The sequence below is a fragment of the uncultured Dechloromonas sp. genome (genome assembly GCF_945957265.1).
GTDB lineage: Bacteria > Pseudomonadota > Gammaproteobacteria > Burkholderiales > Rhodocyclaceae > Azonexus.
Genome location: NZ_CAMFKO010000023.1, coordinates 1 through 54,926, shown reverse-complemented (window position 1 = coordinate 54,926; position 54,926 = coordinate 1). Strand labels below are relative to the sequence as shown.

General features: G+C 61.5%; 58 protein-coding genes and 1 tRNA gene (1 of these 59 running past the window's edge). 37 read left to right on the top strand and 22 right to left on the bottom strand.

Going from position 1 to position 54,926, the window contains the following annotated elements; all coding sequences use genetic code 11:
* The 3 genes from Q0P59_RS12920 to Q0P59_RS12910 form a co-directional block, all read right to left on the bottom strand.
* Positions 1-1,227, bottom strand: the 5' portion of a protein-coding gene (locus Q0P59_RS12920) for an ATP-binding protein (RefSeq protein WP_295006870.1). It extends 762 nt beyond the left edge of the window; the window shows 1,227 of its 1,989 coding nt (coding positions 1-1,227); its start codon is at positions 1,225-1,227; its stop codon lies off the left edge, out of view.
* Positions 1,228-1,309: 82 nt separating this feature from the next.
* The gene (gene asd, locus Q0P59_RS12915; protein WP_295006869.1) at positions 1,310-2,155 is read right to left on the bottom strand and encodes an archaetidylserine decarboxylase; all 846 of its coding nucleotides are present in this window, start codon (positions 2,153-2,155) and stop codon (positions 1,310-1,312) included.
* 160 nt (positions 2,156-2,315) lie between these two features.
* The gene (locus tag Q0P59_RS12910; RefSeq protein WP_295006868.1) at positions 2,316-2,696 is read right to left on the bottom strand and encodes a VOC family protein; all 381 of its coding nucleotides are present in this window, start codon (positions 2,694-2,696) and stop codon (positions 2,316-2,318) included.
* 153 nt (positions 2,697-2,849) lie between these two features.
* Between Q0P59_RS12910 and Q0P59_RS12905 the strand changes: the two genes are divergently transcribed.
* Positions 2,850-3,566 (top strand): YafY family protein, encoded by a 717-nt coding sequence (locus Q0P59_RS12905; protein ID WP_295006867.1) that lies wholly within the window; start codon positions 2,850-2,852, stop codon positions 3,564-3,566.
* A 32-nt stretch (positions 3,567-3,598) separates the two neighbouring features.
* On the opposite strand, the gene rlmF is transcribed toward Q0P59_RS12905, so the two are convergent.
* A complete protein-coding gene (gene rlmF, locus Q0P59_RS12900) occupies positions 3,599-4,537 on the bottom strand; it encodes a 23S rRNA (adenine(1618)-N(6))-methyltransferase RlmF (protein ID WP_295006866.1) in 939 nt (312 codons plus the stop codon).
* A 46-nt stretch (positions 4,538-4,583) separates the two neighbouring features.
* Positions 4,584-5,744, bottom strand: coding sequence for an NnrS family protein (locus Q0P59_RS12895; protein WP_295006865.1), 1,161 nt, complete (start codon positions 5,742-5,744; stop codon positions 4,584-4,586).
* A gap of 167 nt (positions 5,745-5,911) precedes the next feature.
* On the opposite strand from Q0P59_RS12895, the gene Q0P59_RS12890 reads away from it, so the two are divergent.
* From Q0P59_RS12890 to Q0P59_RS12875, 4 genes are all read left to right on the top strand, one after another.
* Complete coding sequence (locus tag Q0P59_RS12890) at positions 5,912-7,168, top strand: nitronate monooxygenase (protein ID WP_295006884.1); 1,257 nt, start codon at positions 5,912-5,914, stop codon at positions 7,166-7,168.
* 78 nt (positions 7,169-7,246) lie between these two features.
* Positions 7,247-8,452 carry a hypothetical protein gene (locus Q0P59_RS12885; RefSeq protein WP_295006864.1) on the top strand — a complete coding sequence of 402 codons (1,206 nt, stop codon included), beginning with the start codon at positions 7,247-7,249 and terminating at the stop codon, positions 8,450-8,452.
* Between the two features lie 4 nt (positions 8,453-8,456).
* On the top strand, positions 8,457-8,891 hold the full coding sequence (locus Q0P59_RS12880) for a hypothetical protein (protein ID WP_295006863.1): 435 nt from the start codon (positions 8,457-8,459) through the stop codon (positions 8,889-8,891).
* 155 nt (positions 8,892-9,046) lie between these two features.
* Positions 9,047-9,487, top strand: a complete 441-nt coding sequence (locus Q0P59_RS12875; RefSeq protein ID WP_295006862.1) for a CBS domain-containing protein — start codon at positions 9,047-9,049, stop codon at positions 9,485-9,487.
* Here Q0P59_RS12875 and Q0P59_RS12870 read toward each other — a convergent pair.
* The 5 genes from Q0P59_RS12870 to Q0P59_RS12850 form a co-directional block, all read right to left on the bottom strand.
* On the bottom strand, positions 9,484-10,212 hold the full coding sequence (locus Q0P59_RS12870; RefSeq protein ID WP_295006861.1) for a tRNA pseudouridine(65) synthase TruC: 729 nt from the start codon (positions 10,210-10,212) through the stop codon (positions 9,484-9,486). The genes Q0P59_RS12875 and Q0P59_RS12870 overlap by 4 nt on opposite strands.
* A complete protein-coding gene (locus Q0P59_RS12865; protein ID WP_295006860.1) occupies positions 10,205-11,188 on the bottom strand; it encodes an aldolase/citrate lyase family protein in 984 nt (327 codons plus the stop codon). Before Q0P59_RS12865 ends, Q0P59_RS12870 begins: the two co-directional genes overlap by 8 nt.
* 51 nt (positions 11,189-11,239) lie before the next feature.
* Positions 11,240-13,132: an EAL domain-containing protein gene (locus Q0P59_RS12860; protein ID WP_295006859.1), complete on the bottom strand. Its 1,893-nt coding sequence runs from the start codon at positions 13,130-13,132 to the stop codon at positions 11,240-11,242.
* A gap of 125 nt (positions 13,133-13,257) precedes the next feature.
* Positions 13,258-14,244: a malate dehydrogenase gene (locus tag Q0P59_RS12855; protein WP_295006858.1), complete on the bottom strand. Its 987-nt coding sequence runs from the start codon at positions 14,242-14,244 to the stop codon at positions 13,258-13,260.
* Between the two features lie 128 nt (positions 14,245-14,372).
* Positions 14,373-14,729, bottom strand: coding sequence for a hypothetical protein (locus Q0P59_RS12850; protein WP_295006857.1), 357 nt, complete (start codon positions 14,727-14,729; stop codon positions 14,373-14,375).
* A 158-nt stretch (positions 14,730-14,887) separates the two neighbouring features.
* On the opposite strand from Q0P59_RS12850, the gene Q0P59_RS12845 reads away from it, so the two are divergent.
* From Q0P59_RS12845 to Q0P59_RS12800, 10 genes are all read left to right on the top strand, one after another.
* Entirely contained in the window at positions 14,888-15,229 is a 342-nt protein-coding gene (locus Q0P59_RS12845; protein WP_295006856.1) for a hypothetical protein, read from the top strand.
* 78 nt (positions 15,230-15,307) lie between these two features.
* On the top strand, positions 15,308-16,225 hold the full coding sequence (locus Q0P59_RS12840; protein ID WP_295006855.1) for a hypothetical protein: 918 nt from the start codon (positions 15,308-15,310) through the stop codon (positions 16,223-16,225).
* A 96-nt stretch (positions 16,226-16,321) separates the two neighbouring features.
* The gene (locus Q0P59_RS12835; protein ID WP_295006854.1) at positions 16,322-16,609 is read left to right on the top strand and encodes a hypothetical protein; all 288 of its coding nucleotides are present in this window, start codon (positions 16,322-16,324) and stop codon (positions 16,607-16,609) included.
* Complete coding sequence (locus tag Q0P59_RS12830) at positions 16,606-16,755, top strand: hypothetical protein (RefSeq protein ID WP_295006853.1); 150 nt, start codon at positions 16,606-16,608, stop codon at positions 16,753-16,755. Before Q0P59_RS12835 ends, Q0P59_RS12830 begins: the two co-directional genes overlap by 4 nt.
* A complete protein-coding gene (locus Q0P59_RS12825; protein ID WP_295006852.1) occupies positions 16,748-17,320 on the top strand; it encodes a hypothetical protein in 573 nt (190 codons plus the stop codon). Before Q0P59_RS12830 ends, Q0P59_RS12825 begins: the two co-directional genes overlap by 8 nt.
* Before the next feature lie 67 nt (positions 17,321-17,387).
* A complete protein-coding gene (locus Q0P59_RS12820) occupies positions 17,388-17,627 on the top strand; it encodes a hypothetical protein (RefSeq protein ID WP_295006851.1) in 240 nt (79 codons plus the stop codon).
* A gap of 156 nt (positions 17,628-17,783) precedes the next feature.
* A complete protein-coding gene (locus tag Q0P59_RS12815) occupies positions 17,784-19,157 on the top strand; it encodes a hypothetical protein (RefSeq protein WP_295006850.1) in 1,374 nt (457 codons plus the stop codon).
* Position 19,158: 1 nt separating this feature from the next.
* On the top strand, positions 19,159-19,455 hold the full coding sequence (locus Q0P59_RS12810) for a hypothetical protein (RefSeq protein WP_295006849.1): 297 nt from the start codon (positions 19,159-19,161) through the stop codon (positions 19,453-19,455).
* A gap of 3 nt (positions 19,456-19,458) precedes the next feature.
* Positions 19,459-20,553: a zonular occludens toxin domain-containing protein gene (locus Q0P59_RS12805; RefSeq protein ID WP_295006848.1), complete on the top strand. Its 1,095-nt coding sequence runs from the start codon at positions 19,459-19,461 to the stop codon at positions 20,551-20,553.
* Positions 20,496-21,767 (top strand): hypothetical protein, encoded by a 1,272-nt coding sequence (locus Q0P59_RS12800; protein ID WP_295006847.1) that lies wholly within the window; start codon positions 20,496-20,498, stop codon positions 21,765-21,767. Before Q0P59_RS12805 ends, Q0P59_RS12800 begins: the two co-directional genes overlap by 58 nt.
* 138 nt (positions 21,768-21,905) lie before the next feature.
* Here Q0P59_RS12800 and Q0P59_RS12795 read toward each other — a convergent pair whose 3' ends face one another.
* From Q0P59_RS12795 to Q0P59_RS12785, 3 genes are read right to left on the bottom strand one after another with little or no spacing between them, the layout of a single operon-like run.
* The gene (locus Q0P59_RS12795) at positions 21,906-22,196 is read right to left on the bottom strand and encodes a hypothetical protein (RefSeq protein ID WP_295006846.1); all 291 of its coding nucleotides are present in this window, start codon (positions 22,194-22,196) and stop codon (positions 21,906-21,908) included.
* Between the two features lie 57 nt (positions 22,197-22,253).
* The gene (locus tag Q0P59_RS12790) at positions 22,254-22,481 is read right to left on the bottom strand and encodes a hypothetical protein (RefSeq protein ID WP_295006845.1); all 228 of its coding nucleotides are present in this window, start codon (positions 22,479-22,481) and stop codon (positions 22,254-22,256) included.
* A 4-nt stretch (positions 22,482-22,485) separates the two neighbouring features.
* Positions 22,486-22,734: a hypothetical protein gene (locus tag Q0P59_RS12785; protein WP_295006844.1), complete on the bottom strand. Its 249-nt coding sequence runs from the start codon at positions 22,732-22,734 to the stop codon at positions 22,486-22,488.
* A gap of 529 nt (positions 22,735-23,263) precedes the next feature.
* Between Q0P59_RS12785 and Q0P59_RS12780 the strand changes: the two genes are divergently transcribed.
* The 14 genes from Q0P59_RS12780 (at position 23,264) to Q0P59_RS12715 (ending at position 37,933) form a co-directional block, all read left to right on the top strand.
* Positions 23,264-24,121, top strand: coding sequence for a site-specific integrase (locus Q0P59_RS12780; RefSeq protein WP_295006843.1), 858 nt, complete (start codon positions 23,264-23,266; stop codon positions 24,119-24,121).
* 74 nt (positions 24,122-24,195) lie between these two features.
* Positions 24,196-24,951 carry a GntR family transcriptional regulator gene (locus Q0P59_RS12775; protein ID WP_295006842.1) on the top strand — a complete coding sequence of 252 codons (756 nt, stop codon included), beginning with the start codon at positions 24,196-24,198 and terminating at the stop codon, positions 24,949-24,951.
* A gap of 135 nt (positions 24,952-25,086) precedes the next feature.
* Positions 25,087-25,473: a succinate dehydrogenase, cytochrome b556 subunit gene (sdhC, locus tag Q0P59_RS12770; RefSeq protein ID WP_295006841.1), complete on the top strand. Its 387-nt coding sequence runs from the start codon at positions 25,087-25,089 to the stop codon at positions 25,471-25,473.
* Entirely contained in the window at positions 25,470-25,817 is a 348-nt protein-coding gene (gene sdhD, locus Q0P59_RS12765) for a succinate dehydrogenase, hydrophobic membrane anchor protein (protein WP_150427861.1), read from the top strand. Before sdhC ends, sdhD begins: the two co-directional genes overlap by 4 nt.
* A gap of 2 nt (positions 25,818-25,819) precedes the next feature.
* Positions 25,820-27,604: a succinate dehydrogenase flavoprotein subunit gene (gene sdhA / locus Q0P59_RS12760; RefSeq protein ID WP_295006840.1), complete on the top strand. Its 1,785-nt coding sequence runs from the start codon at positions 25,820-25,822 to the stop codon at positions 27,602-27,604.
* A 12-nt stretch (positions 27,605-27,616) separates the two neighbouring features.
* Positions 27,617-28,327 (top strand): succinate dehydrogenase iron-sulfur subunit, encoded by a 711-nt coding sequence (locus Q0P59_RS12755; protein WP_066882612.1) that lies wholly within the window; start codon positions 27,617-27,619, stop codon positions 28,325-28,327.
* Positions 28,327-28,569 (top strand): succinate dehydrogenase assembly factor 2, encoded by a 243-nt coding sequence (locus tag Q0P59_RS12750; RefSeq protein WP_295006839.1) that lies wholly within the window; start codon positions 28,327-28,329, stop codon positions 28,567-28,569. Before Q0P59_RS12755 ends, Q0P59_RS12750 begins: the two co-directional genes overlap by 1 nt.
* 84 nt (positions 28,570-28,653) lie before the next feature.
* Positions 28,654-29,952 carry a citrate synthase gene (gene gltA, locus Q0P59_RS12745; RefSeq protein ID WP_295006838.1) on the top strand — a complete coding sequence of 433 codons (1,299 nt, stop codon included), beginning with the start codon at positions 28,654-28,656 and terminating at the stop codon, positions 29,950-29,952.
* Between the two features lie 105 nt (positions 29,953-30,057).
* A complete protein-coding gene (locus Q0P59_RS12740; RefSeq protein ID WP_295006837.1) occupies positions 30,058-32,898 on the top strand; it encodes a 2-oxoglutarate dehydrogenase E1 component in 2,841 nt (946 codons plus the stop codon).
* Positions 32,899-32,923: 25 nt separating this feature from the next.
* Positions 32,924-34,156, top strand: coding sequence for a 2-oxoglutarate dehydrogenase complex dihydrolipoyllysine-residue succinyltransferase (gene odhB, locus Q0P59_RS12735; RefSeq protein ID WP_295006836.1), 1,233 nt, complete (start codon positions 32,924-32,926; stop codon positions 34,154-34,156).
* Between the two features lie 76 nt (positions 34,157-34,232).
* Positions 34,233-35,657: a dihydrolipoyl dehydrogenase gene (gene lpdA / locus Q0P59_RS12730; RefSeq protein WP_295006835.1), complete on the top strand. Its 1,425-nt coding sequence runs from the start codon at positions 34,233-34,235 to the stop codon at positions 35,655-35,657.
* A gap of 92 nt (positions 35,658-35,749) precedes the next feature.
* Positions 35,750-36,868 carry a cell division protein ZapE gene (gene zapE, locus Q0P59_RS12725; protein ID WP_295006834.1) on the top strand — a complete coding sequence of 373 codons (1,119 nt, stop codon included), beginning with the start codon at positions 35,750-35,752 and terminating at the stop codon, positions 36,866-36,868.
* A 13-nt stretch (positions 36,869-36,881) separates the two neighbouring features.
* Positions 36,882-37,688, top strand: coding sequence for a hypothetical protein (locus Q0P59_RS12720; RefSeq protein WP_295006833.1), 807 nt, complete (start codon positions 36,882-36,884; stop codon positions 37,686-37,688).
* Positions 37,685-37,933, top strand: a complete 249-nt coding sequence (locus Q0P59_RS12715) for a hypothetical protein (protein WP_295006832.1) — start codon at positions 37,685-37,687, stop codon at positions 37,931-37,933. Before Q0P59_RS12720 ends, Q0P59_RS12715 begins: the two co-directional genes overlap by 4 nt.
* 124 nt (positions 37,934-38,057) lie before the next feature.
* Here the strand turns inward: Q0P59_RS12715 and Q0P59_RS12710 are convergent, their stop codons facing one another.
* The 7 genes from Q0P59_RS12710 to Q0P59_RS12685 form a co-directional block, all read right to left on the bottom strand.
* Positions 38,058-38,336 (bottom strand): hypothetical protein, encoded by a 279-nt coding sequence (locus Q0P59_RS12710; RefSeq protein ID WP_295006831.1) that lies wholly within the window; start codon positions 38,334-38,336, stop codon positions 38,058-38,060.
* Positions 38,337-38,803: 467 nt separating this feature from the next.
* The gene (locus Q0P59_RS12705) at positions 38,804-39,109 is read right to left on the bottom strand and encodes a hypothetical protein (protein WP_295006830.1); all 306 of its coding nucleotides are present in this window, start codon (positions 39,107-39,109) and stop codon (positions 38,804-38,806) included.
* Between the two features lie 85 nt (positions 39,110-39,194).
* Positions 39,195-39,842, bottom strand: a complete 648-nt coding sequence (locus tag Q0P59_RS12700; RefSeq protein ID WP_295006829.1) for a hypothetical protein — start codon at positions 39,840-39,842, stop codon at positions 39,195-39,197.
* Between the two features lie 97 nt (positions 39,843-39,939).
* Positions 39,940-40,509, bottom strand: a complete 570-nt coding sequence (locus Q0P59_RS12695; RefSeq protein WP_295003891.1) for a hypothetical protein — start codon at positions 40,507-40,509, stop codon at positions 39,940-39,942.
* A gap of 362 nt (positions 40,510-40,871) precedes the next feature.
* Positions 40,872-41,408 carry a DUF3592 domain-containing protein gene (locus Q0P59_RS12690; protein WP_295006828.1) on the bottom strand — a complete coding sequence of 179 codons (537 nt, stop codon included), beginning with the start codon at positions 41,406-41,408 and terminating at the stop codon, positions 40,872-40,874.
* 79 nt (positions 41,409-41,487) lie between these two features.
* Complete coding sequence (locus Q0P59_RS19680; RefSeq protein ID WP_366090745.1) at positions 41,488-41,802, bottom strand: HNH endonuclease; 315 nt, start codon at positions 41,800-41,802, stop codon at positions 41,488-41,490.
* 127 nt (positions 41,803-41,929) lie between these two features.
* Positions 41,930-42,223 (bottom strand): hypothetical protein, encoded by a 294-nt coding sequence (locus Q0P59_RS12685; protein WP_295006827.1) that lies wholly within the window; start codon positions 42,221-42,223, stop codon positions 41,930-41,932.
* 155 nt (positions 42,224-42,378) lie between these two features.
* Here Q0P59_RS12685 and Q0P59_RS12680 point away from each other — a divergent pair, with 155 nt between their 5' ends.
* The 4 genes from Q0P59_RS12680 to serS all read left to right on the top strand — a co-directional run bounded on the left by Q0P59_RS12680 (position 42,379) and on the right by serS (position 46,673).
* A complete protein-coding gene (locus Q0P59_RS12680; RefSeq protein WP_295006826.1) occupies positions 42,379-43,347 on the top strand; it encodes an integron integrase in 969 nt (322 codons plus the stop codon).
* A gap of 85 nt (positions 43,348-43,432) precedes the next feature.
* Positions 43,433-44,761, top strand: coding sequence for a replication-associated recombination protein A (locus tag Q0P59_RS12675; protein ID WP_295006882.1), 1,329 nt, complete (start codon positions 43,433-43,435; stop codon positions 44,759-44,761).
* Positions 44,761-45,336: a DUF4126 domain-containing protein gene (locus tag Q0P59_RS12670; RefSeq protein WP_295006825.1), complete on the top strand. Its 576-nt coding sequence runs from the start codon at positions 44,761-44,763 to the stop codon at positions 45,334-45,336. The genes Q0P59_RS12675 and Q0P59_RS12670 overlap by 1 nt, the downstream gene beginning before the upstream one ends.
* Positions 45,337-45,386: 50 nt before the next feature.
* On the top strand, positions 45,387-46,673 hold the full coding sequence (serS, locus tag Q0P59_RS12665) for a serine--tRNA ligase (RefSeq protein ID WP_295006824.1): 1,287 nt from the start codon (positions 45,387-45,389) through the stop codon (positions 46,671-46,673).
* A gap of 81 nt (positions 46,674-46,754) precedes the next feature.
* On the opposite strand, the gene mltF is transcribed toward serS, so the two are convergent.
* Complete coding sequence (mltF, locus tag Q0P59_RS12660) at positions 46,755-48,272, bottom strand: membrane-bound lytic murein transglycosylase MltF (RefSeq protein ID WP_295006823.1); 1,518 nt, start codon at positions 48,270-48,272, stop codon at positions 46,755-46,757.
* Positions 48,273-48,298: 26 nt separating this feature from the next.
* Between mltF and Q0P59_RS12655 the strand changes: the two genes are divergently transcribed.
* The 4 genes from Q0P59_RS12655 (at position 48,299) to Q0P59_RS12640 (ending at position 53,211) form a co-directional block, all read left to right on the top strand.
* Positions 48,299-48,386: transfer RNA gene (locus tag Q0P59_RS12655), tRNA-Ser, on the top strand.
* A gap of 243 nt (positions 48,387-48,629) precedes the next feature.
* Complete coding sequence (locus tag Q0P59_RS12650; protein WP_295006822.1) at positions 48,630-49,607, top strand: ABC transporter permease; 978 nt, start codon at positions 48,630-48,632, stop codon at positions 49,605-49,607.
* Positions 49,607-51,001 carry an ABC transporter permease gene (locus Q0P59_RS12645; RefSeq protein ID WP_295006881.1) on the top strand — a complete coding sequence of 465 codons (1,395 nt, stop codon included), beginning with the start codon at positions 49,607-49,609 and terminating at the stop codon, positions 50,999-51,001. The genes Q0P59_RS12650 and Q0P59_RS12645 overlap by 1 nt, the downstream gene beginning before the upstream one ends.
* Positions 51,002-51,228: 227 nt before the next feature.
* Positions 51,229-53,211: an ABC transporter ATP-binding protein gene (locus tag Q0P59_RS12640; protein WP_295006880.1), complete on the top strand. Its 1,983-nt coding sequence runs from the start codon at positions 51,229-51,231 to the stop codon at positions 53,209-53,211.
* Between the two features lies 1 nt (position 53,212).
* Here Q0P59_RS12640 and Q0P59_RS12635 read toward each other — a convergent pair whose 3' ends face one another.
* On the bottom strand, positions 53,213-54,745 hold the full coding sequence (locus Q0P59_RS12635; RefSeq protein ID WP_295006821.1) for a transglycosylase SLT domain-containing protein: 1,533 nt from the start codon (positions 54,743-54,745) through the stop codon (positions 53,213-53,215).
* Positions 54,746-54,926: the final 181 nt, after the last annotated feature.

Genomic DNA, 54,926 nt, shown 5'->3' with positions numbered 1-54,926 from the left:
GGTATCGGTCAGGGTCTGGATGGTTTGTCCCAGTTCGCGGTTGGCGTTGGCCAGCGCGACGGTCCGTTCCTCGATCAGGCGCTCCAGGTTGGCGTTCAGGTCGCGTATCTCGGCATCCACGCGTTCCTGTTCGTGGCGCTGCCGTTCCTGTACCGCGAGCATTTCGTTGAAGGCTCGTTCCAGCGTGCCGATCTCGCCCGTCGCCTGCAGCTTGATCGGCGTTTTTTCCACCTGGTTGGTCAGGCGGGCGACGTGTTCGGTGAGGCGCGACAAAGGGGCCAGCGAGCGTTGCGCCATGAGCCAGGCCAGCGCGAGAAGGCCGCATCCGGCAACGGCGGCGAGGAAGAAGACCCGGTCGCGGGTTTCGCGAAACGGCTGCTCGGCTTCGGCGACCGGGAAATTGGCCGCCAGCAGCCAGCCCGTGCTTTTCATGGCGCGTATGCCGACGATCATCTTCGTGCCGGTGCTGTTGAAGGTGACCCCGCTTCCTTCGAAATTTTGCTCGAGCGCCTTGTCGAGAATCCTGTTCTGCCCCGGCTTGGCGGCGATTTTCATGATGCGCGCCGGGTCGGGGTGCATCAGCATGGTCCGCGACCGCGTCAGCATGAAGAAATAGCCGCCTTGCCCGATGCGGACTTCATTCAGCGAAGCCAGGAAGTTGTTGCCGTCGAGGCGCAGGGCGCCGGTGACGAATCCGCGATGTTCGCCGTCGCGGCCAAAAATTGGAATGATCAGGGCGACCGCCGGGCAGCCGTTGCAGGACGGTGAGGGGTAGGGCTCGGAGAAGGTCGGCCGGCGGCTTTCCCGGGCGCGTTGGTCGGCGTCCGGCGCTCCGGTGAGTTTGCCGAGGCGTTTCTGGGCGGCAGCAGGGTCCTTCGTATTGACGCCGATGAGGATGCGATCCTTGTTGGCGATATAGAGGCCCAGGTCGAAAACGCTCAGCCCGGCCGACTGGGTGCCGATATAGGCATGGGCGGCGGCGGGCTTGTCGAAAGCCGCTTCCGGGGCATGGGCGGCAATGGTTTGCAGCATCTGCGTTGCCGCTTCGAAGCGGCGGTCGAGCAGGGTCGCGTGGGTTTCCGTCAGGAGCGCGACATCCTGGCCGATGAGTCGCTGGAATCGCTCCTGCAGGGTATCCAGCACCACGTGCAGGATGGCCGCCAGGGCCAGGAAAAACAGCAGGACTACGCCAATCGAGAAGCGCGTTTTGAGCGACCAGGAATGCATAAATCTCCCCTATTACGAAAGTAGTATAGGGAGAGACTTATTTTTGGCAACTGGAATTTATTTGGTGATTTTCGTCTTTTTGTTAGATGTTGCTGCCCATCGTTTCCCCCATCCTGATCGACCGCGTCGGCGACCAGTCGGGATTGAAGGACAGGCGGTCTTTCGGAAAGAGCATGACGACCGTCGAGCCGAGCAGGAAGCGCCCCATTTCCTCGCCTTTCCGGAGCACGACGTTCTGCTCGTCGTAGCGCCATTCGCGGATCACGCCCGGGCGCGGCGGATTGACCACTCCGTGCCAGACCGTCGCCATGCTGCCGACGATGGTGGCGCCGACCAGGGTCAGCACGAAAGGGCCGCCGGCCGTTTCGAAGACGCAGACCACGCGCTCGTTGCGGGCAAAGAGCCCGGGCACGCCGCGGGCGGTGGTCGGGTTGACCGAAAACAGCGCGCCGGGCACGTAGATCATCCGCGTCAGCTTGCCGTCGCAGGGCATGTGGATGCGGTGATAGTCGCGCGGGCTGAGGTAGAGCGTGGCGAAACTGCCGTTCTCGAAGCGGGCGGCCAGCTCGCGGTCGCCGCCGACCAGCGCGGTGGTCGAGTAGGAATGCCCCTTGGCCTGGAAGATCTGGTCGCGCGCGATGGCGCCGAACTGGCTGATCGCGCCGTCTACCGGGGACAGGAAATCGGCGTCGGCCAGGGGCCGCGCGCCGTCCCGCAACGGCCGGGTGAAAAATTCGTTGAAGCTCTTGTAGCCGGCGATGTCCGGATTGGCCGCCTCGGCCATGTTCACGTCGTAGCGGCCGACGAACCAGCGGATGACCGAGGTCGTCAGCGAGCCGGCTTCGGCCGAGGCCAGTTTGCCGGCCAGAACGGTAAGGGCCTGCTTGGGGATCAGGTATTGGGGAAGGACGGCAAGACGGTCGGACACGGGAGGCACCGGCAACATGAAGGGCGCTCATTATACCGGGTGCCGTCTTTCTCCATTCCGCCGGCCTTTGCGCTGGCCGGTGCGCGCCATCCGGCCGCGCCCAGGCCTTTGGGGCCTGGCGCCTTGCCGGGCGGGTGACGGCAAGGCGCTGTCAGCGCCTTCAGCCGCGGGCGTGCAGGCCGACGCGGTTGCCTTCGCTATCGACGATCAGCGCTATGCTGCCGATGTCCCGGCCCTGCGCGTCCTGCCCCAGGGCCAGGCGCGGCATGGCGACCTGGCCGCCGGCGGCCTGCGTGCGGGCGAGCGCCGCGTCGAGATCGTCCACGCTCAGGTAGATCAGCGTCCCGTTGTCGCGCGGTTCCAGTTGCGGCATGGCGACCAGGGCGCCGCCGGGCATCTCGTCGGCGTAGGCGAAGATGGCCATCGGGTGGTCGCCGCAGGTTTCGCGGCGGAAAGTCGTGCCGAGCACGCGCTGGTAAAAGGCGACGGCGCGGTCGAGGTCGGTGGTGGGCAATTCGAACCAGCAGATCGGGGTGTTCATGGTTTTCTCCTTGAGGTTGGGCGCCGGCTGCTTGCCGGCGTTGAGCGCATCATCCGCGCCCCCTCCTGACAACGTGGTGTCAGGAGACTCCACGGGCCGCGCGAAAGCGCGTGCTATGCTGAAATCCAGCCGCCATTCCCGGAGTTGTCGCCGATGCGCCCAGCCGACCGCCTGTTCCAGATCATCCTCATGCTGCGCCACGGCCGCATCGTCACCGCCCGGGCCTTGGCCGAGGCGCTGGAGGTGTCGGAGCGCACCGTCTACCGCGATATCGCCGACCTCATCCGCGCCGGCGCACCCATCGACGGCGAGGCTGGCGTCGGCTACCGCCTGCGGCGCGGCTACCAGGTGCCGCCGCTGATGTTCACCGCCGACGAACTCGCTGCCCTGGCCATCGGCGCCAAGCTGGTCCGCGCGTGGACCGATCCGGCGCTGGGCAAGGCCGCCGATGCCGCCATGGCACGCATCGAAGCCGTGCTGCCGCGCGATCTGGAAGAGCGCATCGCGGCCAGCAGCCGGCGCTACCTCGCCCCGGACTGCCTGCAGCCCGAGCCGCTGCGCGAACCGATGGCGGCACTGCGCGACGGCATGGAATCCGGACGCAAGGTGCGCGTCGCCTACCGGCGCGGCGACGGCGAACGCTCCGAGCGCATCCTCTGGCCGCTCGGCCTCGTCTTCTGGGGGCGCTGCTGGACGCTCGGCGCCTGGTGCGAGCTCCGCCAGACCTTCCGCACCTTCCGCGTCGACCGCTTTTCAGGCGTCGAGCTGCTCGACGCCCGATTCGACGACCGCTACGGCCACCTGTGGGCCGAATACCTGGCCCGTGCCCGCGAGGAGGGCGAGACCACGGCGCATCCCGGAGCGGGCTAGCATCCGGGGCGGCGCGCCGTTCCGGCGTTTCGCTATGCCGGGTTTTTCGCCCGCTCGCGCGCCCATTTCGAGCGCTCGCCCGCACTCAGGAAGCTCCAGGCGACGATCCGGCTCTGCTTCTGGCCCTGGGCCATGTCGATGATGCGGGTATCCACGACGCGGGCTTTCTTGAGCACGGCCTGAATCGGCGTGAGGTTGTCGGCCTTGGAGAGCAGCGTGGTGAACCACAGCGCGCGCTTGGGAATCTGCTTGCTCTGCTCGATCATGGTCTTGACGAAGCCGCGCTCGCCGCCGTTGCACCACAGTTCGGTGCCGCCGCCGCCGAAATTCAGGCGGGCCTGGGTGGAGCCCTGCCGGGCGCCGGGTTTGCCGAGGTTGTTCCATTTGCGCTGGCTGACCGCCAGCACCTCGTCGGGCGAGGCGTGGAAGGGCGGGTTGCACATCGTGAAGTCGAAGTTCTCGCCGCTGCGCAGCAGGCCGGTGAAAATGTTGTCCCATACCGGCTGGTGGCGGAGTTCGACGTCGGCGGCGATCTCGGGGTTCTTGGCGAGAATGGCGGCGGCGTTGGCCAGCGCCGCCTCGTCGATGTCGGTGCCGAGGAAGGACCAGCCGTAGGCGGCGTGGCCGATCAGCGGGTAGACCAGGTTGGCGCCGGTGCCGATGTCCAGCCCGCGCACCCCGGGGCCGGTGGGGATGGCGTTGCCGTCGGCCAGCAGGTCGGCCAGCGCGTGGATGTAGTCGGCGCGGCCGGGGATCGGCGGGCAAAGGTAGCCAGCCGGGATGTCCCAGCCCTTGACGCCGTAATGGTGCATGAGCAGCGCCCGGTTGAGCGCCTTGACGGCGGCCGGGTTGGCGAAATCGATGCTCGGCGTGCCGGCTGGCGTCGTCTTGATGTGCTTGGCCAGTGCGGCCGAGGTTGCGGTCAGTACGGCCAGGTCGTAACCATCGGCGTTCTCGTTGCGGGGGTGCATGGCGGGTTTCCTTGAAACGGGCCGCCATTGTCCCACGCCGCGGCGATCAATGCTCCCGGCCGTCGATGCGGGCTTGCATCAGGATGGGAATGTAGCGCCAGGCGAGTATGCCGAAACTGGCGAGCCAGCAAGTCGCCGACGCGTGGATGATGCCGATGTAGGCACCGGGCGCGAACTGTGGCACGGCGACGCGGATGACCAGCGCCAGGAGCATGATGTACAGCACGGCGCGGTCCAGTCCGTCGAAGACCACCTTGCGGCCGGTGTGGCCCTTGGAGATGCGGATGATCATGGCCGGGATGACGCAGCCCATGGCGCCGAAGGTGAACAGATGCACCGAGACCGAGCCGATCCACACGAAGTTCATGATATGGCCCAGGGCTTCGAGCAGCAACTGGCCGACGATGGCCAGGTAGCCGACGTACATGATCCCGATGTCGATGCGTTTGAAGGCGAGATGCGGCTTCCAGAAAACGAAGCGGATGGCGAGCAGCGCGGCCAGGGCCAGCGACAGGCCGGCCGTCAGTGGGCGGGGCAGGAAGGGTTCGAGCACCAGCAGCAGGCCGAGCAGCTTGATCGGCATGTCGAGTTTGGGCTGGCGCAGGATCTGGGTCTGGAAAGCCGCCTTCATGAAACCGGTCAGGGTGCGTTCGAGCATGACCAGGAAGGCCATGCGGAACAGCGCGATGGCCATGCCGTAGCCGGCCGGGAAGTCGTTGCCGTAGAGCATCAGGTACTTGGCGACCAGGAAGGCCGGCAGCATGACCATGAAAAAGGCGTTGTCGCGGTAGCTGTCCTGGCTGCGGTAGCGGACCAGCGTCCATACCAGCATGGCGGCGATGCTGCCGAGAAAGGCGTTGTTGGCGAGCATGGCGACCGGCAAGGGCCACTGGCCGCCGAAGCTCATCGCCAGCCGCTCGACGATCCAGGCCGCGGCGAGCAGCATCAGGGCCGGCCCGTGATAGCCGCGGATGTTGACCCAGTTCTTGGTCGAGGTGAGCAGGAAGCCGCCCAGTACGGCCCAGCCGAAACCGAAGAACATCTCGTGGGCGTGCCATTGCACCGAGGTGAAGGGGGCGTTCGGGGCCGGCAGGCTGCCGCTGAACATCAGCGCCCAGGCGATGGGGAGCAGCATGCCGGCAAGGCAGGCCAGCGCGAAGAAGGGACGGAAGCCGACGAGCCACAGCGGATGGGTGCGTGAAAACATGATGAACCGGAAGGGAAAAGTACGATCGAAGTGGCAAGTTTAACGACTGTCGCGAGCTGCAAACTTGATTTATACCGGCCTTGTCACGCATCGTTCCCCACAATGGCGTAAAATCCCATCCTTGGCCGAGGTGAGGGGTTGTTCGGCTGATTTCCATAAGGACAATGATGAAGCGTGTGGATGATTTCCGCTTGCGGCTTGGCAAGCACGAGCTCGTGCCGATCATGATCGGTGGCATGGGAGTTGATATTTCGACGGCCGATCTGGCCCTGGAGGCAGCCCGGCTGGGCGGCGTCGGGCACATTTCGGACGCGATGATCAACACCGTTTCCGATCGCCGCTACGAAACCAAGCACGTCAAGGAAAAGCTCGCGCTCTACAAGTACAACGTCCAGAACGAGGACAAGTCGGCGGTCAAGTTCGACCTCGGCCGCCTCGAGGAAGCCACCCGCCTGCACGTCGAGGCGACCATGAGCCGCAAGCAGGGCAGCGGCCTGGTCTTCATCAACTGCATGGAAAAGCTGACCATGAACGCGCCGAAGGAGACCCTCAAGGTCCGCATGACGGCAGCCATGGATTCCGGCATCGACGGCATCACGCTGGCGGCCGGCCTGCATCTCGGTTCCTTCTCGCTGATCGAGGACCACCCGCGCTTCCGCGACGTGCAGCTGGGCATCATCGTGTCCTCGGTCCGCGCGCTGCAGCTCTTCCTGAAGAAGAGCGCCCGCACCAACCGCCTGCCGGACTACATCGTGGTCGAAGGTCCGCTGGCCGGCGGCCACCTCGGCTTCGGCATGGACTGGGCGCAATACGACCTGGCCACCATCGTCGCCGACGTGCTCAAGTATCTGCGGGACGAAAACCTGAATATCCCGGTCCTTCCCGCCGGCGGCATCTTCACCGGCTCCGACGCCACCGGCTTCCTCGAGATGGGTGCGGCCGGCGTCCAGGTTGCCACGCGCTTCACCGTGACCAGCGAGTGCGGCCTGCCGGACGACGCCAAACAGGAATATTTCAAGGCCGACGAAGACGATATCGAGGTCAACCAGATTTCGCCGACCGGCTATCCGATGCGCATGATCAAGTCCAGCCCGGGCATCGGCGACGGCATCCGCCCGAACTGCGAAGCCTACGGCTACCTGCTCGACGCCAACGGCAAGTGCGCCTACATCACGTCCTACAACCGCGAAGTCGCCGCGCACCCCGAGGCGCGCAAGGTCAAGGTCTGGGACAAGACCTGCCTGTGCACCCACATGCGCAACTTCGAGATCTGGACCTGCGGCCACCTGACCTATCGCCTGAAGGATACGACCCACAAGCTCGAAGACGGCCGCTACCAGGTGCTGTCGGCCGAGCATGTGTTCAAGGACTACCAGTTCAGCACGGATAACAAGATCGCGCTGCCGACAGACCCGCAAGCTTGAGTCTTTGTCGCCTCCCGGTTCCGGTGAGGCGATGGTCGGCAAGTAACTGAGGTCTGGATGGTCATGCGGTTTGCGCGAATGCTGAAGGGGAGAGGATCGGGCGGTACGTTCGGGCGCTGGCTTGCCGCCTGCTGCCTGCTGGCCCTTTCTTCCCTTGCCGTCGCATCCGACGATGCCCAGGCGTTCACCCTGCAGGGCTTCGGAACCGTCGGGATGGCCCGGACGACGAACGACCAGCTCGAGTTCGTCCGCGACCTGTCGCAGCCGGGCGGCATCAGGAAGCACTGGGACGGCCGCAACGACAGCGTGTTCGGCTTGCAGGGCGCCTGGCAGATCGATCCCCGGCTGTCGGCCGTCGTCCAGGCCACCGCCAAATACCGTTACGACCATACGTACAACCCGGAGGTCGCCTGGGCCTATCTCCGTTATGAGCCGACGCCCAGCGCGACGCTGCGCCTGGGGCGCCTGGGAACGGATTTCTTCATGATGGCCGACTCGCGCTGGGTCGGCTATTCCTACCTGACGGTGCGTCCGCCGGGCGATTACTTCTGGTATTTGCCCTTCTACAGCATCAATGGCGGCGACGCGGCCTACGCCTGGTCGCTCGGCGAAAGTCTCGTTCGCGTCAAGGCCTTCTACGGTCTTTCCAACGGCCAGATTCCCCTGGCCGACCGCCAGTGGGACATCAACGGCTCGCCCATGACCGGCGCCTCGGTCGAGTACCAGTACGCCGCCTGGCAGATCCGGGCGAGCTACGCCAACATCACGTTCAAGAATGACCTGCCCATCGGCGATATCCTGCAAACCTATTCGCCCGACCCGGCGGCGTCGTCGCGCTATCTCGCCACCCGCGACCGGCGTTCGGACTACTATTCGCTGGGCGTGGTCTACGATCAGGGGCCGCTGCAGGTGCAACTGATGCTCAACCGCATCGAGCAGGGGAGCAATTCGTTCGAAAGTTCTGAAGGAGGATACGTCCTGGCCGGTTACCGGATTGGCGAGGTCAAGCCCTATCTCGGCTATTCCTGGATTCGCTCGGCGCAGCGCAATACCGCCGGGCGCCAGGTCATCGAGACGAGAATCATGGCCGATGCCCATGTCGACCAGGCCACCCGTATCGTCGGCGTGCGCTGGGACCTGGCGCGCAACATGGCGCTCAAGGCGCAGTGGGATGCCGTGCGCGGCGAGGCCACCTCGATCTTCCCCTATCGCAACGACCCGGCCAATGGCTTGTGGTCGGGGCGCATGGATGTCTATACCGTGACCTTCGACTTCGTCTTCTGAGGCCATGCCGATACGTCGCCTGCTCCTCCTCTGCTCGATGTTCTGGCTGCTGATGCAGTCGGGGGCGGCGCATGCCGAGCTGGTCGTCGTCGTCAATGCGCGCAGCGGCGTCGCCGCGATGTCGCGGAACGAGGTGGTCAACGTTTTCTTCGGGCGTACCCGGCAGTTCTTCAACGGGGTCGAGGCGCAGCCGGTCGACATGGTCGACAGCCATCCGGACCGGGCGCGTTTTTACAGCGCCCTGGTCGGCAAGGACTTGTCCGAGGTCAATGCCTATTGGTCGAGGCAGGTCTTCTCCGGCCGGCAGCAACCGCCAGTCAGGGCGGCCAGCCAGGACGACGTGATGAGGCTGGTGCTTTCGCAGCCCGGCGGTATCGGCTTCATCGAGCTGTCCAAGGCGGATGCCCGGGTGCGTGTCGTGTACGAACTGCCGAAATAGGATAGACATTCATTGAACGTCGAGCTGATCGGCATGGTCATTATCTTCGTGGTCATTGCAATAACTGTCATAAAGTCGATGTAGCCTTTGCAAGCGCCGCGGCATCCTGCATGATAGGAACTGCGGAAACAGCACCGACAACAAAGGAGACAATCATGCAAAGAAGAATGATCAGCGAAATACTCGACGGCCGCAGCCTGGTGACGGCCAGCAAGGACATGACCGTGCGCGCTGCCTGCCGCCAGATGACCGAAAGAAAGATCGGTGCCCTGCTGGTGGTGGATAACGACCGCATTGCGGGGATTTTTACCGAGCGCGACGTGTTGAACAAGATTCTGTCGGCCGGGGCCGACCCGGATGTCACCCGTGTCGATCAGGTCATGGTGCGCGACCCGCAGACCATTGGCGTCGACAAGCCGCTGGCCTACGCCCTGTACATGATGGCCGAAGGCGGTTTCCGGCATGTGCCGGTGGTCGACCGCAATGGCGCGCCGGTCGGCATGGTGTCGGCACGCGATGCGCTGGGGCAGGACATGGTCGATCTGGAGCGCGAGATGAAGCATCTCAACGAGCTCGAGGGCTCCATCGGCTATTAAGCGCCAGGCCAGCCAAAGCGAGCCAGTATCTCGGCAAACTCGCCGGATACTGGCTTTTTCACGTGGAGCCGCTCGCCGCTGAGCGGGTGGTTGAAGGCGAGGCCGACGCAGGCCAGCAGCAGGCGCCGACAGCCCAGCGCATTGGCAAAAAACCGGTTGTGGCGGCCTTTGCCGTAGGTGGCGTCGCCGATGATCGGGTGGGCGAGGTGCTTGAGATGGCGGCGAATCTGGTGGCGGCGGCCGGTCACCGGTTCGAGTTCAAGCAGCGCATAGCGGCTGGTCGGGTAGCGGTCGACGGCAACGGGGAGCTCGACCTCGGCCAGTTTCCGGTAGTGCGTCAGGGCGCTCTGCGCTTCCGTGCTGCACTGTTCGCCCTGGAATTCGTAGGCGTCGCGCTGCCTGGTCAGGGCGTGGTCGATGCTGCCGGCGGATGGCGGATGGCCGCGGACGACAGCCCAATAGCGTTTGTCGACCAGGCCTTGCTCGAATTGCCGGCCGAGCAGGCCGGCCATCTCGACATTCAGGCCGAAGAGCAGGATGCCGGATGTGCCGCGGTCCAGCCGGTGCGCCGGCCAGACGCGCTGGCCAATCTGGTCGCGCAGGATCTGGATCGCAAAGCGCGTCTCGTGGCGATCGATTTCGGAGCGATGGACAAGCAGGTTGGGCGGCTTGTCGATGACGACGATATGCTCGTCGCGAAAAAGAATGGGCAGGGTTTCAGGCAAAGAAACGAGTCTTCGCGTCGCCGGGAATGGCCATGCCCGTCACCTGGGCGCGATCGAGCAATTCCCAGTAATAGCGGTAGGAGGCGCGATCGTGCAGCCGTCCTTCGTGCTGGATTGGTCCCCAGTCCTTGTCCTGCGCGGCGATCAGGATCTCGGCGGCGGCCTGGACCTCGGAGAAGTCGGGGCGCATGGCCTCGACGATCGGCACGATCTGGTTGGGGTGGATGCTCCACATGCGCAGGTAGCCGAACTCGCGGCGGGCGCGCCGCGCATCGTCGCGGATGGTTTCGAGGTCCTTGAGCTCGGTCGTCACGTTGTGCGACGGCACGATGCCGTTGGCCAGCGCGGCGGCCGTGATTTCGCACTTGGCCCGGGCGATCAGCGGGTGGTCGAACTGGCCCGGGCTCTTCATGGCGGCACCGGGGATCGCGCCATGGTGGCCGGAAACGAAGTCCATCAGGCCGAAATCGAGGCTTTCGACGCCGGGCAGGGCGGCGATTTCCCACACTTCGCGCAGGGCGCCGTGCGTCTCGATCAGGACATGAACCGGAATCCGCCGCTCGATGCCGAAGCGTCGTTCGATATCGCGCAGCGCTTCGATCTGTACCTGGACGTCGCCCGCACTGCAGGGCTTGGGCAGGGTGAGGAAGGGCAGGCGGTTGCCGGCGGTGCCGACCAGGATCTCCATGTCCTGCTGCCAGTGGGCATGCGTGACATCGTGCACCCGGGCGCCGACGCGATTGAAGCGATTGTCGCCGCTCATGATCACGGCGGCGGCCATCTCGGCATGCTCGCGCTCGGCACCGGCATGGGCGCCATCTTCGCAATCGCAGGTGATGTCGAAAATCGGACCGAGTTCGTTCTGCAGTTGCAGCGCCTTGCGCATCAGCTTTTCCGAACCGGCGTAGTGGTCGACGGCCGGCAGGATGGGGAAGGGCTTCTCGCCCGCAAAGAGGACGGCTTTAGGGTGGCGCATGGGGAACGGTCGGCGAAAGCGACCATTATAGCGCAGCCGTTTTGGCGGGATTTATCTCTGCAGGATTTCGGCCAGGGCTTGCGGAACAGTGTGCTTCTTCGTCCGTGAACGATAATGCTGGTCGAGGCGTACGAGCAGGTCGGGGATGCATTCCGGGGCGATCGCCTTGGAAAAGTACCAGCCCTGGAAAAGCCTGCAGCCAAGCGAGGTGATCCAGTCGAGGTCTTCCTGTTCCTCGATGCCCTCGCAGATGACGTCGGCGCTGAAAACCTCGCCGATGCCTTTGATGAAGCGCAGGATTCCGCCGACGTAGATGTTGGTCGACGCGCCGTGCACATAGAGCCGATCCGCCTTCAGGCGCTCGAAGCGAAGGTCCCTGAGGGTGCTCAGGTTGGATAGCCCGGTGCCGAAGTCGTCGATGGAGACCTTGAATCCCATGTCGTGCATCTCGAGGTTCCGTTGGCGGACCAGGTCGGGGTCTTCGCAGAAGCCGCTTTCCGTGATTTCCAGCTCGATCAGCTCGGTCGGTATGCGATGCATCTGCAGGGTGTTGTGCAGCGTTTGCAGCAGGTCCGGCGTGCCCACCGTGATGCGCGACAGGTTGATCGAGACGGGAACGACGCTCAGGCCCTCGTCAAGCCAGTAGCGCAGGTCGCGGCAGACCTGGTCGAGGACCAGGAAGTCGATCTCGGTAATCAGGCCGCTCTGTTCGGCCGGCCGGATGAAGCGGTCGGGGCCGATCAGGCCTTCCTTTTTGCTGCGCAGGCGGGCCAGCGCTTCGAAGCCGATCAGCTTCCCCGACGCGGTATCCACTTGCGGCTGGTAATACGGCACGAAGCGGCGTTCCTTCAGGTTTTCGGGCAGCGATTTGAGAAATTCGACATTGTGGACGTTCTGGACGATGCGATTGTCGAAGAAGGTCAGGACCGTGGCCGGGGGCGTCTCCTTGGCCCGGCTGGCGGCAGCGGCGGCCTGGTCGAGCAGCGACGAGGCATTCAGGCCGGACTCCGGAAAGCGGGAAACGCCGACCGAGGTGGCGATGTGCAGCAGGTTGCCGCGCACCTCGATCGGCTGCGAGAGCAGGGAAACCAGTTTCTCGAGCAGGTTTTCCGAGGATTGCGGGCCACGGAACAGCGCGAAGGCGATATCGTCGTTTTCGAGGTGGGCGAGCAGGTCGTGGGTGTCCACCCAGTCGCCGAGTCGGGTGGTCAGTCCGCGCATCAACTCCTGGCCGGTGTCGGAGCCGTAGGCGGTGTTGATCAGGTGCAGGTTGTGAATCTTGATGCAGCCGACGACGCAGGGTTCCTTGCGTCCCTGGCTCAGGCACACGTTGTCGGCGTTGTGCCGGGCGCAGTTGGCCAGGCGGCAGGTCTGGCTGCCGCGTTGCTGGTTGAGGGCGCATTGGAGGTTGCTGACGAAGGCGCCGCGATTGGGCAGGTGGGTTCCGGCGTTCTGGTAGCGCATCTCGAGCAGGCGAACGACCTGTCCGGCCAGGGCGCGCATGGCGTTGCGCTGCTTTTCGTCAAGTTGCCTGGGTTGCCTGTCCATGACCCACAAGGTGCCCAGGTTGTAGCCGCGGTGGCCGATCAGGTTGGCCGCCGCGTAAAAGCGGATGTGCGGATCGGAGGCGACCAGCGGGTTGTTGAGGAAGCGGCCATCCTTCTGTGTGTCGGGCACGATGAACATGTCTTCGCTGGACTCGACCGAGTAGGTACAGAATGCGCCTTCGCGTTCCAGGCAGGACAGTTCGACGCCGACCCGCCCTTTCAGCCATACGCCGTTGTCGTCCACCAGGCTGACGCCGCCGAGCGGCATGGAGGTGAACATCATCGCGATCCGGGCGATGTCGCAGAAGGCTTCCTCCTTCTCCTCGTACACCACCCCATAGCGCGAGAGTTCGCGGATGCGCAACATTTCGTCTGTGGAAAATTGGATGTCGCCCATGACCTTCTCTCGGTTTGAGTTGGATATATTAATATTGTTGTATTGATCGTATTTGTCAATATTTCATTGTGAACAAAAAAACCGCAGCACAAGCTGCGGTTTTTGGCAGAGCTGAAGAACAGTTCTTAGAGCATGTCCTTGACGGCTTCGGCTTCGTCGGTCAGTTCCTTGAGGGTGATGTTGATCTTCTCGCGGCTGTACTCGTCGATTTCCAGGCCTTGGATGATCTTGAAGGAACCGCCCTTGCATTCGCACGGGAAGCCGAACACGATGCCGGCCGGGATGCCGTAGGAGCCGTCGGACGGAACGCCCATGGTGACCCAGTCGCCGGAGCCGAGAACCCAGTCGCGGACGTGGTCGATGGCGGCGTTGGCAGCGGAGGCGGCGGAGGACAGGCCGCGGGCTTCGATGATGGCGGCGCCGCGCTTGCCGACAGTCGGCAGGAAGACGTCGTTGTTCCAGGCGTGGTCGTTGACCAGGGCCTTGACGTTGTCGCCGTTGGATTCGCAGTTGCGGTAGTCGGCGTACATCGTCGGCGAGTGGTTGCCCCAGACGACCAGCTTCTTGAAGGAAGAAACGGCGCGGCCAGTCTTCTCGGCCAGCTGCGACAGGGCGCGGTTGTGGTCGAGGCGGAGCATGCCGTGGTAGTTGTTCGGGTTGGTGCGGCCAACCTTCTTGGCGGCGGCGGCGGCGATGTAGGCGTTGGTGTTGCACGGGTTGCCGACGACCAGAACCTTGACGTCTTCCTTGGCGTTCTCGGCAATGGCCTTGCCCTGGACGGTGAAGATGGCGCCGTTGGCGGTCAGCAGGTCGGCACGTTCCATGCCCTTGGTACGCGGACGGGCGCCAACCAGCAAGCAGACGTCGGCGTCCTTGAAGGCGACGTTCGGGTCATCGGTGGCAACCATGCCGGCCAGCAGCGGGAAGGCGCAGTCGTCCAATTCCATCATGACGCCCTTGACGGCTTGCTGGGCCTGCGGCAGGTCGAGCAACTGGAGGATGACCGGCTGGTCTTTGCCGAGCATTTCGCCGGAGGCAATGCGGAACAGCAGGCTATAACCGATCTGGCCGGCGGCGCCGGTAACAGCAACGCGCATGGGGGCTTTGGACATAAATCGCTCCTGTATTGAAACAGCGTGGTTGAAATTTTGCGGGTTTCGTGTGCGCCCAGCTTTGTTTTTACCTTGCGTGGTCAGCTGGAACAACAGACTGTCGATGTTAGAAGTTCATCGTTTTCCTGTCAATTCATCATCTGTCTTATATAAGAGCTAGCTCCTAGGGCTTTTCCCAGTTCGCGGTTCTCCTGAAAGTCCTTTGACTCCATTTCGTTGTGTACACCTTCCCAGAAATCGTAGTCGTCTTCGTTATTCGACGTTGCCATTTCAGCGCAAACAATTACGTTGAAACGGTCGGCGGATACGAGGTCTGCGAGTCGTACGGCTGCCATCATGGGCATGTGTTCCTTGCCTTTTTTGATTCGGCTCATTCGCGGCTGGCTAAGTCCGATTTGGTTGCCAACGGCAGTAAGGCTGCCTAGCAAATCGATTGCGCGGTCGATGTAGACATTCAGTTGTTCAGTTGCGTTTGCTATTGACATGCTATTTTCCTCATGTGAGAATTTGATCATGAGCAAAAGCTCATAACTTAGGCCGCGAAGCCACACAATGATTTTCAGCCGAATTGGCAAATTTGTAAACCAGCGGGGCCGGTGGCCCCGTGCAGATTGTTGTTACGTAACCGAAAAGGGAAACCGAAATGAAAACTCTCGTCCAAATCCTCCGCGCTGAAGGCAAGGCATACAAAGACCCGAAGTCGGGGCGTATCTCCAAGCGTTGCGTTTGTCAGTGCGTCGTTCATCAGACGCAAGAAGATGGCGAAATCAAACTTGATGTGGGCGTCCTCGTTGTCCCGGAAGCCCTTTGTCCCGTCAAGCCGGTCAATTCGGATATGGATTCTCTGCCCGATGTCCCGGCTGGTGATTACCTCGCGGAATACGGCCTCGCCATTCATTGGCAGACCAAAGAACTCGGTGGTCAATTGAAGTCCCTGACCCGTCGCGACGCGAAACCCCAAGCTCAGGCCGCAGCAAAAGCCTAACCCTGAAAAGCCGAAAGCCCCGCAAATTGGACGTTTGCGAGGCTTTCTAACCCGCCCCATATCGCTCATGGAACAGGCATGGACTACATCGTACCCGAAGAATCAGAAAAAAACTACTACCTCAATTTACGCGAATTTGCAAGTGGCGAATTTGAGGCGATTTTGAAAGCGGCCAAACCGATGAAAATCGAAATGATCAATGCATCAATGACAGGAACGGACTACGCGTCTGCCTGCCGGGAACAGGGCGAAACCTCGCGCTCTGGGCGTGATGCCGCTTTCAAAGTCCGAATCAAGGAAGAAGCATCCGAATTTGACCGCCAGTCCAATCTAAACCGGGCTGTGCGTCGGTCGAAACAAAACATCCGCTGGCTCTGTAAAGCCATGGAAGCGGACCGGCTATTTACCCTGACCTACCGTGAAAACCAGACTGACCGGGAGCAAGCTAGGGCGGACTTCACACGATTTCTGCGCTTGGTTCGCTCAGGCTGGCGCGGTCAGGAAGGGGTTCCCGGCTGGCAATACGTCGCCGTCCTCGAAAAACAAGAGCGTGGCGCATACCACATCCATTGCGCCGTCAAAGGCTTCCAGCGCATCAAATATCTTCGCATGTGCTGGTACAAAGCGCTCGGCGCTGCAGTTGATGCCGCTGGCGAAGAAACCCCCGGCGCGGTCAATGTGACCAATCCGGACAAGGCTCGCTGGGGCCATACCGGTCGCCAATGGAAGGTCAACAAGCTGGCCGGCTACCTGACCAAATACCTGTCAAAGACCTTTGACGATACCAACACGGAAAAGCGGCGCTATTGGCACTGCAAACAGCTCGTCCAGCCCGCAAAACAACGCTTCTGGGTCTGTGGCGACAACATGGCTCAAGCCATTAAATCCACGGTCGAGCTACTCGATTTCCATATCGGCCTCGGTAACTCCTGGAATCACTGGGTCAGCACGCAAAACGATGCGTACTGGATAGCCGGTGCGGTGGGGGTGCAGTGATGTCCGCTTTGCCTCCTGAGCTTGAACCAATTTTTTTCTTGTTCTTCTTCATTTGTTTTTGTGCGATTTGTTTTTTTATCAAACAGGAATGTTTCGATGAAACGTAACGCTGCCATCGATGCCACGCTTCCGCTTCCCGGCATTACTCGCCCGGTCGGCCGTCCTCGCAAAGCCAATGCAATGACGAATGCCCAGCGTCAAGCCATCTACCGCAAACGGCATAAATCCGTCGATGTCGGCGAATCCATGACCGCGACCATTAAGCGCTTCGCCAAGCATTTCGACCTGACTGAAGACCAGATCACGCGGGAACTAATCCGATTTGCGTTATGTAACAAAAACTGGATGCAGACCGGATTTCCGTTACGGAGTAACGAAAAATGAGCCATATCGACATGCTCTTCTTGCCTCCTTTTCTTCTCGGTTTGCTGGTCGGTATTTTGATTGTCGTTATCACGCTGTTCTATAACGCGTGGGCTACGGATCGCTATGTAAATAGCTCTAAATTCTGGACGGATGGCAATGTTTAAGCGCCTCGTCCTTCTCTGCCTGCTCCTGTCCGTCAAGTCCTATGCAGGCACGATCACGCTAGATACTGGTTGGACTCAGACTGTCTCCGATTTCAGCTGTCAGACGGTGATTTCTGCCTTTTTAGTTCAAGCGGCATCCACGTCGGGTGACTGTCAATATCAGGCCGTCGGCCCCGGCACTGTGCTCACGTTTCGCAATAGTGGTGGCGGTAGAACCTATGTCTCTACGGTTGCCAGCGTTACTGGCTGGTCTGTCCCTCCGTCGTCGTCGGTTAATTACCAGCCTCAAATTGACGCCTTGGTTTCCAGAATCACCGCCCTTGAATCGGCAGTAACGGCCATCAACGCCAAGCTCGCCGCCGCACCTGTGGCCGGTCATACCCTGACCGATACCGAATACGCGCAATTCGCAAGCGTCATGACCTCGGCCAACACGCCATACGACTACAACCACGGTGGTCTTCTGTTCGCCGCCGTACTGGGGCCAACGCTCGGTCTCTATTTCCTCGTTAGGGGCTTGATGGAATTTTTCGCACTGTCGCGACTATCGCGGCGTGTTGTCTGAATTCGGGAGGGGTTCCCGTGTAACCGCACCCGGCGGCATTTTCCGGGGTTTTCTGGAGTAAAAAAGCATGTTCAAAAATCGTTACAACGCTATGAAGTCGATGATCGCCGCTGGCGCTATCACCCTGTCCGCTGGCGTCGCCAATGCCGCCGCTGTCGATTACACCGCCTTCACCGGCGCGCTGGATTACGGCTCCCTCGGTACCGCCCTTGCCGCTGGCATCGTCGCGCTGATCGGCATTTCCCTGCTGATCGGTGGTGGTCTGGCCTTCTGGGCGCTGTCGAAGAAGGGCAAGAACGTTGCCTAATCGCAACGCGCTTTGAAGTACGAAGGGTCGGCGCGTCCGGCCCTTTTTTCTGCTGGGGGTAGCAATGACACTTAACAACTATCTGGACATTTTCTTCATGGCGTGGGGGCTGGTCATGGCCGGCGTGATTATCCAAGCCTTCAGAGCGGGGGGCTGGTGATGCAAACCAAAAGGCTCCGTGCGCTTGTGCTGTCGCTCTGGTTCGCGCTGTCGGTGGTTGTGCCTGTCAAGCGTGCAAATGCTGCATTTCCGCTCGTCGCGCTGGCTGTCGCTGCATATAACAGTGCCGGTGCTTTAGTTACGGCTGATCTACTCGCCGCTGGTGGAACTGCGATGATCGGCGGAACTATCGCCGCGCTCGCTATCACGCCAAACAACGCTGAAGCGCCTATGCGTGTTCCGCTGCTGTCGGATAAACCGACTATTGACGCGGTGATGCCGCCGCCTGCAAACCCTGGAACGGTTCCGTCCTCAACGTCTTATACCTACTGCGGAGGCAATCCGGTTTCTGTTTGTTTTCAGAATGACCTTGAGTCGTGCAATCGAAATGGCGCGTCGGGTTCGCCGCAATATAACTGTACTGGTTCAGTGAGCTGCTCCGGCGGTGGTGCTAACTGTACCGGGTCCATCAATATGGCAGGTGGTTTCACCTATAGCTATACAGTCGGTTATTCCGGTACGCCTACGCAAACGTGCCCAGCTGGATCGGTGTCGAGTGGTTCGCAGTGTGTTGTCACAAATCCGCGTGAAGCTGTGCCAGATAACAAAAAGGATATACAGCGTTCGGCGGGTGGTTTTACTGCGGCTGGTGATGCTGATCCGTTGCCCTCTTATGCTCAGGTGCAGAACGGTGTTGTTTATGCTTCTGGCAAAAACTCTTCCGGCAACCCGGTAATGATTGAATATTCGGTCAGTGCTGACGGTTCAAAAACGTATGTACGTCACTACGTGCAGAGCGAAGATTCCGCGCAATCAACTGTTAAGGCTCAAACCCTTGTCGTTGACAATGCGACCGGTACGATTCAGAGCGCGTCTGCTGCGACTACGGCTGGCGCTGTAACTCCGGCAACTGGCGCCGGTTCGATTCCCTCGGTCGCTACGGGTGCGGCCGTTACGGCTGGTGCAGGATCACAGCCGATAGTTTTCCCGACTGACTACGCCCGTGCGGGCGAGGCCGCTTTAGCCGCTTCCTCGATCACTGCCAAGCTCGATACGGTCAAAACTTCGGTCGAATCTCTCAAAGAAGCCCCGGCGGTAGAAAACCCCGACATAGGCATACCAACCCTGTCCGGCGCTCAGGACACCTTCTACGGCAACGATAACAAGATCATCGGCCTTCTCGGCTGGCATGTCCCCGGCTTTACCGGAATCTGCCCAACGGCCGATATAAATTTTGACTGGAAAGAATTCAGCTATCACGGGCGATTCGAATCTCACTGTGCCTACGCCGATCAATTCAGAGCAACTGCCGCCACGATCTTTGATGCCCTGTGGGTGATCGTCGCCTTCTTCATTGTGCTGGGGGCATAACATGCATACCGTCATTCTTGCGGCCCTTCGTTCATTCTTCGGCTGGTTGCTCGGTCAAGCGGTTTTGAAGGGGCTGATCCTCACGGCATTGACCCTGCTGATAACGTTCCTGGGCGAGTGGCTCTGGTCCCTGCTGCCGTCCTTCATGTCGAGCCAAGCCCTCACTAATGCGCTGTCAGTCCTCCCGGGCGGCGTCTGGTGGGTACTGGACTATGCCCGAATCCCTTACGGTCTGCCGCTCGTCCTCACGGCCTCGGTCGTCGTCTTCCTGATCCGTCGTATCCCGGTCATTGGATAAGCCATGCCCATTAACGCATTCGGCGGCGGTCCCGGCTCCGGTAAAACCTACGGCGTCATGGAACACGTCATTCTTCCGGCTGTCGCCAAAGGTCGGTTCATCCTGACCAACATCGAAGGTCTAAAGCCCGACGAAATCTATGAATACGTTGCCAGCAAAGCGCCGGCCGGCAAGATCATCTGTATTGGCCATATCCGGACTTGTTCACGAAATGCTCCGGAGCAAGATGGATTTTTCCCCGGCGAAGAAGCGCTAGATGTAGCCCAGCCGGTTCCCCAGTGCGAGCAGCAAACCGTCAATGGCGGTGATCTTGTCGTGATCGATGAGGCAACACGTTATTGGCAAGTCGGAACTCGTGTAAAACCGCGCCACTACTACTTCTTCCGCGAACATCGTCACTTCTCAAATGAGTGCGGCGATACCTGTGACCTCGTGGTGATCGACCCCGATCTAACCGAACTGGCGAAGTCCCTGCGCGGCAAGATCGAAATGAGCAGCGTCACGCGCAAGCTCAAGGAAATCGGCGTCAATCGGTACATGGTCGACGTGTACAGCAAATGCCGTCTGCGCAAGCCGATTCAGAACCTCGGGCCGTACAGCTATAAACCCGAGATATACAACCTCTATAAATCCTATTCGCACGAAAAGGCTAAAGAGCAACAAGTCGACGGCCGTCAGAACATGCTCAAGGGCGCATTCTGGCGTTACGGAATGCCTCTTGCGCTGATTGCCTGCGTCGGCGGTTTTTACGCGAGCTGGTCGTTCTTAAGCTCGATGGGCGAGAAGAAAAAAACGTCTGAAACCGCAGAATCAAAAGCCTCGAATGCCACGCCATTAGCGGATTCCGGCCAACTGCCCGCTGACCAAAAACCGAAGGCTACACCGCCTGAAATTTCTGAAAAATGGCGCGCAGCTGGATACGTCCAGAAGGGCGGCGATGTGTATTTTTATCTCGATGACGGTGAGAGGCGGCGGGTGCTCGATAACCCGCTGACCTTCAAATTGTCCCGTCGATCCTATGAATTGAAAGTTGGTGAGCAATGGGTAACCGAATTTTCCGGATCGTCTGCGCGTTCCTCCTCTCCGCTTCCGCGCTAGCAGAGCCGGTTGCTGTCCAGTTTGACCAAATCCCGGTCAAAGATTTTGCCAAGGTCGTCTACGGCGACATTTTAAAAACCGGCTACGTCGTGCATGAGTCGGTCGATTCCGCAAAAATCTCCGTCTATTTTCCGAAATCGGAACCGAAACAAATCGAACGCTTGGCCGTCGATGCGCTCAAGGCGTCTGGTCTGGCTGCAGAGTCGGTCGGCGGTGTCGTGGTGATCAATAAGCCCAAAGCGCCGGAATCGGAAGTGATCATCTATCGCCCTAAATTCCGTTCGGTTAGCTACCTCTCGGAGCTACTCGTAGCCGCATTTCCCGGCATCCAGATCGGTGGTCGTCGCCAAATGTCCAATGTCCCTATGAACCAATACGGCTATGCCGCACAGGGGCAGGGCTACGCGAATCAGCCTGGTCAAATGATGCAAGGTGCAATGCCGATTACTGGTGAGCAGGGCGTTTCCGGATTGTTTGACCGTGTATCGGCTGACGTACTGGTTGCCCGTGTCGAACCCGAAAAGGCAAAGGCGCTTCGCTCCCTGATCGATCAGCTAGATATCGAACAAAGTGAGGTTGTCATTCGTGCCGTTGCTTATGAAGTCCAGAAAGGCCAACGTGAAGGCTCGGCGCTCGATCTGGTCTGGGGGCTGCTGAAATCGAAAATCGGAATCGATCTCAGGGGCAAGCTGGCCGGTTCAGATAGCACTGTCAGTATCAAGATAGGCGGTATTGATGCCGTATTGAATGCCCTTGATACCGATACCCGCTTCAAATCCTTGTCTCGTCCCGCCGTCAGAGTCAAAAGCGGCTCCATGGCCCGCTTCGCGGTCGGTGCCGATGTCCCGGTGTTGGGTGGTGTCGTTACCCAAAACAATGGCGGCGCTGCCGTCCAGTCCGTCGAATACCGCTCAAGCGGCGTTCTTCTCGATGTCACGCCACAAGTGCGACAGGGCCGCGTTGACGTCAAGCTCAAACAAGAATACTCAACCTTCGTTCAGACCATCACGGGCGTGCAGAACAGCCCGACCCTGAACAAGCGCAGTGCCGAAACCGAACTGTCCGTTGAACCCGGCGAAGTCGTATTTATCGGTGGCCTGGAATCCGAAGAAAACACCGATTCCAGCCAAGCCTTTTACGGCCTGCCCTTCGGCAAAAGCAAAGAGCGCCGCCAGAACGAAACCGTTCTCATGCTGGAAGTGCAGCGAATCTAAAAGTGATACACGATCGGATCTAAGGTTTGTATCGCTTTTAAATCACGTTCCAAGGGCTAGCCCTTGGCCCTGCCGGGTAGGCGAATTTGGACGTAAAAAAAGCCGGGAAACCCCCGGCTTTGTCGTTTTCGCGGTCTGTTAGATTGGAAGCCGTGTAATCAGTGCGGCAATGGTGCCCACGGTCACTAGAGCGGTCCCTACAAGCCATTTCACGAGGTTGGCTTCGGTTCGGGCAATTTCGGCGGTCAGTGATCCTTTGGCTTTCTCCAAGTCGGCGCGGACCTGTTCTACGTCGCCGCGGGTAGCTAGTTGTTGAGCATGCAGTGCATAGCGTTGGTCGATAGCTTTGTTGATCGACTCAACGGCGCTTTTGGCCTTCTCGGCGGAAACGCCTGCCGATTGAAGTGCGTCGTAAATTTCAAGTTCCATGGTCAATGCTCCTTTTGTTTGATTGTAGAGGGAAAGGCGATCTGTTTCCAATTACTGTTACATAACGAAAACCATAGGCACCTGCGCGATGCCATCCAGTTCCAAAACAAGCTGGTGCGGCTTCTTGGCCGTGTTGGCCTTGGCGAAAAAGCCCTTAACCCAAGATGTGATGGCTTTTTTCACGTCAAAGACTGTTGCTGCCACAAACCGGCAAGCCTCGCCGAACTCGAAGCAACCCTGACGGTCTTCGAACTCGGCGGACTGGCGCGGTGTGTAGCGGCTCATGGTTTTAGAATTCGGTGGTCAGTTCGCCAGTTGCGAGGCGCTTCATGATGTCAAAGCCGTTTTCGGTGCCTCCACAGTTCTCGAGTTCCTTAAGAGCGGCTTTGAACGTGTAGTGATCGCTCCAGATGTCCTCTTCGTCAGTTCCTGCGTTTTCCACCACAACCCATTGCGGGTAGTCGATTTCGAGTGCTTTTCCTAGGCTCGGGTGGGCCTCGTGGCTGTTGTTGTTTTCCGGTTTGTTTGCTGCCTGCATGATTAGCTCCTTCGGGTTAAGTTGTTTTCCTGAGTATCGGTATGGGCTTGCCGTCAAAGACCACTGGCCGGGAATGGAGCAAGGGAGAAACCGGAAGCCGCAGCGGCTTTTTCGGCGCTTCATCAGAAAAAACGAACGGGTGAGGATTTCAGGGCGTAGCCCGGCCCTTGAGGAATGGACGGACTGTGGTATTTGTCGGCGTATCTAGCCCGTACTGATACGCGCCTTCAGGAAAACGGCTTAGGCCGTGGGCGCAGGCTGCGAACGCGTCTGCCGGAAAACAAAAGCCCCAAAGGGGCGTCTAGCTGAGGGGTTGGAGCTTTACCATTGCTGTTTGCCTGCTGAAGGCGGATAGAAGCGTCGGCGTGCGTCCTATGATCAATGGCGCCCTCCGCCGCGCCCCGCGAGGACCGAAGGCCCGCAGCGGCGGCGCGAGCGGAGCGAGCGCCTAAAATCTTAACTAGGACACTTTGCAACGGATTCGGCGGTATGGACGCTGCCGCAAGGGTTTCCGGTAATATTGCTGGTCATGCAATCCCTAACCATTCCGGATTTTTTGGACCGTTATAGTCGCGAAATTCGCTTCTCTCACAAGTCGCATTATTCGGTCGTTTCTGTCCTCAATACTTTCCGCGAGAATGCCCCTGCAAAGCCCGTGGCTGAGTTGTCAGGCTCTGACATGCATGGGTACGTCCAGAAGCGCTTAGAAGTCGGCATACAGCCTACAACGGTCAATAGGGAGTTATCTGTTCTTTCGGCCGCTTTCAATCATGCTCGGCGAAAGTGGGGCGTACAGATGGCGAACCCAACAAGGCATCTCCGGTTGAGGATGCCGGCATTGCGGGTGCGATATCTTGAACGCTGTCAAGCTGATGCCTTGCTGCGAGAGGCTTATGAGCTTCGTGCTGACCTGGGCGACTTTGTCCGGTTGGCGCTTAATACTGGATGCCGAAAGAATGAACTCCTGACCCTTCGTTGGTCAGATGTAAATCTCGAGCGCGGCTACATTCTTCTGCGGCCGGAAAACACAAAAGCAAACCGTCGTCGTGTAATCCCCATCAATCGGGGCGCAGATCAGGCGCTGCGGGGTAGGTTGATCGGCAATGACTCAGAGTGGGTGTTTGCCAATCGATTTGGAGAGCGCATCAAGGCGCTAGATTGGCTTTTCCGGAAGGCTGTACGTGCAGCAGGAATCGAAGATTTCCGGATTCATGACCTGCGCCATACGTTCGCTAGCTGGCTGGTCACTGAGGGTGTTGAGTTGATCAAGGTGCGGGATTTGCTCGGTCATACCTCGATCAAAATGACAGAGCGTTACGCTCACCTTATGCCGAACAGGTTGCACGATGCGGTGCGTGTACTCGATATGTTTGGGGCAGTCGGGTGATGAATTCTTTTATATGTCTTATATAAGACAACTTTTCGTGGACGCTGCCTCCGAAATGTGCTGAAATTTCGCCCATGACTCGCGATGTTTCCCGTCCTGCCTCCCGTATGGCTTCCCCAACTTTCAGCCCGCTCTATCGCCAGATCAAGGATTTCCTGATCCGCAGCCTGGAGCACGGGGAGTGGGGGCCCGGGGATGCCATTCCCAGTGAGGGGGAGCTGGCTGTGCGCTTCAATGTCAGCCAGGGAACGGTGCGCAAGGCGATTGACGAAATGGCCGCCGAGAATTTGCTGGTTCGCCGCCAGGGCAAGGGGACCTTCGTTGCCACGCACAGCGATCCGCGCTCCTTCTATCGTTTTCTGCGCCTGGTGCCCGATGGCGGCAAGGTCATGCCGACCGAAAGCGATCCCTTTTATTGCGAGACGGTCTCCGCGACGCCCGAGGTTGCCGGGGCGCTCGGCCTGAGGGCGGGCGATCGGGTCGTGCATGTCAAGCGGCTGCTCCGTTTCGGCGGCGAGTCGGTCGTCTTTGATGAAATCTTTCTGGTGGCCGAGTTGTTCAACGGCCTGACGCTCGAAGGCTTGCGCGCCGGCGAGCGGTCGCTGTACAGCCTGTTCGAGAGCGAGTTTGGCGTGCGCATGATCAACGCCGAAGAGCGCCTGCGGGCGGTGCCCGCGGATGGGCAAAGTGCGGAATTGCTGGGGGTTCAAACGGGTGAGCCGTTGCTGCTTGTGGAGCGGACGGCCTACACCTATGGCAATAAACCGGTGGAGTGGCGTCGCGGTCTGTATTGCACGCGGCATCACTACTACCGGAACGAGTTGGGATGAGAGATGGCATGCTTTCGAACTAGGTCGTAAAGCGCCCGGAGTGGCGTGTTTGGCCGGGTTTTGAATGTATAATTACCGTTCTTTTCGAACCACGTACAAGCGGATAACCGCATCTTTACGCGAGGGATGACGTTCATGGCAGAAATGACCATCAAGAAACGTCCAAAAAACTTGGACTTGACTACAATCAGGCTGCCGTTGCCTGGCAAGGTTTCAATTCTTCACCGCGTCAGCGGCATCGGATTGTTCCTCTGCTTCCCGGTAATGCTCTGGCTCTTCGGCGCCAGCCTGGGATCTCCTGAAAGCTTCGCCGCCTTCAAGGCCGTTGCCGGCATGTTGCCGGTCAAGGTCATCCTGGCCGGCTTGCTCTGGGCATTCGTGCATCACTTCTGCGCCGGCATCCGCTTCCTGCTGCTCGATCTGCATGTCGGCATCGAGAAGGAAGCCGCCCGTCAGTCCGCCGCCGTCGTCTTCGCCGTCAGCATCCCGCTGACCCTGGTCCTGTGGGGGGTGCTGCTGTGATCAATCGTATCGTTGTCGGTGCCCATTACGGCCTCAAGGACTGGATCGCCCAGCGCGCCACCGCCGTCATCATGGCCGTCTATTCCGTGCTGATCGCCGCCGTGCTGCTGGTCGTCCGCCCGGGCACCTTCGAAGCCTGGCAGGGCATCTTCGCCAATGGCGTCATCAAGTTCCTGACTTTCCTCTTCTTCGTCAGCCTGTTCTACCACGCCTGGATCGGCGTGCGTGACATCTGGATGGATTACGTGAAGCCGACCGGCCTGCGCCTGTCCCTGCACGTTCTGACCATTGCCGCGCTGGTGGGTTACACCGCGTGGGCTGCTGCGATTCTCTGGAGGCTGTAAGCGTGAGTATTCCTGTTCTGAAGTTTGATGCGGTCATCGTCGGTGCCGGTGGCGCCGGTCTGCGTTCCGCGATCCAATTGTCCGAGGCCGGCCTGAAGACCGCCGTGCTGTCCAAGGTTTTTCCGACCCGTTCGCACACCGTTGCGGCACAGGGCGGTGTCGCCGCTTCCCTGGGTAACTCCGAGGAAGACCACTGGACGTGGCACATGTACGACACCGTCAAGGGTTCCGACTGGCTCGGCGACCAGGACGCCATCGAGTTCATGTGCAAGAAGGCCAACGAAGTGGTCGTCGAGCTCGAGCACTACGGCATGCCCTTCGACCGTACCGACAATGGCAAGATCTACCAGCGCCCGTTCGGCGGCCACATGTCCAACTTCGGCGAAAAGCCGGTGCGTCGCTCCTGCGCGGCCGCTGACCGTACCGGTCACGCCATGCTGCACGCCATGTACCAGCGCAACGTCAAGGCCAACACCCAGTTCTTCGTCGAATGGATGGCCCTCGACCTGATCCGCGACGAAGAAGGCCACGTCCTCGGCGTCACCGCCATGGAAATGGAAACCGGCCAGGTCGTGATCTTCCACGCCCGCGCCACCATCTTCGCGACCGGCGGTGCCGGCCGTATCTTCTACTCCTCGACCAACGCCTTCATCAACACCGGTGACGGCCTGGGCATGGCGGCGCGTGCCGGCATCCCGCTTGAAGACATGGAATTCTGGCAGTTCCACCCGACCGGCGTCGCCGGTGCCGGCGTGCTGATCACCGAAGGCGTGCGCGGCGAAGGCGGCATCCTGCGTAACAGCAGCAAGGAACGCTTCATGGAGCGCTACGCCCCGAACGCCAAGGACCTGGCGTCGCGCGACGTGGTTTCCCGCGCCATGGCCACCGAAATCAAGGAAGGTCGCGGCTGCGGCGTCAACAAGGACTACGTCCTGCTCGACATCACCCACCTCGATCCGGCCACCATCATGAAGCGCCTGCCGGGTATCCACGAAATCGGCCTGCAGTTCGCCGGCGTCGATTGCCTGAAGGAACCGCTGCCGGTCGTCCCGACCTGCCACTACCAGATGGGCGGTATCCCGACCCATTACTCCGGCCGCGTCGTGATGCCGCAGAACGGCGACATGAATGCCGTCGTGCCGGGCTTCTACGCCGGCGGCGAATGCGCCTGCGCCTCGGTGCACGGTGCCAACCGCCTGGGTACCAACTCGCTGCTCGACCTGCTGGTCTTCGGCAAGTCGGCCGGTGACTCCGCCGTGGAAGACCTCAAGGCCGGCAAGGCGCATCGCGAACTGCCGAAGGACGCCGCCGACAAGTCGCTGGCCCGTATCGCCGCCATCGACAACCGCAAGGGCGGTGCCAATGTGCACGAAACCCGCCTGGCCATGCAGCGCACCATGCAGGACCACGCCGGCGTGTTCCGCTTCGGCGACATGCTGAAGCAGGGCGTCGAGAAGATCCTCGAAGTCGAGAAGGCTGCCCGCCAGCTCGAGATCAAGGACAAGTCGCAAGCCTGGAACACGGCTCGTACCGAAGCGCTCGAAATGGAAAACCTGATCGAGGTCGCCAAGGCCACCATGATCTCCGCGGAAGCCCGCAAGGAATCCCGCGGCGCCCACGTCCGCGACGACGCACCGGATACCGCCGAATTCCCGAACGGCCGCAACGACAAGGAATGGCTGAAGCACACGCTGTTCTCGCCGGTTGATAACTCGATCAGCTACAAGCCGGTCAACATGCAACCCCTGACCGTCGAGCCTGTTGCGCTCAAGACGCGCTCGTACTAATTGGAGTCCAGAATGAGCAAACGCATGGTTCAATTCAGCATCTATCGCTACGATCCGGACAAGGACGACGCGCCGTACATGCAGGATATCTCGGTCGAACTCGAGCCGACCGACCGCAAGCTGCTGGACGCGCTGACCAAGTTGAAGGCCAAGGACGACGCGATCTCCTATCGTCGTTCCTGCCGCGAAGGCGTCTGCGGTTCAGACGCCATGAACATCAACGGCAAGAACGGCCTGGCCTGCCTGACCGACATCGACAGCCTGAAGCAGCCCATCGTGCTGCGCCCGCTGCCCGGCCTGCCGGTCATCCGCGACCTGATCGTGGACATGACCCAGTTCTTCAAGCAGTACCACTCGATCAAGCCCTACCTGATCAACAACGATCCGGCTCCGGAGCGCGAGCGTCTGCAGTCGCCGGAAGATCGCGAAGAGCTGAACGGCCTGTACGAGTGCATCCTGTGCGCCTGCTGCTCCACGTCCTGCCCGTCGTTCTGGTGGAACCCGGACAAGTTCGTCGGACCGGCCGGCCTGCTGGCCGCCTACCGTTTCATCGCCGACACGCGCGACCAGGCAACCAACGAGCGCCTCGACAACCTCGAGGACCCGTACCGTCTGTTCCGTTGCCACACCATCATGAACTGCGTTGACGTGTGCCCGAAGGGTCTGAACCCGACCAAGGCCATCGGCAAGATCAAGGACATGATGGTCCGTCGCGCCGTCTGATGGAGCGCGCGGACTACGAACGCCTTCGCTGGCGCTGTATCCGTCGCGCGCTGCTCGAGCTCGACATCACGCTGACGCGTTTTCTCGATGACGGGTTCGACCAGCTGACCGACGAGCAGCAGCAGGTGTTCGTGGAATTGGCCGATATGGAGGATCACGAGCTCTGGTACTGGCTGAGCGGCAAGGAAGAGTGCGATGATCCTCGTTTCGCGCCCATCGTGGCGGCGATTCGTAAGAGTTGAGTAAGGTTGATGTTCTAACTTTGGAACGTTTACCGCTTTTTTTGGCAGTGCAGTGACAACCAACACCTGTAAAGGGAAGACACCATGACGACCGAACGCAAGGCAACTTTGAACATCGACGGGCAGGCTCCCGTCGATTTCCCGATCATGTCCCCGACGCACGGCAACGATTGCGTCGATATTCGCACGCTCGGTGGCAAGACCGGTTTGTTTACCTACGACTCCGGTTTCCTCTCCACCGCCAGCTGCAAGTCCAAGGTCACCTTCATTGACGGCGACAAGGGCGAGCTGCTGTATCGCGGCTATCCGATCGAACAACTGGCTGAAAACTGCAACTTCCTCGAAGTGACCTATCTGCTGAAGAACGGCGAACTGCCGAACGCCAAGCAGAAGACCGACTTCGAAACGACCATCAAGAACCACACGATGGTCCACGAACAGCTGACCAAGTTCTACTCCGGTTTCCGTCGCGACGCCCACCCGATGGCCGTCATGACCGGTGTCGTCGGCGCCCTGTCCGCCTTCTACCACGACGCGATGGACTTCTCGGACGCCGAGCACCGCAACGTCAGCTTCAACCGCCTGGTTGCCAAGATGCCGACCATCGTCGCCATGGCCTACAAGTACAACACCGGCGCGCCGTTCATGTACCCGGACAACGAGCTGGACTACACCGCCAACTTCATGCGCATGATGTTCGGCAACCCGTGCGAGAAGTACAAGCCGAACCCGGTTCTGGTCAACGCGCTTGACACCATCTTCACGCTGCACGCCGATCACGAGCAGAACGCTTCCACCTCGACCGTCCGCCTGGCCGGTTCCTCCGGTGCCAACCCGTTTGCCTGTATCGCTGCCGGTATCGCCTGTCTGTGGGGTCCGGCACACGGCGGCGCGAACGAAGCCTGCCTGCAGATGCTGGAAGAAATCGGCGACGTTTCCCGCGTCGGCGAGTACATCAACCGCGCCAAGGACAAGAACGACTCCTTCAAGCTGATGGGCTTCGGTCACCGCGTCTACAAGAACTTCGACCCGCGCGCCAAGCTGATGCGCAAGGTCTGCAACGACGTGCTGGGCGAACTGGGCCTGGAAAACGACCGTCTGTTCAAGCTGGCCATGGAACTGGAAAAGATCGCCCTGGAAGATCCGTACTTCGTCGAGAAGAAGCTGTACCCGAACGTCGACTTCTACTCCGGCATCGTCCAGAAGGCCATCGGCATCCCGACCGAAATGTTCACCTGCATCTTCGCCCTGGCGCGCACCGTCGGCTGGATGACGCAGTGGGAAGAAATGCTGACCGATCCGGAATACAAGATCGGCCGTCCGCGTCAGCTGTACATCGGCGCCGCCAAGCGCGACGTGGTACCGCTCGCCCAACGCGGCTAAAGAAAAAAATGGGCGGCCTCTTGGCCGCCCTTTTTTTACCTGCGGAGATTTGTAGCGCCGCACGCAAGCAGCTACGAAAGAAAAATAACCCTAGTGGGGATGCCTATGACTACGATGAACCAATTGTCCGACAGCACGATGTTCTTCGGCGGCAATGCGCCGTTCGTGGAAGAGCTGTACGAAAACTACCTGAATGACCCGACCTCGGTTCCGGCCGAGTGGCGCGACTATTTCGATCGCCTGGCCCAGATGCCGGGTTATGTCGCCCGCGACGTCGCCCATGCGCCGGTGATTGCCGCCTTTGCCGAACTGGCCAAGGACGGCGGTTTCCGCCAGGCGGCGCCGGCTTCTGCCTCGACCGAGCACAAGAAGCAGTCCGCCGTCGGCCAACTCGTGACCGCCTACCGCTCGCTCGGCACCCGCTGGGCCGACCTGGACCCGCTCAAGCGCCTGGCCCGTCCGAAGATCGACGAACTGGAGCCGGCTTTCTACGGCTTCACCGACGCCGACCTGAACCAGACCTTCAGCGTCGGCTCCCTCAAGGGGCTCCCGGAAAACGCCAAGCTGGGCGATATCCTCGAAACCCTGAAGCAAACGTACTGCGGCACCGTCGGTGTCGAGTACATGTACATGACGGACTACAACGAGAAGCGCTGGCTGCAGGAACGCCTGGAGGGCATCCGTTCGCGTCCGTCCTACAATGCCGAGCAGAAGAAGCGCATTCTCGAGCGCCTGACGGCCGCCGAGACCCTCGAACGCTACCTGCACACCAAGTACGTCGGCCAGAAGCGTTTCTCGCTCGAAGGCGGCGAATCGCTGATCGTCTCGATGGACGAAGCCATTCGTACCGGCGGCGCCCTGGGCGTCGATGAAGTCGTCGTCGGCATGGCCCACCGCGGTCGCCTGAACGTCCTGGTCAACACGCTGGGCAAGGCCCCGTCCATGCTCTTCGCCGAATTCGAAGGCAAGAAGAAGAGCGATCTCTCCGCTGGCGACGTCAAGTACCACATGGGCTTCTCGTCCGACGTGTCCACCCCGGGAGGCGCCTGCCACCTGACGCTGGCTTTCAACCCGTCGCACCTCGAAATCGTCAACCCGGTGGTTGCCGGTTCCGTCTATGCCCGCCAGGTTCGTCGCGGCGAAGGCAGCAAGCAGAAGGTCATGCCCATCCTGGTGCACGGCGATGCCGCCGTTGCCGGTCAGGGCGTCAACCAGGAAATGCTCAACTTCGCGCAGACCCGTGGCTACGGCGTCGGCGGCGTGCTGCACATCGTGGTCAACAACCAGGTCGGCTTCACCACCTCCGATCCGCGCGACTATCGCTCCGGCCATTACTGCACCGACATCTTCAAGATGGTCGATGCGCCGATCTTCCACGTCAATGGCGACGATCCGGAAGCGGTTGCGCTGGTCACCCAGCTGGCCGTCGAATACCGCCAGACCTTCGGCAAGGATGTCGTCATCGACATCATCTGCTACCGCAAGCTCGGCCACAACGAGCAGGACGAGCCGATGGTCACCCAGCCGCTGATGTACAAGATCATCGCCAAGCACCCGGGTACCCGCAAGCTGTACGGCGACAAGCTGATCGCCGAAGGCACCCTGCCGGCCGAAGGTCCGGATGCGATGATCGCCGAATACCGCGCTCACCTCGACAAGGGCGAGTTGCTGTACAACCCGGTTCTCGCCGGCTACAAGCACCCGAACACCATCGACTGGACGCCGTTCCTGACCAAGAACTACATCGAGACCTGCGACACGACGGTGCCGATGAAGGAACTGAAGCGCCTGGCCAAGGGCTTGAGCACCATTCCCGAAGGCTTCACGCTGCATTCGCGCGTCAAGAAGATCGTCGAGGATCGCGCCGCCATGGGCGACGGCAAGCTGCCGGTCGACTGGGGCATGGCCGAGAACCTGGCCTACGCCTCGCTGCTGGTTTCCGGCTACGGCGTGCGCATCTCCGGCGAGGACGTCGGTCGCGGCACCTTCTTCCACCGCCACGCCGCTTTCCACGACCAGAACCGTACGAGCTGGGATACCGGCACCTACCACCCGCTGAAGAACCTGCAGGAAAAGCAGGCCGGCTTCCAGTGCTACGACTCCGTGCTGTCCGAAGAGGCCGTGCTCGCCTTCGACTACGGCTACGCCTCGGCCAACCCGTACGAGCTGGTGATCTGGGAAGGCCAGTTCGGCGACTTCGCCAACGGCGCCCAGGTCGTCATCGACCAGTTCATCGCCTCCGGCGAAGCCAAGTGGGGCCGTGCCTGCGGTCTGGTCATGCTGCTGCCGCACGGCTACGAAGGCCAGGGGCCGGAGCACTCCTCCGCCCGTCCGGAACGCTTCATGCAACTGTGCGCCGAGATGAACATGGAAGTCTGCATGCCGACCTCGGCTGCCCAGGTCTTCCACATGCTGCGCCGCCAGGCTGTCCGCATGCAGCGCAAGCCGCTGATCGTCATGTCGCCGAAGTCGCTGCTGCGCCACAAGGATGCCAGCTCTTCGCTGGAAGAACTGGCCAACGGCGAGTTCAAGCGCGTCATCGGCGAAGTCGACGAACTCGACCCGAAGAAGGTCAAGCGCGTCATCCTCTGCTCGGGCAAGGTCTACTACGACCTGGTCAACGCCCGTCGCGAAAAGGGCATCAAGGACATCGCCATCGTCCGTCTGGAACAGCTCTATCCGTTCCCGAAGGATTCCCTGCAAGCCGAACTGGCCAAGTATCCGAAGGCTACCGAGATCGTCTGGGCGCAGGAAGAACCGCGCAACCAGGGCGCCTGGTACTGGATCGCCTCGCGTCACCACCTCGACACCCAGCTGGGCGCCAAGCAGAAGATGCTGCTGGTGTCGCGTCCGGCCTCTTCGTCGCCGGCGGTGGGTTACCTGGCCAAGCACAACGAGCAAACCAAGGCTTTGATCGAGTCCGCACTGGGCAAGATCGAGTACTAAAAACTACAGCAGAGTGGAGTCACACATGAGCATTATCGAAGTTCAAGTTCCCCAGTTGTCCGAGTCCGTCGCCGAAGGCACGCTGGCTTCCTGGAAGAAGAAAATCGGCGAAGCCGTTGCCCGCGATGAAATCCTGATCGACATCGAGACCGACAAGGTCGTGCTGGAAGTCCCGTCGCCGGGCGCCGGCGTGCTGGTCGAAATCGTCAAGGGCGATGGCGAAACCGTCGTCTCCGGCGAACTGATCGCCCGCATCGATACCGAAGCCAAGGCAGGCGCTGCTGCGCCGGCCGCCGAAGCACCGAAGGCTGCCGCTCCGGCCGCCAAGGCTGCCCCGGCTGCCGCCGCCGCTGCTCCGGCCGGTACCGCCAGCCCGTCGGCCCGCAAGATTCTCGACGAGAAGGGCATTGCCGCCGCCGACGTCGCCGGCTCCGGCCGCGGCGGTCGCGTCACCAAGGAAGACGCCGTCGCCGCCGCCCCGAAGGCCGGTCCGGCTTCTGCCCCGGCTGCGCCGACGATCAACATCGCCGCACCGAGCACCGGCGTCGCCCTCGGCGACCGCACCGAGCAGCGCGTGCCGATGACCCGTCTGCGTGCCCGTATCGCCGAGCGTCTGCTGCAGTCGCAAGCCACCAACGCCATCCTGACCACGTTCAACGAAGTGAACATGGGCCCGATGATGGCGCTGCGCAAGCAGTACGGCGAAAAGTTCGAGAAGGCCCACGGCGTCCGCCTCGGCTTCATGGGCTTCTTCGTCAAGGCCGCCTGCGCCGCCCTGCAGAAGTTCCCGGTCCTCAACGCCTCGGTTGACGGCAACGACATCATCTATCACGGCTACATCGACATCGGTATCGCCGTCGGTTCGCCGCGCGGCCTGGTCGTGCCGATCATCCGCAACGCCGACCAGCTGAGCATCGCCGAGATCGAAAAGAAGATCGCCGAATTCGGCGCCAAGGCCAAGGACGGCAAGCTGTCGATCGAAGAACTGACCGGCGGCACCTTCTCCATCTCCAACGGCGGCATTTTCGGTTCCATGATGTCCACCCCGATCATCAACCCGCCGCAGTCGGCCATCCTGGGCATCCACGCCACGAAGGACCGCGCCATGGTTGAGAACGGTCAAGTCGTCGTGCGTCCGATGAACTACCTGGCCATGTCCTACGATCACCGCATCATCGACGGTCGCGAAGCCGTCCTCGGTCTGGTGACCATGAAGGAAGCGCTGGAAGATCCGTCCCGCCTGCTGCTCGGCGTCTAATCGACGCCTGCCGGCGCCAGTGTCCCGACAAGGGCGCTGGCGCTTTTGCACATCTGAATTCTGAAAGGTTTGTCACATGTCCAAGCAATTTGACGTGCTCGTTATCGGCGGCGGCCCTGGCGGCTACATCGCCGCCATTCGCGCTTCGCAGCTCGGCTTCTCGGCTGCTTGCGCCGAATCCAATCCCTATGCCGACCCCAAGGGCGAGCCGCGTCTCGGCGGTACCTGCCTGAACGTCGGCTGCATCCCGTCCAAGGCGCTGCTGCACACCTCGCACCTGTTCGAGGAAGCCAACCACAGCTTCGAAGCCCAGGGCATCAAGGTCGGCAAGGCCAGCATCGACGTGCCGACCATGAAGGCGCGCAAGGATGGCGTGGTCAATCAGCTGACCTCCGGCATCAAGATGCTGCTCAAGAAGAACAAGGTCACCTTCCTGGCCGGCCACGGTTCCTTCGTGGGCAAGGAAGGCGACTACTACAAGGTCAAGGTCGGCGCCGAGGAAGTGCTGGCCAAGCAGGTCATCGTCGCCACCGGTTCCAAGGCCCGTCACCTGCCGGGCGTGCCGGTCGACCAGAAGATCGTCATGGACAACGAAGGCGCCCTGAACCAGGAATCCGTGCCGAAGAAGCTGGCCATCATCGGCGCCGGCGTCATCGGTCTGGAAATGGGCTCGGTGTGGCGTCGCGTCGGTTCCGAAGTCACCGTTCTCGAAGCCATGCCGGAATTCCTGTCGGTGGCCGACCAGGACGTCGCCAAGGAAGCGCTCAAGCTGTTCACCAAGCAGGGCCTGAACATCCAGGTCGGCGTCAAGATCGGCGACATCAAGGCGACCAAGAAGGCTGTCTCCATCGCCTATACCGACAAGGACGGCAAGGAACAGAAGCTGGATGCCGATCGCCTGATCATCTCCATCGGCCGCGTGCCGAACACCGACGGCCTCAACGCCGAAGGCGTCGGCCTGAAGCTGGATGCCCGCGGCTTCGTCGAAGTCGACGGCCACTGCGCCACCAATCTGCCGGGCGTCTGGGCCATCGGCGACGTGGTGCGCGGCCCGATGCTGGCGCACAAGGCGCATGAAGAGGGCGTCATGGTTGCCGAGCTGATGGCTGGCCAGGCCGGTCACTGCAACTTCGACACCATCCCCTTCGTCATCTACACCTCGCCGGAAATCGCCTGGGTCGGCAAGACCGAGCAGCAACTGAAGGCCGAAGGCGTCGAGTACAAGGCCGGCAAGGTACCGTTCCTGGCCAACGGCCGTGCGCTGGGCATGGGCGATCCGTCCGGCTTCGTCAAGATGCTGGCCTGCAAGAAGACCGACCGTATCCTCGGTGTGCACATCATCGGTGCCAATGCTTCCGAAATCATCGCCGAAGCCGTTGTGGCGATGGAGTTCGGCGGTGCTGCGGAAGATCTGGCGCGCATCTGCCACGCTCACCCGACCCTGTCGGAGACCGTGCACGAAGCCGCTCTGGCCTGCGACAAGCGCACGCTGAACTTCTGATCGCCAAATAGGCCATCCAAAGGCGGGTTGCGGCAACGCACCCGCCTTTTTCTTTGGCAGAATACGTTTCTTCCCAACATTGATTTTCAGAGATGCCGCATAAAAAACTGAACGTCGCTGCCGAAGGCATGCTCGACGCGTACAAGGCCCTGCTCGATGCCCGTGGCTATGTTGCCGATGCCGCCCAGATGATCGCGGCCACGGCCTTGCAGAACCTGTACGCCAACCTCCTGTCGTTCAAGGTCGACCGGAGCAGCACCTTCAAGCGTCTTCTCTCCCCGCCCAAACCGCCGAAGGGCGTCTATTTCTGGGGTGGGGTCGGGCGTGGCAAGAGCTTCCTGATGGACTGCTTCTACGATTCCGTTCCCTATCGCCGCAAGAAGCGCATCCACTTTCACGCCTTCATGCAGCAGATCCACCGCGACCTCGACAAATACAAGGGCGAGGCCGACCCCATGCTCAAGGTTGCCGAGCAGGTCGCCAAGGACGTCCGGCTGCTCTGCTTCGACGAGTTCCACGTTTCCGACATCGCCGATGCGATGATCCTCGGCCGCCTGATGAACGGCCTGTTCGCCAACGGCGTCATCGTCGTCATGACCTCCAACTACCCGCCGGACATGCTTTACCCCAACGGCCTGCACCGCGAAAGCTTCCTGCCCACCATCGCCTTGCTCAACAAGAACCTCGACGTCTTCGAGGTCGAAGCCGGCATCGACTATCGCCTGCGCGCGCTGGAGCAGGTCGAGATCTACCATCATCCGGCCGACGATGCCGCCGAGAAAAAGATGCTCGAGTACTTCAGGATGGTGGCCGGCGAAGACGGCAAGAAGGGCGGTCATATCGAAGTGCTCGGCCGCAACATCGACACCGTGCGCCGCGGCCATGGCGTCATCTGGTTCGACTTCCGCACCCTGTGCGGCGGGCCGCGCTCGCAGAACGACTACCTCGAAATCTCGCGCAGCTACCACACCGTGCTGCTCTCCCACATTCCCAAAATGACCCAGCACCAGGCCTCGGAAGCCCGCCGCTTCACCTGGCTCGTCGATGTCTTCTACGACCACAAGGTCAAGCTCATCGTGACCGCCGACTGCGCAGCCGACGCCTTGTACACCGACGGCACCCAGGCCGGGGAATTCAAGCGCACGGTCAGCCGTCTAACCGAGATGAACTCCAAGGAATACCTCGGATTGCCACACATTCCTTCCGAATGAGGAGCAACAACCCATGAAAACGATGCTGAAAGGCTGTCTCGCCGGTCTGCTGGCCCTTTGGTTCGGCATCGTGGCGGCGCAGCAGATGGAAATCGTCCAGCTCCGCAGCAAGACCGCCGAAGAAGTCATCCCGGCCCTGTTGCCCCTGCTGGAGCAGGGCGGCACCCTGACCGGCATGAACGACCAGCTCTTCCTGAAAGCATCGCCACGCAACCGCGACGAGATCAAGCGCGCGCTCGCCGCCATGGACCGCCCGAGTCGCCGCCTCATCATCCGCATCGCGCAGAACCGCCAAGCCGAAGACAGCGCCCGTGGCGGCGAGGTCAGTGGCCAGGTCACCCTGGGCGGCACCCGGCGCAGCAATGTTGGTGCCACGGTATGGGACACCAAGAGCGTGCGCGGCGAAAACGCGGCGCAAATGGTCCAGACCGTCGAAGGTGGCCGCGCCTACATCCAGGTCGGACGTTCGCTCGCCGTGCCGATGCGCCAGGTCGTCGTCGGGCCGGGCGGCGCGCTCATCAACGAAGGCGCCGTCTATCGCGACATCGGCAGCGGTTTCTACGCCACGCCGCGCATCAACGGCCAGCGCGTCACCCTGGAAATCACCCAGCAGGCCGAAAGCTTCGATCCCGCCTATGGCCGGGGAGGCGTCAGTTCGCAGCGCCTCGCCACCACCGTTTCCGGTACCCTCGGCGAGTGGATCGAACTCGGCGGCAGCGGCCGGCAAGCCGCCGGCCAGCAAGGCGGCGCCTTCAGCGTGGGCACCAGCGATGCCCGTGACAATCGCTCCATCTGGTTAAAAGTCGAGGAAGCAGAATGACCGAAGAAATTATCCGCAAACCACGCCACATCGGGCACAAGATCGCCCTGGTCGGCGCCGCATTCTGCGCGCTGATGATGATCCCCGCCATCATTGCCTTCGGCTGGTTCTTCTTCACCCGCGGCATGGCCGATACCTGGACGCCCAGCATGGCAGCGGCCGTCTTCTTCTTCGGCTGCTGCGCCGGGGTGCTCCACGCCACCAGCGTACCGCAGCCCCTGCTGCCGCCTGAGGGCGAGGGCTGATATCGCGGGCCTGATGCGCCTGCGCTTGCAACGGGCAAAACACCCGCTCAAGCCGAAGAAGCGCACGCTCAGGCAGTGCTGTTTTTCCGGGGCGACTCATTGGCGCTCCGGGTTGAATAACATCTCAGGCCGTATTTCGTATTGCCCAGTAGCCTAGTGCTACGAGCCCGACCGCCAGTTGCGCCGCGATGCTGTAGCGTCCAATGCGCAGCATCCCCGGCCTGCCTTTGGTAGAGCGGAGCGCCAGCAGGCCGACAGCCAGCCATAGTGCAAACACGCAACTCCATGCGACCCAAGCGAGGCCAACGCCGACGCAACCAAAGCCTTCACAGCGAATTCTCCAGGTTGCAATTCCAAGACCAGCGACTACAACGACACCAATGGCGTGGAGGATGGGCATCATGTGCGTTGCCACACCTGAATAAGGCCAAGCAGGTGGGTGAAACCGATGACAAGGCAAATGGCTGAAGTGACAAACCAGAACGTTGTACTGTTCCCCGGGAAAGCGGGCTTGAGCAATGGGAAGGCAAGCGCTCGGAGCAGATAGATAGCGGTGATGCCGGCCAGTGCTAACCGTAAATACGGTAACGGAGGAAGAAGGCCGGCACCAGATAGCGCATAAATGGCCCAACCCGAAAGGACCGTGCCAATGACAAAAGCAACCAGCGGGGGGGTACCAATGACCTGCTGCTGACATGCGAACGATAGGCTCGCCAGCACCAAGAAATCTAAAGCCGTTAGCCCCCCATGGGATGCACGCGAAATGAAGGAGCGCCGCAATAAGACTGAGTGCAGCTCCCAAAAGAAGCGGAAGGTTGTAGTTGTGCATGGAGAGGGGTGACGGTCGGCTGGAGTGGATTGTTGGGCGAATTACTTACGACCATAACGTTCCCTGACCGCAGAAAGCGTAAGCACTTGGAGCTTTTTGCAGGCACTGTCGAGGGCCTCAATTTTTTCCGTTGGGTAATTCTTTGTTGCTTCCAAGGTGTCTCGTGCAGCCTGCCTTAAACCGGCAAGCAGCTGAGATTTGCTGATTTTTCCGCGCACAGGAGTAGCAAAGTGACTTGGATGCAGTGGGGACTCTTCGGGGATGCCCCAAACAGCGCTCGCAAAAAAGCTGACGTAAGCGGCAAGCTCTTGGAACTCCATCTCTTTTTGCTCAGGAAATTTAGCCACGGTTCCTAATACGCCCAACGTTTGAACTCACCGGACTGGCGCGGCTTGCCGCGACAGGTCCGATGAACTGACGGGTTGGGCCTCGCTACCAAAACTGCCACCAAGAGGCCCGGGAGCGCTTAAAGCGAAGCAATGGAATTGACTCGGGTTCAAGAAGGGAAGAGTCAATGAACCCCTCGAGCTGGTAGCCAAAGCGATTCTTCAATGTTTCCTCGCCGAGATCCAAAGGATGGAACGGAAACGGGTAAGCGTCCTTCTCTTCATCGTTATCAACAGCCGGGTACTCACCGGACCAGTAAGGCTCTTCGAAAAATAGGCGCTGTCCGATGTCTTCCATGATGCCGCCATCCGGAGACAGGCTCAGGGAGCGCACCAATTTTCCGTTCGTCCATATTGCATACGCAAACCAATCAACCACGCTGTGCATTGCGTGAAGCGTGACAACTCCGCTGCCACCGGCAGCTATGAAATGCTGCGGCAGCTTAGACGGGTAATCGATACCAAATTCTTTGGCCGCAACAACTGAGACACCCGGAAAGCAACCGATGTGAAGTTCATTATCGGGTGGAGATGTATAGGACAGATCGCCATCCCCAATCGGTTCGAGTTTCTCGCCGGGGAATAGGGTGCTTGCGAGCTTTAGGGTTGCCTCCCGATCGAGCGGAGGCTTCGCAGCGAGCACCCCACGTGCATCTGAATTTGCAAGTACGAGCATCCATGTTTTTGCGCCCATAGATCACTTTCTGTGAGTTAAAGAGGCCCAACGTCTGACATAACCGGCGCTGCGCGGCTTCATCGCGCAGCGTCCGGGTTGATGGATGGGTTGGGCGTCATTTTGCGACTGGCTGCATACCTGCGGTCAATGCGGCCTGGATATCTTGCGGCAGGCTCGCTACGCCCTTGATGACACCAGGCCCGCCGTTCCGCCAATTTACAGAGAAGCTGCGTTGCGCCGACAACGCCGGCAGTCTGTACTCTGTCAACTCCAGCACAACTTCGGTTCCTCCTTCAACAAGCGCCGCAGATGACCCGATTTTGACTATGGGCCCCAGTTCACGGACCATGACCACGACAGCACGGTCATAGCGCGACTGCGCTTGCTCCAATGCTGCGGCCACTTCGGCGGCAGATGGCTGTGCAATCCGTTGAACGGTGGCTGAGGAAAAGCAACCTGACTTGGCAAAGAACTGTGTGATGCCGTCTGCTGCGGCCGCCTCCCGTTCGGAAATGTCCTTCTGGTTCGGGCGCCACTGCGGTACCCAAAGCACGAGTGCGTTTGCGGTGCTCTGACACACCGAAGGCTGAGGCGACGGTGCTAGCTGCACTGTGGTTGTAGAGACGCAGGCGCCAAGCGCAACCACGGCTACCAGCGCTGCGAGCGAGATACGATGCTGATTCATGACGCCCAATGTACTAGCTCAGCCGACGGCAAAAAGCGGAGCTTTTTGACGGTTGGTTGGAGCGGGGTGTTAGGAAATGACTGTTAGTTTTGATAGGCATATGTCGATAGTGATACCAACAATGAGCGCAATGGTGAAAGCAATGGCAAAGCTTTCATAAGACCTGATAGCCCTATATGTGGCAGTCCCGCCGACAATGATTAGACCCGTTACCCAAGAGGGGCGGGAAATAACTAAATTTGATTTGCAGGCATGGCAATCAACGCGACCCGCCGAGCCTCTAAACATTGCCTTGAGCGGCAGAAGTAAAGCGGAGCAACAAGGACAGCGTAATAGCATGTTGTGATTCCTAACGTTAGAAATCACCGGACCTGCGCGGCTTTTCGCGCAGGTCCGGTGGATTGCGATGTTAGACAAAGTTTTATGTAGTAGTAAGCAATGGGCGACGAGGCGCCAAAGATTATGAGAGCGACGATAAAAACGGACCAGGTACCGGACTCGGTACTGGACACGCTGATAGCAGCATTTTCCGGAGAGGTAGGGTCAAAATAAACCTGAATGTTTTTGCCTTCGGGGTAAGCGTTGGCAATTCTCTCTGCATCGATTTTTGACCTACATAGGTTGTCACCAAAATTTATGCGACGACCTACATACTCTTGCTGCTCAACCGTGTATCGATAAAGAATCTCCGGCATGTAAGACGCCAAATTTTTGCACTTACGTTGTATCTGCGAAGAAATAACCAAGCCTTCGGTGGAAGGCCATGCAGGAGACGCTGATGCCTTGGCAAAATCTTTAACTGACGAAATAAGGGCACACAGCGAAAAGATGACAATAAAAGTTAAAAACGCGGCAATAAAAATGTTTAGCGCACGGCCGTGGATTGTAGGTGTGGGCATTGGTGTCTAACGTTTGAATTCAGCGAACGGCAAAAGTGCGGTTTTTGACGGTCCGCTGGAATGATTTGTTATGCGCAATTTATAGGCCACAGGCGATTGCCTGTTTGATTATTGGGGCCACGGACTCTTTTGATATTCCGCGATCTTGGCAGTAGTTCGACTGCAACCATACCGAAAGTTGTTTTTGTCCTTTGCTGGAGTTGCACCCACGACAACAAAGCGCGATGTTCTCTCTTGTGATGATTCTTTCATCATTGATGATGTGTTCCCAGCTTGCTGCCGATTTTGGGGAAACTTTGGAAGAAGTAAATGGCGTGCCGCAATAGACGCACTCTTTGTCTCTGGCTCGGACTTCCGTTTCTAGCCAAGCAGGGATATTCCAGTTATTCGCCACGGTAAAGAGCTTTACGCATAACGTGCAGCTTGAGCCGACGCCGGAGCGCGCAGCGCGGAGGGAACCCAAAAGCGCAGCTTTTGGGCGGTCGGCTCGAAGCGTTTGTTAGGCAATGCTGGGTTACGCATTAATGCTGCCCCTTTTCGCTTGAGTGAGCGGAATACTGCTTGAGTGCGGCCAGTACGCCAGCAAAGCCCAACACCAGGAAAAGAACAAAATCTCCCGATGGACCAAATTGATTGAAGAAGATGTTGTGGAGCCATGCCCAGCGACCTGTAGCAGGTGCGGCTGAAGGATAAAAATATGAAGTGGCTGAACCAACGAAAAAGATGCCAGCAAGACCCAACCACAGATTTCCTTTTTCCTTGGGCGACAAGAGAGGAGGCTTGAAGTCTTCAGTTTGACCGGGCCAGATTTTCATATGTGCCTAACTATTAGTAGACGTCAAAAACAACGTATACCCCTGGGAACTGACGTATACGCTTGCGAACGTAGCTTCCTAAAATGCTTCTTGCATCTTTGTTTGCGATCAATTGCTGTTGTTATGTACAGTGATATTTGCAGGGGTTTTACGTCATGGATGCTGCTGCACCGACTTTGCTTGGCCGGGTTCGGGAAGTCATCCGCTACAAGCGCTACAGCATAAGGACGGAGCGTGCATATGTCGAGTGGGTACGCCGGTTTGTTGCTTTCCATGGGCGTCGCCATCCGCGCGATATGGGGGCAGGGGAGGTTCGTGCTTTTCTGACGCATCTGGCGGTGGAGGCGGATGTGGCGGCATCAACCCATCAGCAGGCCTTATCGGCGTTACTTTTTCTTTATCGCGAGGTGCTTGAGCTGGATTTGCCGTGGCTGGTCGATCTGGCACGCCCCAAAAAGCCCAAGCGCGTCCCGGTTGTTTTGTCGCGCAGCGAAGTAGGGCGCCTCTTTGAAATGCTCGCCGGGTCTCACGCCCTGATGGCCAGGCTGCTGTACGGCACCGGCATGCGCTTGATGGAGTGCATACGCCTGCGCGTCAAGGATGTCGATTTCGAGCGCGGCGAAATAACGGTTCGGGATGGCAAGGGCGGCAAGGACAGGCACACGATGCTGCCGGAGTCGTTGGCCGAGCAGCTGCGGCAGCACCTGCTGCGCGTGCGGGTTTTATGGGCTAACGACCGGGCGGCCGGGGCGCCCGGCGTCTATTTGCCGACGGCGTTGGTGCGCAAATATCCGGGGGCGCCGGCATCGTGGGGATGGTTCTGGGTGTTTCCGGCATCGGCATTGTCGGTTGATCCGCGTAGCGGCGTCACGCGCCGCCACCATGCGCAGGAGCAGGCCTTGCAGCGGGCGATCAAACGGGCGCTGGGCGAGGCGGGGATTGCCAAACCGGCATCGACGCATACCTTGCGCCATTCGTTTGCCACCCACCTGCTGGAATCCGGCTACGACATTCGCACGGTGCAGGAGTTGCTCGGTCATGCCGATGTATCGACAACCATGATCTACACCCATGTGCTCAACCGGGGAGGGCGGGGCGTGCTCTCTCCGCTCGATCGAATGTGATTTGGGCTTGCCGGGGGGCGGCGGTACACTGCGGGGATTGTGTTAAAGGCGGTCTGGCCGCCGGACGAGGGTTTCGTTGACCGATCTGTTTTCTCAAGATGCGCCGGCCATTCCGGCTGACCGCAGCCAGCCTGCCTTTGCGCCGCTGGCCGAGCAGTTGCGCCCGCGGGTGCCGGATGAGGTGATCGGCCAGCAGCACCTGCTTGGTCCGGGCAAGCCGCTGCGCCTGGCGTTCGCATCCGGACAGCCGCATTCGATGATCCTCTGGGGGCCGCCCGGGGTGGGCAAGACGACGCTGGCGCGGATGATGGCGACGCAGTTCAGTTGCGAGTTCATCGCGTTGTCGGCGGTGTTTTCGGGCATCAAGGAAGTGCGCGAGGCCGTGGCGCAGGCCGAGCTGTGGCGGGGCCAGGGCCGGCGGACCATCCTCTTCGTCGACGAAATCCACCGCTTCAACAAGGCGCAGCAGGACGGCTTCCTGCCTTTCGTCGAGAGCGGCCTGTTTACCTTCATCGGCGCGACGACGGAGAATCCTTCGTTCGAAGTCAATTCGGCCTTGTTGTCGCGGGCGTCGGTCTATGTGCTGAAATCGCTGGATGAAGCGGAAATGGGCCAGTTGTTCGACCGCGCCCGGGACAAGGCGCTGGCCGACCTGGCGTTCGACGACGATGCCCGTACCCGGCTGATCGGCCTGGCCGACGGCGATGCCCGGCGTTTGCTCAACCTGTTGGAGCAGGTGCGTACGGCAGCGCATGCGGCCAGGCAGGCAGCCGTCGACGGTGCCTTCATCGAGGCGACGATGGCGCAGAACCTGCGCCGCTTCGACAAGGGCGGCGATGCGTTCTACGACCAGATTTCGGCCCTGCACAAGTCGGTGCGCGGCTCGAACCCGGATGGCGCCTTGTACTGGTTCTGCCGCATGCTCGACGGCGGCGCCGACCCGCGCTACCTCGCCCGGCGCCTCGTGCGCATGGCCTGGGAGGATATCGGGCTGGCCGACCCGCGGGCCATGCAGATCGCCAACGACGCGGCCAATACCTATGAGCGGCTCGGTTCGCCGGAGGGCGAACTGGCGCTCGGGCAAGCGGTGATCTACCTCGCCGTCGCCGCCAAGTCGAACGCCGGCTACATGGCCTACAACGCGGCGCGGGCCTTCGTGAAGCAGGACGGTTCGCGGCCGGTGCCGGTGCATCTGCGCAATGCGCCCACCAAGCTGATGAAGGAGCTGGGCTACGGCAAGGAATACCGCTACGCCCACGATGAGCCGGAAGCCTACGCCGCCGGCGAAAGCTACCTGCCGGACGGCATGCCCGAGCCGCACTGGTACGCGCCGACGCCGCGCGGCCTGGAGGGCAAGATCGGCGAGAAGCTGGCCCATTTGCGCGACCTGGACCGCAAGGCGGGCAAGAAATAATGGACCTCGTCCAGACCATCGCCCTCTCCGCCGGGCTGGCCTGGGCGAGCGGCTTGCGCCTCTACCTGGTGCTTTTCCTGGCGGGCGTGCTGGCGCACCTCGGCTACATGCACCTGCCGGAGTCGCTGCTCGTGCTGACGCATCCGCTGGTCATGGCGGCCTCGGGCGGCATGGCGCTGGCCGAGCTGGTGGCCGACAAGGTGCCGGCCTTCGATTCGCTGTGGGACAGCTTCCAGACCTTCGTTCGCATCCCGGCGGGCGCCTTGCTGGCCGCCTTTGCCATGGGCGACGTCGACCCGGCCTGGGCCGTGGCCGCCGGCCTGCTCGGCGGCACCATCACCGCCGGCACGCACTTCGCCAAGGCGGGCAGCCGCTTGGCGATCAATGCCTCGCCGGAGCCGTTTTCCAACTGGCTGGCCTCGTTCGGCGAGGAAGGCATGGTGCTCGGCGGGCTGTGGGCGATGCTCGCTTCGCCGCTGGTCTTCCTGGGCATGCTGGCGGTCTTTCTCGTCATTGCCGCCTGCATTCTGGTCAAGGTCTGGGGCTTCGTGGCGCGGCTGTTCCGTCGCGTATAATCCCGTTTTTGGCCGTTTCTTGCGGCTGACCGGAATCATCAGGAAAAACCATGCTCGACATCCAACAACTCCGTACCAACCTCGATGCCGTCGCCGCCGGCCTGGCCAAGCGCGGCAAGCCGATCGACTTCAGCGAATTCTCGGCACTGGAAGCCGAGCGCAAGACGCTGCAGACCCGCACGCAGGATCTGCAGGCGCAGCGCAACAGCCTGTCCAAGCAGATCGGCATGCTCAAGGGCAAGGGGCAGGATGCGTCCGAGGTCATGGCGCAGGTCGGCGCGCTGGGCGACGAACTGAAGGCTTCCGAAGCCCGCCTCGGCGAATTGCTGGAAAAGTTCAACGCCATCCTCGCCACGCTGCCGAACATTCCGGACGAATCCGTTCCGGTTGGCGACGACGAGGCCGGCAACGTCGAGATGAAACGCTGGGGCACGCCGAAGGCCTTCGCCTTCCCGATCAAGGATCACACTGATATCGGCGAGGGGCTGAACCAGCTCGATTTCGGCACGGCTGCCAAGATTTCCGGCGCCCGCTTCTCGCTGCTCAAGGGCGGTATGGCCCGCCTGCACCGCGCGCTCGCCCAGTTCATGCTCGATACGCACACCACCCGGCATGGCTACACCGAGGTCTATGCCCCGTATCTGGTCAATGCCGCCAGCCTGTTCGGCACCGGCCAGCTGCCCAAGTTCGAGGAAGACCTGTTCAAGGTGCTGCGCGGCGAGCAGGATCCGCTGTACCTGATCCCGACCGCCGAAGTGCCGGTCACCAACATCGTGCGCGACGAGATCCTCGCCGCCGAGGCGCTGCCGCTCAAGCTGGTCTGCCACACGCCGTGCTTCCGCTCCGAGGCCGGTTCCGGCGGCCGCGACGTGCGCGGCATGATCCGCCAGCACCAGTTCGACAAGGTCGAGTTGGTGCAGATCGTCCACCCCGACCAGTCGGCCGCCGCCCACGAGGAGCTGACCGGCCACGCCGAAGCCATCCTCGAGGCGCTGGAACTGCCCTATCGCCGCATGGCGCTGTGCTCGGGCGACATGGGCTTCTCGGCCGCCAAGACCTACGACCTCGAGGTCTGGCTGCCGGCGCAGGATACCTATCGCGAGATTTCGTCGTGCTCCAATTTCGGTGCCTTCCAGGCCCGTCGCATGCAGGCCCGTTTCCGCAACGACAAGAACAAGCCGGAGTTGTGCCACACCTTGAACGGTTCCGGCCTGGCCGTCGGCCGCACGCTGGTGGCCATCCTGGAAAACAACCAGCAGGCCGATGGCAGCGTGGTGGTTCCGGCGGCGCTGCGGTCCTACATGGGTGGCCTGGAACTGCTGGAGCCGCTGCGCTGATCCGCCGCGTGCGCCGAAGGGTTTAGCCGGATACCCGGCACTATCCCCGCCAGCGGCCAAGCCGGGCGGGGATTTTTTATGTCAGTTGCTCGCGCTGGCCTCGATGGTCGGCAGCCTGGGCGGGCGGTTGTCGGTGTCGTCGTCGGGCTCGCCGATGGCCTTGGCGGCAGCCATCCGTCGGGCGTAGGACTTGCGGCGTTCTTCGACTTCCTGGACCAGGCGCTTCAGGCTTTCCGCCGTCTTCGGCGTCGGCCCGAAGGGCGGGGCGTTGCGCAGCAGGATGTCGTAGTAGCTGCGGATGTTCTCGACCAGGATGACCGCTTCGCCGCCGCGTGCCTTGCCGATCTTGAGCTGTTGCGCGATTTTGGGTTGCGATAGCTTGGGCAGGACGCGCTTCATCTCGTACCAGGCGTTGGGGTCCGCCTTGAGCTGCCGGGCGAGGCTGCGCGCGGCGCCGAAGTGCCCGGGGCCGATGTTGTAGGCGGCCAGCGCCAGCCAGGTGCGGTCCGGCTCCTCGGAATCGTCGGGCAACTGGTCCTTGAGCAGGTTGATGTAGCGCGCACCGGCCAGGATGCTTTCGCTCGGGTCGAGGCGATTGCCGACCTGCAGGCGGTCGGCGGTTTCCTCGGTGAGCATCATGATGCCGCGCACGTTGGTGTAGCTGGTGGCGTTCGGGTCCCACTGCGATTCGTGGTAGGCCACGGCGGCAGTCAGCCGCCAGTCGATCCCGGTCAGTACCTGGGCGGCCTGGAAGTATTTGCGGAACTTGGGCAGGGTCGTTTCGACGGCGCCGAGGAACTTGACGATGTCGGCCTGTTCCAGGCGTCGTACGTGGCCCAGGTAGCGATCCTCCAGGCGGGCCAGCGTGCCGTCGTGCTGCACCCGCTCGACAAAGGTTTCGAGGCGGGCCTTGAGCTCGGCGTTGGGGTGCCGGCCCAGGGTCCAGACGACCGGCTGATTGTCGCTCAGCGCCAACGACGAGCGCAGGTTGGGCACGTGCTGGTTGGCGAGGTCCTCGAGGCTCTCGTCAAGGGCGACATACTCGATGCGTCGGTTGCCGAGTTGCTCGAGCAGGCTCAGGACGTCGGCGCCGTTGAATTCCACCACCTTGATGTCCGGTATCTTGCTGGCCAGCTTGCGCAGCGTCTCGGCCTGGCGCGAGCCGGCCATGACGTGAACGCTCGCCCCGCTCAGCTGTTCCGGCCCGGTCAGGGGCAGGGTGGCTTCGTGCTGGATCAGGATGTCGCGCGTCTGGAAAATGGGCGGGGTGTTCTCGATGCCGGGGTCGGCGCCGGGGGAGAGCCAGCCGGCCGCCAGGTGATAGCGGGTGCCGGCGATCTGCGCTTCCAGCGTATCCGCTTCGGCGACCAGGTATTTGACGCCGACGCCGAGTTCCTGCGCGAAAGTCTGGATCAGGTCGTATTCGAGGCCGCCCGGATTTCCGTTTTCATCGGTCGTGTAGGTCAGCTGTCCGGGGTGGATGAGGACGACGAGATCGTGCTGCGCCGGCGTCGGGAAGGGCAGGCGTCCGAAGTTCTCGCCGCAGCCGGCGATAAAAAAAACTGCAATCAACAGGAATAGACGTTCTATCCAGCGCATCTCTTGTGCTATTATCTCGCTCCCGCGGAGAGGTGGCAGAGTGGTCGAATGTACCTGATTCGAAATCAGGCGTACTGCAAGGTACCGTGGGTTCGAATCCCACCCTCTCCGCCAGGACCTGAACAAGCCATGTTTGCCAGTCGTCGTACGGCTGATGAACGTGGCTTTTTCTTTGTTCCCGGGCCGCTTTCGGGTGAGGCCGCCGTGCGGTGGCGCGGAGTATAACCGAGGCCGACAGGGTGCTTGTCGCGACTCTGTAAAGCTTTGTGAAGCGCGCGGACACAATTTGCCCGCCGAGGGCGGCATGGCCGCTTACTAGCTCCCCCAGAGCCGCCGGGTCTTGGCATAATCGCGGCAATGCTCGCCTACATCGTTCGCCGCCTTCTCTACGCGCTGCCCATCCTGATCGGGGTGAATCTCATCACCTTTGCGCTGTTCTTCGTGGTCAATACGCCCGACGACATGGCGCGCATGCAGCTCGGGGTCAAGCGCGTGACGCCGGAGGCGATCGAGAAGTGGAAGGCGGAGCGCGGTTACGACAAGCCGCTGCTGTTCAATGGCGACGCCGCGGGGCTGGCGGCGGTGACCGATACGGTCTTTTTCCGGAAATCGGCGCGCATGTTCGTCGGCGATTTCGGGCGCGCCGAAGACGGCCGCGACATCGCCCGCGAGATCGCCAACCGCATGGGGCCGTCGCTGGCCATCGCGCTGCCGACCTTCGTTCTCGGCCTGTTCGTGACGGTCAGCTTCGCGCTGACGCTGGCTTTCTTCCGCGCCACCGCCTTCGATTTCTGGGGCGTCGTGCTGTGCGTGGCGATGATGTCCATTTCCGGGCTGTTCTACATCATCGGCGGCCAGTACCTGATCAGCAAGGTGTGGCGGCTGGTGCCGATTTCCGGCTTCGGCGGCGGGCTGGAGGCGTGGCGCTTCCTGGTCCTGCCGGTGCTGATCGGGGTGGTTTCGGGGATCGGGTCGTCGACGCGCTGGTACCGGACGATCTTTCTCGAGGAGGTCGGCAAGGATTACGTGCGGACCGCCCGTGCCAAGGGCCTGCCGGAAACGCTGGTCTTCTTCCGCCATATCCTGCGCAATGCGCTGATTCCCATCCTGACCGGCGTGGTCGTGGTCATTCCGCTGCTCTTCATGGGCTCGCTGCTGACCGAGTCCTTCTTCGGCATTCCCGGCCTGGGCAGCTACACCATCGACGCCATCAACGCCCAGGATTTCGCCGTGGTGCGCTCGATGGTCTTCATCGGTTCGCTGCTCTACATCGTCGGCCTGATCCTGACCGATATTTCCTACACGCTGGTCGATCCTCGGATTCGCTTCGAATGATGGGCTTCCAGATCGTCGTCCTGTGGTCCGATATCCTGATCTGGCTGCTGCTCGCGGCCGGGATCGGTTTCGCCGTGCTCATCGCGCGGAATCCTCCCTTGCTGGCGGCCTGGCGGCGGGTGGGGGCGAGCCGGGTCGGCATGGCCTCGGCTACCGTGCTCCTCGCCTTCATTCTCGTCGGCCTGCTCGACTCCCTGCATTACCGGCCGGCCCTGGAGGGCAAGCCGGGGCAGGAGACCCGCTATGCGGTCGAGGTCCTGTCGGTGCTCGACGCGCTGGCGACGCCCTTGCGCACGCGCAACGAAAAAACCTATTCCGAACCCTTCGCCACCCGCCTGTATGCCAAGGAAACCGTCGATGTGCCGGGCCAGGGGGCGGTGCGCGAGTATCCGCGCCTCAAGCACGGCGGCAAACATCTGGCGGAGCGCGAGGACGAAGTGGCGGCCGATGCCGGCTTTACGGCCTTCCGGGCCGGCGTGCTGGCCTTTCTGTGCTGGCTGGCGGTGGCCGGCCTGGCGTCGGGCGCGGTTGGGCGCGGCGAGGCGCCGGGCACAGGCTGGCAGCGCATCTGGCGCGGCGAAACGGCCTTCGCGTGGAACGCGGTGCTGGTCGCCCTGGCGCTGATGCTGCTGGTCGCCGTGCCGCTCTTCTGGCTGTCCGGGCAGTACCACGTGTTCGGCACCGACAAGGTCGGCCAGGACGTGCTGTACCAGATCCTCAAAAGCGTGCGCACCGGCCTGATCATCGGCCTGGTCACCACGCTGGTCATGCTGCCGATGGCGGTGCTGCTCGGCATCGTCGCCGGCTATTTCCGCGGCTGGGCCGATGACGCGATCCAGTACCTCTACACCGTGCTCAATTCCATCCCCGGCGTGCTGCTCATCGCCGCCGCCGTGCTGATGATGCAGGTGGTCATCGACACGCATCCGCAATGGTTCTCGACCGCCGCCGAGCGGGCCGACCTGCGCCTGCTGGCGCTCTGCTTCATCCTCGGCATCACTTCGTGGACCGGCCTGTGCCGGCTGCTGCGCGGCGAGACGCTGAAACTGCGCGAGCTCGAATACATCCAGGCGGCGCAGGCCTTCGGCGTGTCGTCGTGGCGCATCATCGTCCGCCACATCCTGCCCAACCTGATGCACATCGTCATCATCGCGCTGGTCATGGATTTTTCCGGACTGGTACTGGCCGAGGCGGTGCTGTCCTACGTCGGCATCGGCGTCGATCCGACCATGACCAGCTTCGGCACCATGATCAACAATGCCCGCATGGAGCTGGGGCGCGAGCCGGTGGTCTGGTGGTCGCTGGCGGCGGCCTTCGCCGCGATGTTCATCCTGGTGCTGGCCGCCAACCTGTTCGCCGACGCCGTGCGCGACGCATTCGACCCGAGGGCGTGATCCTTGAAACCTCAGTTGATCGCTTATCCATCGATGGCTAGCCGCACGAGTTCAGGCCTTTGTGCCTTCGAGACAATTCACCCGTTGGGTGACTGCGCTACACGGCTGCTGGCACGTCTGGACGGGCGTCCGGCTTTGTCGCTCCTTTGCCTGCCGCGTCGTCGCTTCGCGCCGGCCATCCCGCCCAGACGCACCAGCAGCCGCGTCCAACTGAGGTTTCAAGGATGATGCTGAAGGTCGACAATCTCCGTCTCGGCTTCATGGCCGGCAAAAAAACGCTGGCAGCCGTTGACGGCATTTCCTTCAGCATCGCCAAGGGTGAAACCTTCGCGCTGCTCGGCGAATCCGGTTGCGGCAAGTCGGTCACCGCCCAGGGCATCATGCGCCTGTTACCGGCGGCCGGGCGGGTGCTCGGCGGCAGCGTCTCGATGGACGGCGAAAGCCTGCTGACCCTGCCGGAAGCCGACATGCGCGCCTGGCGCGGCGGCCGGATGGCGATGATCTTCCAGGAGCCGGCGACCAGCCTCAACCCGGTGCTCACCGTCGGCCAGCAGATCGGCGAAGTGCTGGAGCGCCACCTCGGCATGACGGGGGCGGCGGCCACCGGGCGCATGCTCGAATTGCTGCGCCAGGTCGGCATTGCCGATCCGGAACGGCGGCTGGACGAATACCCCTTCCAGTTTTCCGGCGGCATGAAGCAGCGGGTGATGATCGCCATCGCGCTCGCCGGCGAACCCGAACTGCTGATTGCCGACGAGCCGACCACCGCGCTCGACGTCACCGTCCAGGCGCAGATTCTCGACCTGCTCGCTCGCCTGCAGGCCGAGCGCGGCATGGCCATCCTGCTCATTACCCACGACCTGGGCGTCGTTGCCCGCATGGCGCATCGCATCGGCGTCATGTATGCCGGCGAGCTGGTCGAGGTGGCCAGCCGCGAGGCCTTCTTCGGCCAGCCGCGCCACCCCTATACCCAGGCGCTGTTCAAGGCGCTGCCGGATATGTCGCGACGCGGCCAGCGCCTGGCCACCATTCCCGGCCAGGTGCCCTCGCTGGCCGCGATGCCGGCCGGCTGCCGCTTCGCCGAGCGTTGCCCCCATGTCATGCCGGTCTGCCGCGAGCAGTCGCCGGCCTGGCGCGAGGTAGAGGCGCATGCGGTCCGTTGTCACTGGCAGGGAGATGCCGCGGATGCGGATGCGGCGGGGGGCGGCCATGACATCACCGATCTTTCGGTCTCCGCGGGCAGGGAGTTTCTGCAGGTTGACGGCCTGAAGGTCCATTTCCCGATCCGCAAGGGCTTGCTGCAGCGGACGGTGGGTCATGTCCGCGCGGTCGACGGCCTGTCGCTGGCCATCTTGCCGGGGCGGACCCTGGCGCTGGTCGGCGAGTCCGGCTGCGGCAAGACGACGGTGGGCAAGGCGCTGCTGCAGCTGATTCCGCCGACCGAGGGTTCGGTTCTCCTCGGCGGGCAGCAACTGGTCGGGCTGCGCGGGGCGCGCCTGCGCGCGGCGCGTCGCCACATGCAGATGATCTTCCAGGACCCCTTTGCCTCGCTCAACCCCCGCCTGCGCGTCGGCGAAATCATTGCCGAAGGGATGGATGCGCTGGGCGTCGTTGGCGAGGCGCGCTCGCGGCGCGCCGCCGTGGCGGCGCTGCTGAGCCAGGTCGGGCTGCCGGAAGAGGCCATCGACCGCTATCCGCACGAGTTCTCCGGCGGTCAGCGCCAGCGCATCGCTGTGGCGCGGGCGCTCGCCGTGCAGCCCGGCCTGCTGATCTGCGACGAGCCGACCTCGGCGCTCGACGTGTCGGTGCAGGCGCAGATTCTCAACCTGCTCAAGAAGCTGCAGTCCGAGTTGGGTGTGGCCTACCTGTTCATCACCCACAACTTCGCGGTGGTGGAGTACCTGGCGCACGACATCGCGGTGATGTACCTCGGCCGGATTGTCGAGCGGGGGCGGGCCGAGGAGGTGTTGCGCGCGCCGCGGCACCCTTATACGCAAGCCCTGCTGTCGGCCGTCCCGTTACCGCGCCTGGAGGGGGCGGCGGCCGTTATCCGGCTGTCCGGGGAGACGCCGTCACCGGCCAATCCGCCGAGCGGCTGTCACTTTCACCCGCGCTGCCCGCACGCCATGGACGTGTGTCGCAGCCGCTATCCGGAAGCGGTCGATGTAACGGCAACGCAGCGCGTGAGTTGCCATTTGCTGAGCACCTGACCTATTTGTGGGGCTTGGCGGCGGGTTTGGCGGCCTTGGTCGGGCTGCCGGCCGGCTTGCTGCCGGGCTTGCCCGGGCCGGCTTTCGGTTGTGCCTTGGCGGCCGGGCTGTTGGCCGATGTCTTGCTGGCACCGGCCCTGGCGCTTGCCTTCTCGCTTTTGGCCGGCGTTCCCTTGCCTGTCCTGTCGCTTTTGGCGGCAAGCGGTTCGTCGCGTGCCGGGCATGCCTTGGCGCCTTTTTTCGCCGGCTTGCCGCAGGCCCGGGCAGTCCGTTCGGGGGCGATGATGTGTTGCGGCGCCGCGGCGTTGAGCAGCGAGGTCAGGCCCGAGGTGTTGCCGGTGCCGGGAACAAGCAAGGTCGATCCAGTGCCCAGGCGCACTTTTTCGGAGAGGCCGTTGACGCGGGCCAGTTCGGCTGCGCTGGTATCGAAGCGGGCGGCAATCTGGTCCAGGCGTTCCGCAGCAGTGACGGTGTAGGCCTGCCATTGCGTCAGCGGCACTTTGTTGGCGTGCAGGTTGCTGCGGAAGGTATCCACCTTGTCGGCGGGAATCACCACCGGCGTGTCCGGCTTGATGATCGGCCGGTTGTGCGACGGATTCAGCCGCTGGAACTCCTCCACCGACATGTTGGCCAGTCGCGCGGCCGTCTTGACGTCGATCGGCTGCGGGCTTTCCAGGGTGGCGAAATACGGCTCGTTCGGAATGAAGGGCAGGCCGAGGCGGGCAATCAGCCCCGGGTTGCCGAAAATATTCTTCAGCGCCTGCAGCTTGGGAACGTAGTGCCGCGTCTCGTTCGGCATGTTCAGGCTGGGGTAGTCGGTGGGCAGGCCGCGCGCTTCGTTCTTGACGATGGCCCGCTTGACGGCGCCTTCGCCCCAGTTGTACGAGGCGAGGGCGAGGTGCCAGTCGCCGTGCATCTCGTAAATGGTCTGCAGGTAGTCGAGCGCGGCATTGGTCGAGGCAACGATGTCGCGGCGCTCGTCACGCCACCAGTTCTGTTCGAGATTGAAGCGCTTGCCGGTGGCCGGGATGAACTGCCACAGGCCCGAGGCATGGGCGCGCGAGTAGGCGTTGGGGTTGAACGAGCTTTCGACCATCGGCAGCAGGGCCAGCTCGGTCGGCATGCCGCGCGCTTCCAGTTCCTCGACGATGTGGTGGAGGTAGGGGCGGCTGCGCTCGACCATGCGGCGCAAGGCATCCGGACGGTTCTGGTACCACTGCTGATAATGAAGGACCAGGTCGTCGTTGAGATCGGTCATCGCAAACCCGTTGCGAATGCGGTCCCAGAGATTGTTCTCGCGCACCGTCAGGTCGATGTTGACCGGGAGTACGGCGGCGCCCTGGATTTCCTGCACCGTCAGCGAGTCGTCTGGTGTTCCGGTGGCTTGCTCGGGCGCGGACGGGATTTTCAGCGACGGGAAGATCGACAGATCGCCGAATTGGGCCAGCGCGGGTGTCGCCAGCAGGCACAGCGCGATAACCATCAGGGTCTTGCGAATCTTGAGCGGAGGCGATGAACTGTTGCTGTGCTGCATGGTGGAAGTGCCTGGCTCGCGCAATTCTGGAGGGCGAGATTATACCGTGTCGCCTCGGGCTGCTTCGGGAGAAACGGCATAAAAAAACAGCAATAAAAAAACCAGCCGAAGCTGGTTTTTTTATTGCTGGCGGAGTGGACGGGACTCGAACCCGCGACCCCCGGCGTGACAGGCCGGTATT

What these genes read in the sequence shown, in the direction of transcription:
- Q0P59_RS12910 (WP_295006868.1), bottom strand. Translation starts at nt 2,696, where the DNA reads ATGAACACCCCGATCTGCTGGTTCGAATTGCCCACCACCGACCTCGAC.
- Q0P59_RS12905 (WP_295006867.1), top strand. Translation starts at nt 2,850, where the DNA reads ATGCGCCCAGCCGACCGCCTGTTCCAGATCATCCTCATGCTGCGCCAC.
- rlmF (WP_295006866.1), bottom strand. Translation starts at nt 4,537, where the DNA reads ATGCACCCCCGCAACGAGAACGCCGATGGTTACGACCTGGCCGTACTG.
- Q0P59_RS12895 (WP_295006865.1), bottom strand. Translation starts at nt 5,744, where the DNA reads ATGTTTTCACGCACCCATCCGCTGTGGCTCGTCGGCTTCCGTCCCTTC.
- Q0P59_RS12890 (WP_295006884.1), top strand. Translation starts at nt 5,912, where the DNA reads ATGAAGCGTGTGGATGATTTCCGCTTGCGGCTTGGCAAGCACGAGCTC.
- Q0P59_RS12885 (WP_295006864.1), top strand. Translation starts at nt 7,247, where the DNA reads ATGCTGAAGGGGAGAGGATCGGGCGGTACGTTCGGGCGCTGGCTTGCC.
- Q0P59_RS12880 (WP_295006863.1), top strand. Translation starts at nt 8,457, where the DNA reads ATGCCGATACGTCGCCTGCTCCTCCTCTGCTCGATGTTCTGGCTGCTG.
- Q0P59_RS12875 (WP_295006862.1), top strand. Translation starts at nt 9,047, where the DNA reads ATGCAAAGAAGAATGATCAGCGAAATACTCGACGGCCGCAGCCTGGTG.
- Q0P59_RS12865 (WP_295006860.1), bottom strand. Translation starts at nt 11,188, where the DNA reads ATGCGCCACCCTAAAGCCGTCCTCTTTGCGGGCGAGAAGCCCTTCCCC.
- Q0P59_RS12860 (WP_295006859.1), bottom strand. Translation starts at nt 13,132, where the DNA reads ATGGGCGACATCCAATTTTCCACAGACGAAATGTTGCGCATCCGCGAA.
- Q0P59_RS12855 (WP_295006858.1), bottom strand. Translation starts at nt 14,244, where the DNA reads ATGTCCAAAGCCCCCATGCGCGTTGCTGTTACCGGCGCCGCCGGCCAG.
- Q0P59_RS12850 (WP_295006857.1), bottom strand. Translation starts at nt 14,729, where the DNA reads ATGTCAATAGCAAACGCAACTGAACAACTGAATGTCTACATCGACCGC.
- Q0P59_RS12845 (WP_295006856.1), top strand. Translation starts at nt 14,888, where the DNA reads ATGAAAACTCTCGTCCAAATCCTCCGCGCTGAAGGCAAGGCATACAAA.
- Q0P59_RS12840 (WP_295006855.1), top strand. Translation starts at nt 15,308, where the DNA reads ATGGACTACATCGTACCCGAAGAATCAGAAAAAAACTACTACCTCAAT.
- Q0P59_RS12835 (WP_295006854.1), top strand. Translation starts at nt 16,322, where the DNA reads ATGAAACGTAACGCTGCCATCGATGCCACGCTTCCGCTTCCCGGCATT.
- Q0P59_RS12830 (WP_295006853.1), top strand. Translation starts at nt 16,606, where the DNA reads ATGAGCCATATCGACATGCTCTTCTTGCCTCCTTTTCTTCTCGGTTTG.
- Q0P59_RS12825 (WP_295006852.1), top strand. Translation starts at nt 16,748, where the DNA reads ATGTTTAAGCGCCTCGTCCTTCTCTGCCTGCTCCTGTCCGTCAAGTCC.
- Q0P59_RS12820 (WP_295006851.1), top strand. Translation starts at nt 17,388, where the DNA reads ATGTTCAAAAATCGTTACAACGCTATGAAGTCGATGATCGCCGCTGGC.
- Q0P59_RS12810 (WP_295006849.1), top strand. Translation starts at nt 19,159, where the DNA reads ATGCATACCGTCATTCTTGCGGCCCTTCGTTCATTCTTCGGCTGGTTG.
- Q0P59_RS12805 (WP_295006848.1), top strand. Translation starts at nt 19,459, where the DNA reads ATGCCCATTAACGCATTCGGCGGCGGTCCCGGCTCCGGTAAAACCTAC.
- Q0P59_RS12800 (WP_295006847.1), top strand. Translation starts at nt 20,496, where the DNA reads ATGGGTAACCGAATTTTCCGGATCGTCTGCGCGTTCCTCCTCTCCGCT.
- Q0P59_RS12795 (WP_295006846.1), bottom strand. Translation starts at nt 22,196, where the DNA reads ATGGAACTTGAAATTTACGACGCACTTCAATCGGCAGGCGTTTCCGCC.
- Q0P59_RS12790 (WP_295006845.1), bottom strand. Translation starts at nt 22,481, where the DNA reads ATGAGCCGCTACACACCGCGCCAGTCCGCCGAGTTCGAAGACCGTCAG.
- Q0P59_RS12785 (WP_295006844.1), bottom strand. Translation starts at nt 22,734, where the DNA reads ATGCAGGCAGCAAACAAACCGGAAAACAACAACAGCCACGAGGCCCAC.
- Q0P59_RS12780 (WP_295006843.1), top strand. Translation starts at nt 23,264, where the DNA reads ATGCAATCCCTAACCATTCCGGATTTTTTGGACCGTTATAGTCGCGAA.
- Q0P59_RS12775 (WP_295006842.1), top strand. Translation starts at nt 24,196, where the DNA reads ATGACTCGCGATGTTTCCCGTCCTGCCTCCCGTATGGCTTCCCCAACT.
- sdhC (WP_295006841.1), top strand. Translation starts at nt 25,087, where the DNA reads ATGGCAGAAATGACCATCAAGAAACGTCCAAAAAACTTGGACTTGACT.
- Q0P59_RS12755 (WP_066882612.1), top strand. Translation starts at nt 27,617, where the DNA reads ATGAGCAAACGCATGGTTCAATTCAGCATCTATCGCTACGATCCGGAC.
- Q0P59_RS12750 (WP_295006839.1), top strand. Translation starts at nt 28,327, where the DNA reads ATGGAGCGCGCGGACTACGAACGCCTTCGCTGGCGCTGTATCCGTCGC.
- gltA (WP_295006838.1), top strand. Translation starts at nt 28,654, where the DNA reads ATGACGACCGAACGCAAGGCAACTTTGAACATCGACGGGCAGGCTCCC.
- Q0P59_RS12740 (WP_295006837.1), top strand. Translation starts at nt 30,058, where the DNA reads ATGACTACGATGAACCAATTGTCCGACAGCACGATGTTCTTCGGCGGC.
- odhB (WP_295006836.1), top strand. Translation starts at nt 32,924, where the DNA reads ATGAGCATTATCGAAGTTCAAGTTCCCCAGTTGTCCGAGTCCGTCGCC.
- lpdA (WP_295006835.1), top strand. Translation starts at nt 34,233, where the DNA reads ATGTCCAAGCAATTTGACGTGCTCGTTATCGGCGGCGGCCCTGGCGGC.
- zapE (WP_295006834.1), top strand. Translation starts at nt 35,750, where the DNA reads ATGCCGCATAAAAAACTGAACGTCGCTGCCGAAGGCATGCTCGACGCG.
- Q0P59_RS12720 (WP_295006833.1), top strand. Translation starts at nt 36,882, where the DNA reads ATGAAAACGATGCTGAAAGGCTGTCTCGCCGGTCTGCTGGCCCTTTGG.
- Q0P59_RS12715 (WP_295006832.1), top strand. Translation starts at nt 37,685, where the DNA reads ATGACCGAAGAAATTATCCGCAAACCACGCCACATCGGGCACAAGATC.
- Q0P59_RS12710 (WP_295006831.1), bottom strand. Translation starts at nt 38,336, where the DNA reads ATGATGCCCATCCTCCACGCCATTGGTGTCGTTGTAGTCGCTGGTCTT.
- Q0P59_RS12700 (WP_295006829.1), bottom strand. Translation starts at nt 39,842, where the DNA reads ATGGGCGCAAAAACATGGATGCTCGTACTTGCAAATTCAGATGCACGT.
- Q0P59_RS12695 (WP_295003891.1), bottom strand. Translation starts at nt 40,509, where the DNA reads ATGAATCAGCATCGTATCTCGCTCGCAGCGCTGGTAGCCGTGGTTGCG.
- Q0P59_RS12690 (WP_295006828.1), bottom strand. Translation starts at nt 41,408, where the DNA reads ATGCCCACACCTACAATCCACGGCCGTGCGCTAAACATTTTTATTGCC.
- Q0P59_RS12685 (WP_295006827.1), bottom strand. Translation starts at nt 42,223, where the DNA reads ATGAAAATCTGGCCCGGTCAAACTGAAGACTTCAAGCCTCCTCTCTTG.
- Q0P59_RS12680 (WP_295006826.1), top strand. Translation starts at nt 42,379, where the DNA reads ATGGATGCTGCTGCACCGACTTTGCTTGGCCGGGTTCGGGAAGTCATC.
- Q0P59_RS12670 (WP_295006825.1), top strand. Translation starts at nt 44,761, where the DNA reads ATGGACCTCGTCCAGACCATCGCCCTCTCCGCCGGGCTGGCCTGGGCG.
- serS (WP_295006824.1), top strand. Translation starts at nt 45,387, where the DNA reads ATGCTCGACATCCAACAACTCCGTACCAACCTCGATGCCGTCGCCGCC.
- mltF (WP_295006823.1), bottom strand. Translation starts at nt 48,272, where the DNA reads ATGCGCTGGATAGAACGTCTATTCCTGTTGATTGCAGTTTTTTTTATC.
- Q0P59_RS12650 (WP_295006822.1), top strand. Translation starts at nt 48,630, where the DNA reads ATGCTCGCCTACATCGTTCGCCGCCTTCTCTACGCGCTGCCCATCCTG.
- Q0P59_RS12645 (WP_295006881.1), top strand. Translation starts at nt 49,607, where the DNA reads ATGGGCTTCCAGATCGTCGTCCTGTGGTCCGATATCCTGATCTGGCTG.
- Q0P59_RS12640 (WP_295006880.1), top strand. Translation starts at nt 51,229, where the DNA reads ATGCTGAAGGTCGACAATCTCCGTCTCGGCTTCATGGCCGGCAAAAAA.
- Q0P59_RS12635 (WP_295006821.1), bottom strand. Translation starts at nt 54,745, where the DNA reads ATGCAGCACAGCAACAGTTCATCGCCTCCGCTCAAGATTCGCAAGACC.